This is a genomic window from Janibacter indicus (assembly GCF_900176385.1).
Taxonomy (GTDB): Bacteria; Actinomycetota; Actinomycetes; order Actinomycetales; family Dermatophilaceae; genus Janibacter; species Janibacter indicus.
Map to the genome: position 1 here is coordinate 226,582 of NZ_FWXN01000005.1, position 57,671 is coordinate 284,252.

44 protein-coding genes and 2 riboswitches (1 of these 46 running past the window's edge) are annotated in these 57,671 nt (G+C 70.1%); of the genes, 11 read left to right on the top strand and 33 right to left on the bottom strand.

What is annotated here, in order from left to right; translation table 11 throughout:
- From ftsW to mraZ, 9 genes are all read right to left on the bottom strand, one after another.
- Positions 1–1,028: the 5' portion of a putative lipid II flippase FtsW gene (ftsW, locus tag B9B60_RS07760; protein ID WP_084450658.1), read on the bottom strand. Its footprint begins 253 nt before the window's first position; the window shows 1,028 of its 1,281 coding nt (coding positions 1–1,028); its start codon is at positions 1,026–1,028; its stop codon lies off the left edge, out of view.
- Between the two features lie 2 nt (positions 1,029–1,030).
- Positions 1,031–2,530, bottom strand: coding sequence for a UDP-N-acetylmuramoyl-L-alanine--D-glutamate ligase (gene murD, locus B9B60_RS07765; protein WP_234993790.1), 1,500 nt, complete (start codon positions 2,528–2,530; stop codon positions 1,031–1,033).
- Positions 2,527–3,609, bottom strand: coding sequence for a phospho-N-acetylmuramoyl-pentapeptide-transferase (gene mraY / locus B9B60_RS07770; protein WP_084450661.1), 1,083 nt, complete (start codon positions 3,607–3,609; stop codon positions 2,527–2,529). Before mraY ends, murD begins: the two co-directional genes overlap by 4 nt.
- The gene (locus B9B60_RS07775; protein WP_084450663.1) at positions 3,606–5,012 is read right to left on the bottom strand and encodes a UDP-N-acetylmuramoyl-tripeptide--D-alanyl-D-alanine ligase; all 1,407 of its coding nucleotides are present in this window, start codon (positions 5,010–5,012) and stop codon (positions 3,606–3,608) included. The genes mraY and B9B60_RS07775 overlap by 4 nt, the downstream gene beginning before the upstream one ends.
- Positions 5,009–6,553, bottom strand: coding sequence for a UDP-N-acetylmuramoyl-L-alanyl-D-glutamate--2,6-diaminopimelate ligase (locus tag B9B60_RS07780; RefSeq protein ID WP_084450665.1), 1,545 nt, complete (start codon positions 6,551–6,553; stop codon positions 5,009–5,011). Before B9B60_RS07780 ends, B9B60_RS07775 begins: the two co-directional genes overlap by 4 nt.
- A gap of 11 nt (positions 6,554–6,564) precedes the next feature.
- The gene (locus B9B60_RS07785) at positions 6,565–8,598 is read right to left on the bottom strand and encodes a peptidoglycan D,D-transpeptidase FtsI family protein (RefSeq protein WP_234993791.1); all 2,034 of its coding nucleotides are present in this window, start codon (positions 8,596–8,598) and stop codon (positions 6,565–6,567) included.
- A 16-nt stretch (positions 8,599–8,614) separates the two neighbouring features.
- Entirely contained in the window at positions 8,615–9,148 is a 534-nt protein-coding gene (locus B9B60_RS07795; protein WP_084450670.1) for a cell division protein FtsL, read from the bottom strand.
- Positions 9,145–10,158: a 16S rRNA (cytosine(1402)-N(4))-methyltransferase RsmH gene (gene rsmH, locus B9B60_RS07800; protein WP_084450672.1), complete on the bottom strand. Its 1,014-nt coding sequence runs from the start codon at positions 10,156–10,158 to the stop codon at positions 9,145–9,147. The genes B9B60_RS07795 and rsmH overlap by 4 nt, the downstream gene beginning before the upstream one ends.
- A gap of 155 nt (positions 10,159–10,313) precedes the next feature.
- Complete coding sequence (gene mraZ / locus B9B60_RS07805) at positions 10,314–10,745, bottom strand: division/cell wall cluster transcriptional repressor MraZ (protein ID WP_072626159.1); 432 nt, start codon at positions 10,743–10,745, stop codon at positions 10,314–10,316.
- Positions 10,746–11,073: 328 nt separating this feature from the next.
- Between mraZ and B9B60_RS07810 the strand changes: the two genes are divergently transcribed.
- The 3 genes from B9B60_RS07810 to B9B60_RS07820 are packed head-to-tail and all read left to right on the top strand — an operon-like array spanning position 11,074 to position 15,570.
- A complete protein-coding gene (locus tag B9B60_RS07810) occupies positions 11,074–12,063 on the top strand; it encodes an AAA family ATPase (protein WP_234993792.1) in 990 nt (329 codons plus the stop codon).
- Between the two features lie 10 nt (positions 12,064–12,073).
- On the top strand, positions 12,074–13,288 hold the full coding sequence (locus B9B60_RS07815) for a DUF58 domain-containing protein (RefSeq protein WP_084450674.1): 1,215 nt from the start codon (positions 12,074–12,076) through the stop codon (positions 13,286–13,288).
- Positions 13,285–15,570: a transglutaminase TgpA family protein gene (locus B9B60_RS07820; protein WP_143445491.1), complete on the top strand. Its 2,286-nt coding sequence runs from the start codon at positions 13,285–13,287 to the stop codon at positions 15,568–15,570. Before B9B60_RS07815 ends, B9B60_RS07820 begins: the two co-directional genes overlap by 4 nt.
- Before the next feature lie 32 nt (positions 15,571–15,602).
- Here the strand turns inward: B9B60_RS07820 and B9B60_RS07825 are convergent, their stop codons facing one another.
- The 7 genes from B9B60_RS07825 to B9B60_RS07855 form a co-directional block, all read right to left on the bottom strand.
- Positions 15,603–17,141: an RNA polymerase sigma factor gene (locus B9B60_RS07825; RefSeq protein WP_084450678.1), complete on the bottom strand. Its 1,539-nt coding sequence runs from the start codon at positions 17,139–17,141 to the stop codon at positions 15,603–15,605.
- Between the two features lie 160 nt (positions 17,142–17,301).
- Positions 17,302–17,700 carry a universal stress protein gene (locus B9B60_RS07830; protein ID WP_072624267.1) on the bottom strand — a complete coding sequence of 133 codons (399 nt, stop codon included), beginning with the start codon at positions 17,698–17,700 and terminating at the stop codon, positions 17,302–17,304.
- 107 nt (positions 17,701–17,807) lie between these two features.
- Positions 17,808–18,938: a homoserine O-acetyltransferase MetX gene (metX, locus tag B9B60_RS07835; protein WP_084450680.1), complete on the bottom strand. Its 1,131-nt coding sequence runs from the start codon at positions 18,936–18,938 to the stop codon at positions 17,808–17,810.
- A gap of 15 nt (positions 18,939–18,953) precedes the next feature.
- A riboswitch (SAM riboswitch) is annotated at positions 18,954–19,064 on the bottom strand.
- Between the two features lie 17 nt (positions 19,065–19,081).
- The gene (locus tag B9B60_RS07840) at positions 19,082–20,197 is read right to left on the bottom strand and encodes a DUF4192 domain-containing protein (RefSeq protein ID WP_084450682.1); all 1,116 of its coding nucleotides are present in this window, start codon (positions 20,195–20,197) and stop codon (positions 19,082–19,084) included.
- 86 nt (positions 20,198–20,283) lie between these two features.
- Positions 20,284–20,700 carry a YkvA family protein gene (locus B9B60_RS07845; protein ID WP_226283056.1) on the bottom strand — a complete coding sequence of 139 codons (417 nt, stop codon included), beginning with the start codon at positions 20,698–20,700 and terminating at the stop codon, positions 20,284–20,286.
- A gap of 58 nt (positions 20,701–20,758) precedes the next feature.
- On the bottom strand, positions 20,759–22,309 hold the full coding sequence (locus B9B60_RS07850; RefSeq protein WP_084450684.1) for an alanine/glycine:cation symporter family protein: 1,551 nt from the start codon (positions 22,307–22,309) through the stop codon (positions 20,759–20,761).
- A 44-nt stretch (positions 22,310–22,353) separates the two neighbouring features.
- On the bottom strand, positions 22,354–23,088 hold the full coding sequence (locus B9B60_RS07855) for a hypothetical protein (protein WP_084450686.1): 735 nt from the start codon (positions 23,086–23,088) through the stop codon (positions 22,354–22,356).
- Between the two features lie 59 nt (positions 23,089–23,147).
- Between B9B60_RS07855 and B9B60_RS07860 the strand changes: the two genes are divergently transcribed.
- Positions 23,148–24,821, top strand: a complete 1,674-nt coding sequence (locus B9B60_RS07860; protein WP_084450688.1) for a DNA polymerase — start codon at positions 23,148–23,150, stop codon at positions 24,819–24,821.
- Between the two features lie 2 nt (positions 24,822–24,823).
- Here B9B60_RS07860 and B9B60_RS07865 read toward each other — a convergent pair whose 3' ends face one another.
- From B9B60_RS07865 to B9B60_RS07900, 8 genes are all read right to left on the bottom strand, one after another.
- The gene (locus B9B60_RS07865; RefSeq protein WP_084450690.1) at positions 24,824–25,732 is read right to left on the bottom strand and encodes a PAC2 family protein; all 909 of its coding nucleotides are present in this window, start codon (positions 25,730–25,732) and stop codon (positions 24,824–24,826) included.
- Positions 25,733–25,804: 72 nt separating this feature from the next.
- Positions 25,805–29,605: an ATP-dependent RNA helicase HrpA gene (gene hrpA / locus B9B60_RS07870; RefSeq protein WP_084450691.1), complete on the bottom strand. Its 3,801-nt coding sequence runs from the start codon at positions 29,603–29,605 to the stop codon at positions 25,805–25,807.
- 56 nt (positions 29,606–29,661) lie between these two features.
- Positions 29,662–30,930, bottom strand: a complete 1,269-nt coding sequence (locus tag B9B60_RS07875) for a GNAT family N-acetyltransferase (RefSeq protein ID WP_084450692.1) — start codon at positions 30,928–30,930, stop codon at positions 29,662–29,664.
- Between the two features lie 51 nt (positions 30,931–30,981).
- Entirely contained in the window at positions 30,982–32,181 is a 1,200-nt protein-coding gene (locus B9B60_RS07880; RefSeq protein ID WP_084450694.1) for a hypothetical protein, read from the bottom strand.
- Complete coding sequence (locus tag B9B60_RS07885; RefSeq protein ID WP_084450696.1) at positions 32,178–32,474, bottom strand: hypothetical protein; 297 nt, start codon at positions 32,472–32,474, stop codon at positions 32,178–32,180. The genes B9B60_RS07880 and B9B60_RS07885 overlap by 4 nt, the downstream gene beginning before the upstream one ends.
- A gap of 78 nt (positions 32,475–32,552) precedes the next feature.
- Entirely contained in the window at positions 32,553–33,869 is a 1,317-nt protein-coding gene (locus B9B60_RS07890; RefSeq protein WP_084450699.1) for a bifunctional o-acetylhomoserine/o-acetylserine sulfhydrylase, read from the bottom strand.
- Between the two features lie 16 nt (positions 33,870–33,885).
- Positions 33,886–33,998, bottom strand: a riboswitch (SAM riboswitch).
- A gap of 33 nt (positions 33,999–34,031) precedes the next feature.
- Complete coding sequence (locus tag B9B60_RS07895) at positions 34,032–34,433, bottom strand: hypothetical protein (RefSeq protein WP_084450700.1); 402 nt, start codon at positions 34,431–34,433, stop codon at positions 34,032–34,034.
- Positions 34,420–34,776, bottom strand: a complete 357-nt coding sequence (locus tag B9B60_RS07900; protein ID WP_143445492.1) for a hypothetical protein — start codon at positions 34,774–34,776, stop codon at positions 34,420–34,422. The genes B9B60_RS07895 and B9B60_RS07900 overlap by 14 nt, the downstream gene beginning before the upstream one ends.
- 54 nt (positions 34,777–34,830) lie before the next feature.
- Here B9B60_RS07900 and B9B60_RS07905 point away from each other — a divergent pair, with 54 nt between their 5' ends.
- Positions 34,831–36,285 (top strand): carboxyl transferase domain-containing protein, encoded by a 1,455-nt coding sequence (locus B9B60_RS07905; protein WP_084450704.1) that lies wholly within the window; start codon positions 34,831–34,833, stop codon positions 36,283–36,285.
- Here B9B60_RS07905 and B9B60_RS07910 read toward each other — a convergent pair.
- The gene (locus B9B60_RS07910; RefSeq protein WP_143445493.1) at positions 36,282–36,713 is read right to left on the bottom strand and encodes a hypothetical protein; all 432 of its coding nucleotides are present in this window, start codon (positions 36,711–36,713) and stop codon (positions 36,282–36,284) included. The two genes, B9B60_RS07905 and B9B60_RS07910, sit on opposite strands and share 4 nt — an antisense overlap.
- A gap of 143 nt (positions 36,714–36,856) precedes the next feature.
- Between B9B60_RS07910 and B9B60_RS07915 the strand changes: the two genes are divergently transcribed.
- The gene (locus tag B9B60_RS07915) at positions 36,857–38,233 is read left to right on the top strand and encodes an L-serine ammonia-lyase (protein WP_084450708.1); all 1,377 of its coding nucleotides are present in this window, start codon (positions 36,857–36,859) and stop codon (positions 38,231–38,233) included.
- Positions 38,234–38,307: 74 nt separating this feature from the next.
- On the opposite strand, the gene B9B60_RS07920 is transcribed toward B9B60_RS07915, so the two are convergent.
- From B9B60_RS07920 to B9B60_RS07935, 4 genes are all read right to left on the bottom strand, one after another.
- Positions 38,308–39,657 carry a DUF2510 domain-containing protein gene (locus tag B9B60_RS07920; RefSeq protein ID WP_159451174.1) on the bottom strand — a complete coding sequence of 450 codons (1,350 nt, stop codon included), beginning with the start codon at positions 39,655–39,657 and terminating at the stop codon, positions 38,308–38,310.
- A 104-nt stretch (positions 39,658–39,761) separates the two neighbouring features.
- Positions 39,762–40,229, bottom strand: a complete 468-nt coding sequence (locus tag B9B60_RS07925) for a DUF2510 domain-containing protein (protein WP_084450711.1) — start codon at positions 40,227–40,229, stop codon at positions 39,762–39,764.
- Positions 40,230–40,259: 30 nt separating this feature from the next.
- Entirely contained in the window at positions 40,260–41,924 is a 1,665-nt protein-coding gene (locus tag B9B60_RS07930; RefSeq protein ID WP_084450712.1) for an NERD domain-containing protein, read from the bottom strand.
- 35 nt (positions 41,925–41,959) lie between these two features.
- Entirely contained in the window at positions 41,960–43,687 is a 1,728-nt protein-coding gene (locus B9B60_RS07935; RefSeq protein WP_084450714.1) for an HNH endonuclease signature motif containing protein, read from the bottom strand.
- 199 nt (positions 43,688–43,886) lie between these two features.
- On the opposite strand from B9B60_RS07935, the gene B9B60_RS07940 reads away from it, so the two are divergent.
- The 5 genes from B9B60_RS07940 to B9B60_RS07960 are packed head-to-tail and all read left to right on the top strand — an operon-like array spanning position 43,887 to position 51,539.
- Positions 43,887–45,317, top strand: a complete 1,431-nt coding sequence (locus B9B60_RS07940) for an ATP-binding protein (protein ID WP_084450716.1) — start codon at positions 43,887–43,889, stop codon at positions 45,315–45,317.
- A complete protein-coding gene (locus B9B60_RS07945) occupies positions 45,314–48,097 on the top strand; it encodes a Z1 domain-containing protein (protein ID WP_084450718.1) in 2,784 nt (927 codons plus the stop codon). The genes B9B60_RS07940 and B9B60_RS07945 overlap by 4 nt, the downstream gene beginning before the upstream one ends.
- Positions 48,078–49,064 carry a PD-(D/E)XK motif protein gene (locus tag B9B60_RS07950; protein WP_084450719.1) on the top strand — a complete coding sequence of 329 codons (987 nt, stop codon included), beginning with the start codon at positions 48,078–48,080 and terminating at the stop codon, positions 49,062–49,064. The genes B9B60_RS07945 and B9B60_RS07950 overlap by 20 nt, the downstream gene beginning before the upstream one ends.
- Entirely contained in the window at positions 49,061–51,121 is a 2,061-nt protein-coding gene (locus B9B60_RS07955; protein WP_143445494.1) for an AIPR family protein, read from the top strand. Before B9B60_RS07950 ends, B9B60_RS07955 begins: the two co-directional genes overlap by 4 nt.
- Entirely contained in the window at positions 51,111–51,539 is a 429-nt protein-coding gene (locus tag B9B60_RS07960; protein WP_234993793.1) for a very short patch repair endonuclease, read from the top strand. The genes B9B60_RS07955 and B9B60_RS07960 overlap by 11 nt, the downstream gene beginning before the upstream one ends.
- Positions 51,540–51,558: 19 nt before the next feature.
- Here B9B60_RS07960 and B9B60_RS07965 read toward each other — a convergent pair whose 3' ends face one another.
- From B9B60_RS07965 to nrdR, 4 genes are all read right to left on the bottom strand, one after another.
- Positions 51,559–52,851 carry a type II restriction endonuclease gene (locus tag B9B60_RS07965; RefSeq protein WP_084450723.1) on the bottom strand — a complete coding sequence of 431 codons (1,293 nt, stop codon included), beginning with the start codon at positions 52,849–52,851 and terminating at the stop codon, positions 51,559–51,561.
- A 25-nt stretch (positions 52,852–52,876) separates the two neighbouring features.
- Complete coding sequence (gene dcm / locus B9B60_RS07970; protein WP_200811184.1) at positions 52,877–53,950, bottom strand: DNA (cytosine-5-)-methyltransferase; 1,074 nt, start codon at positions 53,948–53,950, stop codon at positions 52,877–52,879.
- A 173-nt stretch (positions 53,951–54,123) separates the two neighbouring features.
- A complete protein-coding gene (locus tag B9B60_RS07975; RefSeq protein WP_072624243.1) occupies positions 54,124–57,039 on the bottom strand; it encodes a vitamin B12-dependent ribonucleotide reductase in 2,916 nt (971 codons plus the stop codon).
- A gap of 64 nt (positions 57,040–57,103) precedes the next feature.
- Positions 57,104–57,562, bottom strand: a complete 459-nt coding sequence (gene nrdR, locus B9B60_RS07980; RefSeq protein WP_072624242.1) for a transcriptional regulator NrdR — start codon at positions 57,560–57,562, stop codon at positions 57,104–57,106.
- Positions 57,563–57,671 lie beyond the last annotated feature (109 nt).

Consider the following 57,671-nt stretch of genomic DNA (forward strand, 5'->3'; position numbering starts at 1 on the left):
CCGGCGGTGGCGACGCGGACGAAGAAGTCGTCGGTGCGCGTGACCAGGCGCAGCCCGGCCACGGCGAAGGCGGCGAAGAGCGCGAGGATCGTCAGCGTGCCGATGAGGCCGAGCTCCTCGCCGATGATCGCGAAGATGAAGTCGTTGTAGGGCTCGGAGAGCCAGCCCCACTTCTCGCGGCTGGCACCGAGGCCGACACCGAACCACCCGCCGTCGGCGAGGGCATAGCGCCCGTGGATCGACTGGCGGCAGATGCCGTAGTAGAGGTCGGAGCCGGGCGCGCACTGCGTCGGGTCCAGCCAGATCTGGATGCGCTGCATGCGGTTGTTGCCGATGTTGGCGGCGAGAAGCCCGAGCAGGGCCAGCACGCCACCGCCGAGCACGAACCACCGCAGCTGCACGCCGGCGGCGAAGAGCATGCCGACGGCGATCGCGCAGATGACCATCGCGGTACCCATGTCTTGCCCGAGCATGACGAGCCCGACGATCAGCAGCATTCCCGGCACGACGAAGGGGACGAGCGCGTGCTTGATCGAGGCCAGCAGCGCCCGCTTGCGTTCGAGGACCAGCGCACCGGCGAGGACGAGGCCGATCTTGGCCACCTCGCTCGGCTGGATCGACAGGGACCCGACACCGATCCAGTTGCGGTTGCCCTGGAAGCCGAAGCCGAGTGGCGTGAGCACGAGCAGGAGCAGCACGATCGACGCGGCCACCGCGGGCACGGCCATCCGCTTCCAGAAGGCGATGCTGCGCCGCGAGGCCCACCACAGCGCGAGCCCGCCGGCGAGGGCGAAGACGAACTGCTTGAGGAAGATGGTGAAGGAGCTGTCGTTCTCCTTCAGCGAGACGATCATCGACGCCGACAGCACCATGACCAAGCCGATGCCGACGAGCAGGCCGACGATGCCCAGGAGCAGGTAGTAGGTCGTCATCGGCGACTCGAAGCGCGCGGTCCACTCGTCGACCCGGGTGGAGCGGGTGCGGCGCGCGCCGCTGCGACCGGACCCGGTCGCTGCGCTGCTGCTCACGCTCACCCCTCCTGCAGGTACCTGTGCACCGCGGCGGCGAAGGCGTCGCCGCGGGCCCCGTAGTTGTCGAACATGTCCATGGATGCGGCTGCCGGGGCCAGCAGCACCGCGTCTCCCGGCATCGCGAGCGTGGCCGCGTGCCGGACGACGAGGTCCATCGCCCCAGTGTCCGTCGCGGCGACGTCGATCACGGGGACATCGGGCGCGTGTCGGGCGATGGCCGCGGCGATCTGCTCGCGGTCGCGACCGATGAGCACGGCGGCGCGCAGTCGACCGGCGGCCGCCGCGACGAGCTCGTCGACGTCGGCACCCTTGAGCAGGCCGCCGGCCACCCACACGACGTGCTCGTGGGAGGTGAGGCTCGCGAGGGCGGCGTGGGGGTTGGTCGCCTTGGAGTCGTCGATCCAGTGGACCTCGCCGGCGCTCGCCACGTGGGCGATGCGGTGCGGCTCGGGCTGCCAGGCCCGCAGCCCCTCGCGCACGGCGACCGGCGGCACCCCGTGGGCCCGGGCGAGCGCGGCGGCGGCCAGGGCATTGGCGACGAGGTGCGGGGCGACGCTCGGGGCCTCGCCCTGCAGGTCGGCCAGCGTGCCGAGCTCGGCGGCGGAGGTCTCGCGCTCGGCGACGAAGGCCCGGTCGGCGAGGACGTCCTCGACGAGCCCGAGCATCGACAGCCCGGGCGTGCCGAGGGTGAAGCCGACGGCGCGGCAGCCCTCGACGACATCGGCCTCCTCGACGAGGCGGCGCGTGGCCGGGTCCTGCTCGTTGTAGACGCAGGCGACCTCGGCGTTGGCGTAGACCTTGCCCTTGGCCGCGGTGTACTCCTCGAGGGAGCCGTGCCAGTCGATGTGGTCGGGCGCGATGTTGAGGCAGGCCGCGGCCTGCGGGCGAAGGGAGTGGCTCCAGTGCAGCTGGAAGCTCGACAGCTCGACGGCGATGACGTCGTAGGGCTCGGGGTCCTGGACGAGGTCGAGCACGGGCGTGCCGACGTTGCCGGCGCTCGCGGCCCGCAGGCCGGCGGCGCGCAGCATCGAGGTGAGCATCTGCACCGTCGTCGTCTTGCCGTTGGTGCCGGTGACGAGCAGCCAGGGCGCTCCCCCGGCCCGCGGGCGCATCCGCCACGCGAGCTCGACGTCACCCCAGATCGGGATGCCCGCCTCGGCGGCCGCGGCGAGCAGCGGCTGGTGCGGCGGCCAGCCCGGCGAGGTGACGACGAGGTCGATCTCGTCCGCGGGCACCGGCAGCGCGGTCTCGGCGCCGTCACCGAGGTGCAGCTGCGCGTCGAGCACCTCGAGGATCTGGGCGCGCTGGGCCATCTGGGTGTTGGGCTCGGGTGCCTTGGCGTCGACGACGCGGACGTGGGCGCCGTACTGGAGCAGTGCGTCGGCGGCGGCGAACCCGGAGACGCCCAGGCCGGTGACGACGACCCCCAGGCCGGCCCAGTCGGCCTCGCGGCAGGTCAGCGCGGCCAGCCGCTCCGCGCGGGAGGCGGCGTCGGTCACGGTGCCCCCACGACCCACTCGGCGTAGAAGATCGCCAGCCCGAGCGCGACGAAGAGGCCGGCCACGATCCAGAAGCGGATGACGATCGTCACCTCCTGCCACCCGAGCAGCTCGAAGTGGTGCTGCAGGGGCGCCATGCGGAAGACCCGCTTGCCGGTGGACTTGAAGGAGGCGACCTGGATGATCACCGAGAGGGTGATCGTCACGAAGAGGCCGCCGAGAATGACGACGAGCAGCTCGGTGCGCGAGAGGATCGCCAGACCGGCGATCGCGCCGCCGAGGGCGAGCGATCCGGTGTCCCCCATGAAGATCTTGGCCGGCGAGGCGTTCCACCACAGGAAGCCGAAGCAGGCACCGGTGCCGGCCGCGGCGACGACGGCGAGGTCGAGCGGGTCCCGCACGTCGTAGCAGTTGGCACCGGGGCTGGTCTGGCAGTTCTGGTTGAACTGCCAGATGGAGATGACGACGTAGGCCCCGAAGACCATGACCGAGGCGCCTGTCGCCAGACCATCGAGACCGTCGGTGAGGTTCACGCCGTTGGACGTGCCCGCGATCATGAGGTTGGCCCAGAGCACGAAGAGGATCACGCCGACGAAGGGGGCGAAGAAGGCCAGGTCGAGCGCGGTGTCGCGCACGAAGGAGATGCTCGTCGAGGCCGGGCGGCGCAGCGCGTCGTTGGGGAACTGCAGGGCGAGGACCGCGAAGGTCACGCCGACGAGGGTCTGCCCGATGAGTTTCTCCCCCGACTTCAGGCCGAGGCTGCGCTGCTTGCTGATCTTGATGTAGTCGTCGGCGAAGCCGACGGCACCCAGACCCACCATGAGGAAGAGCACGAGGACGCCGCTGGCGGTCGGCGACTGCCAGGTGACGAGGTGCGCGACGGCGTAGGCGATGACGGTCGCGAGGATGATGACCGCGCCGCCCATCGTCGGCGTGCCGCGCTTGGTGTGGTGCGAGGTCGGACCGTCGTCACGGATGAACTGGCCGTACCCCTGCTTGACGAGGTACGTGATGAACATCGGCGTGCCGAGCAGGGCGACGACGAGTGACACGACAGAAGCGATGACCACGGCCATCATGCGTGGGCCTCCCTCTGGACGATGCGGTCTCCGAGCCACCGTAGCCCGGCGTCGCGGCTGGACTTGAAGAGGACGACGTCCGGCGCGGCGAGCTCGGCGACGAGCACCGCCTCGGCCGCGTCGGCATCGGGCACGACCCGCACCCGCGGGCCGTCCTCACGAGCAGTGTCCCGTGCGCCGTCCGCGATCGCCGCAGCCGTCTCGCCGACGACGAGGACCTCGTCGACCCCGAGCTCCGCGGCCTCGCGGCCGACGGCGGCGTGCAGCTCGTCCGAGGCGTCACCGAGCTCGAGCATCGCGCCGAGCACGGCCCAGCGACGACCGCCGGCGCCCATCGTCGCCAGGCTGCGCAGGGCGGCGGACATCGAGTCGGGGTTGGCGTTGTAGGCGTCGTTGACGACGACGACGCCGTCCTCGCGCCGGGTGACCTCCATGCGCCACCGGCTGAGCGGGCGGGCGTCGGCCAGGGCCGGCACGATCTGCTCGAGGCCCATCCCCGCGGCGTGCGCCGCCGCGATGACCGCCAGGGCGTTGCCGACGTGGTGGCGCCCGACGAGGCCCAGCCGCACCTGCGCCGTGCCGAAGGGGGCGGTGACGGTGAAGGAGGGGGCACCCGCCTCGTCGAGGGTGATGTCGGTGGCCCGCACGTGGGCGGCCGCCGACTCGCCGACGAGGACGACCTGCGCGGACGTGCGCGCCGCCATGGCGGCGACGAGCGGGTCGTCGGCGTTGAGCACCGCGACCCCGTCCGCGGGCAGGGCGGCGGGCAGCTCTCCCTTCGCCTCGGCGATCGCCTCGACCGAGCCGAACTCGCCGACGTGGGCGTGACCGACGTTGAGGACGATGCCGATGCGCGGGGGCGCGATCCGGGTGAGGTAGTCGACGTGACCGATGCCGCGGGCGCCCATCTCGACGACGAGGTGCCGTGTGGTCGGGGTGATCCGGCAGACGGTGAGCGGGACGCCGACCTCGGAGTTGTAGGAGCCGACCGGGGCGATCGTCTCGCCGTCGACGGCGAGCACGGAGCCGAGGAGGTCCTTGGTGCTCGTCTTGCCGGAGGAGCCGGTGATGCCGATGACCGTCAGGTCGGGCCGGGAGTCGACGAGGTGCCGGGCCAGCGCGACGAAGCCGGCCTGCTCGTCCTCGACGACGACGCACGGCAGCCCGTCGACCTCGCGGGTCGTGAGGGCAGCGACGGCACCGGCGCGCGCGGCGCCGGGGACGAAGTCGTGCCCGTCGGCGCTCTCGCCGACGCGGGCGACGTAGAGGCTGCCCGGGCCCGCTTCGCGGGAGTCGGTGACGACGGGGCCGTCGACGAGGACCTGCGCGGCCTCGTCGGGGCCGCAGCCGTGGAGGCGCCCGCCGGTGATGTCGGCGACGGCGCCCAGGGTCGTGGGGATCATCCGGTGACGCTCCGGCGGTCGAGGGCGGCCCGCAGGACCGCCCGGTCGTCGTGCTCTCGGATCTCTCCGCGCACCTCTTGGCCCTGCTCGTGGCCCTTGCCCAGGACGGCGACGGTGGCGCCGGGCCCGGACTCGTGGGCGATCTCGACGGCCCGCTCGATGGCCGCGACGCGGCCCTCGACGACCTCGAGACGCGCGCGCGAGCGGGGCCAGACGCCCTCCGCGACGGCGTCGCGGATCGTGGCGGGGTCCTCCTCGCGCGGGTTGTCGTCGGTGACGATGACGACGTCGGCGTGGGCGGCCGCGGCGGCCCCCATGCCGGGCCGCTTGCCGGGGTCGCGGCTGCCGCCGGCGCCGAGGACGACGACGAGCAGGCCGTAGGTCTGGGGTCGCAGTGCCGCCAGCGCGGCACCGACCGCGTCGGGGGTGTGCGCGAAGTCGACGAGCGCCGTCGGCAGGTCCTCGGGACCGGGCTCGCTCGGGGCGACGAGCTCCATGCGGCCCGGCACGTAGGGCCGGGTGAGGATCGCGCCGGCGACCTCGCGGGGCGGGATCCCGGTCTCGATGAGGGCCACGGCGGCCATCGCGGTGTTGACGCGGTTGAAGTCGCCGGGCAGGGCCGACTCGAGGTGGAGCACCTCGTCGGCACCCGTGAGCGTCAGCGCGGGCTCGCGCGGGTCGCCGCCGACGACCCAGTCGGCCTCGACGTGGAGGCGCGAGGTGACGGTCGTGACGGGGACGGTGGCCTCCTCCGCCAGCCGGGCGCCCCATTCGTCGTCGACGCACACGACGCCCCGGCGGGAGCGCTCGGGGGTGAAGAGGCTGGCCTTGGCGAGGAAGTAGTCCTCCATCGTCCCGTGGAAGTCGAGGTGGTCCTGGCTGAGGTTGGTGAAGAGGGCGACGTCGTACATGACCTCGTCGACGCGGTGGAGGGTGAGCGCGTGGCTCGAGACCTCCATGACGCAGTCGTCGATGCCGCGCTCCCCCATCGTCGCGAGCAGCGCGTGCAGGTCGGTCGTCTCCGGGGTGGTGCGCACGGACTTGATCCGCTCGTCGCCGATGCGCGTCTCGATGGTCCCGATGAGCCCCGTCGTGTGGGCCAGCGCCTCGAGGGCGGAGACCATGAGGTAGGCGGTCGTCGTCTTGCCGTTGGTCCCGGTGATGCCGAACATCGTGCAGCGGCGGTCGCCGCTGTCGTAGACCGCCGCGGCGACGCGGCCGAGGACCTCGCGCGGGCGCTCCACCACGACGAAGGGGAGGTCGCTCCCCTTCGCCTGCAGCCGGGAGGCCCCGTCGGCGTCGGTGAGGACGGCGACGGCCCCCGCCGCGAGGGCCTTGTCGACGAAGTCGGCTCCGTGGGCCCGGGCACCGGGCAGGGCGGCCCACAGGTCGCCGGGGCGCACGGTCGAGGTGTCGAGGGAGACGCCGGTCACCGAGGTGGCCGGGTCACCGTGCACGGGCGTGGCCGCGGCGTCGCCGACGAGGTCGGCGACGTCCACGAGGGTCAGCGGGTGCACCCGCTCAGGACGAGGAAAAGACACGATCCGCGACCTTACCCGCCATCCGGGGCGCCCCGGTCAAGCAGCAGACCCGGGGTGTCGGCCGCCGGCTTCTTGGACAGCTTGGTGCGCACCTTGGGGGCCTTCTCGTCCTGGGGCGTCGGCGGCACCTTCTCCTTCTGCAGGGCGTAGGTCATGACGTCCTTGAAGACCGGCGCGGCGACCGTGCCGCCGTAGTAGCCCTTGATCGGGCGCTGGAGGATCACCGAGACGACGAGCTTGGGGTCGTCGGCCGGGGCGAAGCCGATGAAGCTCGCGGTCTTGCCGCTGTAGCCACCGGACTCGGAGTCGTAGCGGTCGGCGGTGCCGGTCTTGCCGGCGACGCGATAGCCCTTGATCTTCGCCTCGGGGGCCGTGCCCTCGTCGCTCACGACGCCCTCGAGCATCCGGGAGACGTCGTTGGCGGTCTTCTTCGAGACGGCGCGGTTGCGCTTGCCCGCCGGGGCCGCCTCCCAGCCGCCCTCGCCGTCGCTGACCTCCTTGACGAAGGTCGGGCTGATCCGTACCCCGTCGTTGGCGATCGCCTGGAAGACGTTGGTCACCTGCACGGCGGTCGTCGAAACGCCCTGGCCGTAGGTGATCGTGTAGCGCTGCGAGCCGTTCCACGTCTCGGACTTCGGCAGCAGGCCGCCGGACTCACCGGGGAAGCCGGAGCCGCTCGTCGATCCCAGGCCGAAGCGCCGCAGGTACTCCTCGAGGGTCTTGGGCTTCATCGTCTCGCCGATGAGCATGGTGCCGGTGTTGCTCGACTCGGCGAGGGCACCGGCGACGGTGCGGTACTCGTCGGGGTGCGGGTGGCTGTCGCTCAGGGTCTGGTCACCGCGCTTCATGGAGTACGGCAGGATCATCGGCGTCTCGGGGGTGATCGTCCCCTCCTCGAGACCGGCCGCGACGGTCATGATCTTCGACGTCGACCCGGGCTCGAAGACGTCGCTGAAGGCGAGGTTGGAGAAGACGCCCTTGCCGTCGCCGATGTTGTTGGGGTCGAAGGTCGGGTAGGACGCCAGGGCGACGAGCTCGCCCGTGTCGACCCGCTGGACGACGACGGTGCCGGAGAGCGCCTTGGTCTCCTTGACCTTGTCGGCCAGGGCATTTTGCGCGTACCACTGCACGTCGTTGTCGATCGTCAGGCGCACGTCCTTGCCCGCGGTCGCCGAGCTGACGTCGTCGGAGGCATTGGGCAGGCGCGAGCCGTCCTGGGCGATCTCGTAGGTCGCCTGGCCGGGGGTGCCCTTGAGGACGTCGTCGAGCTGCAGCTCGAGGCCACCGCCGGCGGTCTGGTCCTGCGGCTGGACGAAGCCGACGAGAGAGGCGACCGTCGTCGACTGCGGGTAGGTGCGCTGGGTCGAGCGCTCGGAGTAGATGCCGGGGATGCCCAGGGCGTTGATCCGGCGCCAGGTGAGCGGCGAGATGTTCTTGGCGAGGACCCGGTAGCGCTGCGAGCCGGTGAGCTTGGGCTCGAGGTCCTCGGCGCTGGTGCCGAGCGGCTCGGCGAGGTCCTTGGCGGCGCCCGCCACCCCGACCTTGGTGGTCGTGCCGTCGACCTTCTTGTCGTACTCCGGCACGGCCGTCTGGTCGACGACGACGGTGCGCCGCTCCTGGCTCTGCGCCAGGACGGTGTCGTTGGCGTCGTAGATCGTGCCGCGGTGGGCGGGGATCGCCTCGGTCTGGGTGCGCTGGCGCAGTGCGTCGGCGGCGACGGCGTCGGAGTCGAAGCCCTGGATGCGCAGCAGCTGCGCGGCGAAGAGGCTGAGCACGATGAGCGAGACGACCATGAGCGCCCGCATGCGGGTGCGCGGGCTGGCCGAGACCGCGGCAGCCGCCGGTCGACGAGCGGGCGCCGCCTTCTTGGCTGGAGTCGCCTTGCGAGCAGGTGCCGCCTTCTTGGCAGACGCGGCCTTCTTCGCCGGCGCGGTCTTGCGCGACGGAGCCGCCTTCTTGGCAGGCGCGGCCTTGCGGGCAGGCCGAGCCTGGCCGGAGGAGGGTCGACCGGTGCCCTGAGGGCGGTCAGGTCGGCGCTGGCTCACGGTGCGGCCTCTCCTGTCAGTTGCTCGGGCGGGCGGTGGGGGTCTTCTTCTTGGCGGCCTTCGAGGAGGGCTCCGACGTGGACTTCGAGGACGGTGAGGAGCTGGTCGAGGACTGGTCCGCCGTCGCCGTGGCGGCCGCTCCCACGGTAAATCCGTCGGGCTTCTTGGCGACCGACGCCACGCCGAGGATGCTGCCCTTGTCGACGTCGATGAAGGCGGCGCTGCCGGCCGGGACCATGCCGAGCGCGTCGGCCTCGGTCGCCAGGCGCTGCGGCGCGGCCCGGTCGTTGATCGTCTGGGACAGCGAGTCCTCCTTGTCGGCGAGCGACGCGGAGCGGGCCTCGAGGGCCGTCACCTCGAAGGAGTCCTGGGCCATCGAGGTGTTGAGCCCCAGGACGGCGCCGAGCCCGGCGACGAGCAGGGCGAAGCACAGTACCGGGAACCACGCGGACCCGGCCCGATCGGTGGGGGTGACGACCTCGAGCGAGGCCCGGGTGCCTCGGGCGGGGGCGCGACGGGCGACGGTCGTGGCGACGGACGACTGGCTCATCGGTGGGGGCCTTCCTGGTGACGGGGCGGTCGGATGCGCTCGGCGCCGCGCAGGCGCACCGAGGCGGATCGGGAGTTGGTCTCGAGCTCGCGGGCGCTCGGGGTGAGCGCCCCGCGGGTGAGCAGGCGCAGCTCGGGTGCGTGCTCCGGCAGCTCGACGGGCAGGTCGGGCGGGGTGGTCGAGGCGGCGCCGGCGGCCAGGGCCCGCTTGGTGATGCGGTCCTCGAGGGAGTGGAAGGACAGCACCGCGATCCGGCCGCCCACCGACAGCCGGTCGAGGGCGACGGGCAGCGCGCGGGCCCAGCCGGCGAGCTCCTCGTTGACCTCGATCCGCAGCGCCTGGAAGGTGCGCTTGGCCGGGTGGCCACCGCCGCGCTGGGAGGCCATCGGGATCGTGGCGCGCAGCAGCTCGACGAGTCGGCCGGAGCGCTCGAAGGGGGTGACCTCCCGCTCGCGGACGATCGCGCCGGCGATCTTGCGGGCGAAGCGCTCCTCGCCGTACTCCGAGAGCACCCGGGTCAGGTCGCGGGCGTCGTAGGTGTTGAGCACCTCGGCGGCGGTGACCCCGGTCGTGGGGTCCATCCGCATGTCGAGCGGCGCGTCGTGGGCGTAGGCGAAGCCGCGCTCGGTCTCGTCGAGCTGGAGCGAGGAGACCCCGAGGTCGAAGAAGGCCGAGGTGACGCTCGCGAGGCCGAGGTCGTCGAGGACCTCGCCGATCTCGTCGTTGACGGCGTGCACGAGGGTGACGCGCTCGCCGAAGCGGGCCAGCCGCTCCCCCGCCAGGGCCAGCGCCTGCGGGTCGCGGTCGATGCCGACGAGACGCACCTGCGGGTCGGCCTCGAGGACCGCCTCGGCGTGGCCGCCCATGCCGAGCGTGCCGTCCACGTGGACGGCGCCCTCCGTGGAGAGCGCCGGGGCGAGCAGGTCGAGGACCTCGTCGAGCATGACGGGCACGTGGCGGGAGGCCGCGTCGCGGCCGTCGGTGGTCAGGTCACGGTCGTCGTGCTCCACGGTGCTCCCTTCGTGCTCGTCGGTGGTGGGGGGGGGGTTGTGGTGGTGATCTCCGGGTCGTGCTCGCTGCTGCCGCCTGGTCCCCATCCGGGACGTTCCGGCCCGGGGGAAGTCGGGTCGGCGCCGTCACGGCTGGAGGCCGGGCGGCAGCTGCATCACATGAGTCCGGGGATCACCTCCTCGGACTGGTCGGCGAAGGCCTGCTCGGTGCTGGCCAGGTACTCCTCCCACGCGGCGGTGTCCCAGACCTCGACCCGCGAGCCGGTGCCGATGACGGTGCACTCGCGGTCGAGGCCGGCGTACTGGCGCAGCGCGGCGGGCACGGTGACCCGGCCCTGCTTGTCGGGGATCTCGTCGCTCGCGCCGGAGAGGAAGACGCGCATGTAGTCGCGAGCGGCCTTGCTCGAGGTGGGGGCCTCCTGGAAGCGCTGGGTGATCTTGACGAACTCGTCCATGGGGAAGACGTAGAGGCAGCGCTCCTGACCACGGGTCATGACCAGGCCGCCGGCGAGCTTGTCGCGGAACTTCGCGGGGAGGAAGAGGCGGCCCTTGTCGTCGAGGCGTGGGGTGTGGGTACCGAGGAACACGGCGACCACCTCCCCTTCGTCTCGACCCGAGGGCTCCCTGCGCTTCCTTGATCCCCCACTTTACTCCACCTCTGCTCCAGATCACACCCCGATTCGCACTTTTCGGCGACTTCTTTCCTGACTTTTCCCTGATAAATCAAGGGTGGTGCAAAGTGGGGCGGATTCACCGCACCGGCGGCACGAAGGGGGGTCCCCCAGGGCCGGGACCGAGGGTGCCTGTGTCTCGTGGGCCCGATTCCTAGGGCCGGAGGCCGAGCGCGACGTAGGGTCGGGAGCACATCGGAGCGAAGTGGGGACGCCACCGGCGCGGCCCCGGGACGGAGACGTGGTGACCCTCAGCAGGGAAGGCGCCCCCGAGGTGGCGGCACAGGCGGACCTCGAGTACGTCGTGTCCGTCGGCCGGGCGCTCGCCGACACGATGAATGCCGTCATCGAGGGCAAGCCCGATGTCGTGCGCACCGCCGTCACGGTCCTGCTCGCGGAGGGGCACATCCTCGTCGAGGACGTGCCCGGCGTCGGCAAGACGATGCTCGCCAAGGCGCTCGCCCGCAGCATCGACTCCTCGGTGCGTCGGGTGCAGTTCACCCCCGACCTGCTGCCGAGCGACATCACCGGTGTGAGCATCTACAACCAGGACCAGCACGAGTTCGAGTTCCGCCCCGGGGCCGTCTTCGCCAACGTCGTCATCGGTGACGAGATCAACCGCGCCTCGCCCAAGGCCCAGTCGGCCCTGCTGGAGTGCATGGAGGAGGCCCAGGTCACCGTAGACGGGCGGACCTACGAGCTGCCCCGGCCCTTCATCATCATGGCGACCCAGAACCCCGTGGAGATGGAGGGCACCTACCCCCTCCCCGAGGCCCAGCGCGACCGCTTCATGGCGCGGCTGTCCATGGGCTACCCGACCGCCGCCGCCGAGGTGGCCATGCTCGACCACCACGGCGCGAGCTCGCCGCTGGAGAGCCTGCGGCCGGTCGCCGACGCGGCAGGCATCGCCCGGCTCATCGCCGCGGTGCGCACGGTCCACGCCTCCACGGCGGTGCGCCAGTACGCCGTCGACATCGCCACCGCGACCCGCACGAGTTCGCTCGTGCGCCTGGGCGCCTCGCCCCGGGCGACGCTGCACCTGCTGCGCGCCGGCCGGGCGCACGCGGCGCTGCACGGACGCGACCACGTGCTCCCCGACGACATCCAGACCATCGCCCCGGTCGTCCTCGCCCACCGACTGCTGCTGAGCAGCGAGGCGCAGCTGGCCCGGCGCGACCCGGTCGACATCGTCAGCGAGATCGTGCGGCACACGCGCGTCCCCGCCGCCCGGTGAGTGCTCGACCATGACCGGTCGCGGGCGGCTCTTCGTCGCGGCCGGGGTGCTCGTGGCCCTCACCGGCCTGACCCTCGGCCTGCACGACCTGACCAAGGTCGGCGCGCTGCTCGTCGTGCTGCCGGCCCTGGCGCTGCTGCTCTCCCGCCGCGAGCTCGACCTCGCCGTCACCCGTGAGGTCGCCCCCTCCCGCGTGCCCACCGACGGCCACGCCGACGTCACCGTCCGGGTGCACAACTCCGGCCGGCTGCCCACCCCCCTCCTGCGGGGCGAGGAGGCGCTGGCCTATGCCCTCGGCGACCGACCGCACCTGCTCGTGCCGCGCCTCGACGGCGGCGAGACCCGCCAGCTGACCTACCGGGTGCGCTCCCACGTGCGGGGCCACCACACGATCGGCCCGCTCTCGGTGCGGGTCACCGACCCCTTCGGCCTGGCGACCCGTGCGGTCCCGGTGCCCGGCGAGACCTCGCTCGTCGTCCTGCCGCGGGTGCTGCCACTCACGCCCGTGCGCGGCGTGCCGGCCGGCGGAGGCGGCGAGACCTCGGTCGCCTCGCGGGTCGCCCTGCAGGGTGAGGACGACGTCGGCGTGCGCGAGTACCGCATCGGCGACGACCTGCGCCGCATCCACTGGCGCTCGACGGCCCGCACCGGCGAGACGATGGTGCGGCAGGACGAGCAGCCTTCCCGACGGCGTGCCCTGGTCCTGCTCGACGACCGCGCCGGCGTCCACGCCGGCACCGGGGGCGGCGGGTCCTTCGAGTGGTCGGTGACGGCGGCGGCGTCGATCACCACGCTGCTCCTCGGCGAGCGCTTCGAGGTGCACCTGTGCCGGTCCGCCGACGAGGGCGGCGCGGTCGAGCCGCTCGTCGACGTCGACCACGCGCTCGACGAGCTCGCCGCGGTCCAGCCAGCCGAGACCACCTCGGCGCGCGGGCTCCTCGAGGCCCTCGACGACTTCATGCAGCACGGCGGGGGCCTCGTCGTCGGCGTCCTCGGCGAGCTCGACGACGACATCGTCGATCTCTGCGCCACACGCGCCCGCCACGGGCTGGGTCTGGTCGTCGACCGCGGCGGCTTCTCCTCCGGCACCCGGGGCACCGGGCCCGCCGACGAGACCGCCCACCGGCTGGCCCTCGGCGGCTGGCGCACCGAGGTCGTCCGCCCCGGCGCCCAGCTCCCCGAGCTGTGGGCCCGACTCACCGTGGGTCTGGGGGTGCGCGCATGATGCGACACGAGCCCCGGGTGGTCGCCGGCCTCCTCGCCGGCCTGGCGACGATCGTCGTCGCCCTCCCCCTCGGCCGGCTCTTCGACGAGGCCCCCTGGGCCCTCCCTTCGGTCATCGGCGTCGCCGTCGTCGCCGGCACCGGCATGGTCCTGCGCTCGCTCACCACCCACGCAGGGTTGGTCGTCCTCGGGCAGGCCGCCGCGGCCAGCCTCTACCTGCTCGTCACCCAGCTCGGCGAGACGACGGTCTTCGGCGTCGTCCCCACACCCGAGACGCTCACCGCGCTGCTCGACCACTTCGAGCAGGCCCAGGACACGATCACCCGCTACGCGGCCCCCGCGCCGGCGACGCCCGGCATCACCGTCATGCTCGTCGCGATCATCGTCGTCGTCGCCCTGGCCGTCGACATGGCCAGCGCCACTGCAGCATCGCCGTCGGTCGCCGGCCTGCCGCTGCTCTCGCTCTTCCTCGTCTCGGCGGCCAACTCCGGTGGCTCGATGCACTGGGCGTGGTTCCTCGCCGGCGCCGGGCTGTGGCTCGCGATGGTCGTGCACCAGTCCGACGTCGACCTGCACGGCTGGGCGACCTCGGTCCCCCGCATGGCGCGTGGCGACGGCGAGGACATCGCCGGGCGCTCGCACCGCTGGCAGGCCGCGCGACTCGGGGCCTTCGCCCTGGTCGCCGCCGTCGCCGCGGCCACCTTCGTCCCCCACCTGCCGACCCGCTACGTCCTCGACGGGCTGGGGCGCAGCCAGGGCGGAGCGACGACCGGGTCCGGCGTGCGCCTGGCCACGGCCCTCGACCTGCGCCGCAGCCTCGAGTCGCCCAGCGAGGCCCCGGTGCTCACCTACACGTCGAGCTCCCCCACTCCGGGGCCCCTGCGGGTGGCGGTCGTCGAGGACTTCTCCGACGGCCTGGGCCGCATGCGCTCCGACGCCCCCGAGCCCGTCGAGGGCTTCTCCGCCCCGGACCCGACCCTTCGAATCCCCGGCAACGTCGTCGGTGAGCGACGCACGATGGTCGTCGAGTCCAACGGCGTCGCAGCCCCGCAGCTGCCGCTCCCTTCGCTCGTCAGCTCGGTCGACACGGGCGGCATCGCCTGGGCTCTCGGCGACGACGGCACGGCTGCCGTCCAGCGCACTCCCGGCACCTACTCGGCGACCTACACCGAACTCGCCCCCGAGGAAGAGGACTTCGACCAGCCGACGGGCGAACCCATCGACCCGCTCGCCCAGAGCGACTCCTACCTCACCCTGGACCCCGGGTCGGCGCAGGAGATCGGAGACCTCGTCGACGAGGTCGTCCCACACGACGCCACTCCCCTGCGCAGCGCCCAGGCCATCCAGGAGTACCTGCGCGGCAGCGAGTTCACCTACAGCCTCGACCTGCCCTCGTCGCAGGGGCGTGACCCGATCGTCGCCTTCCTCGACCACAAGACCGGCTACTGCCAGCAGTTCGCCGTGACCATGACACTCATGGCCCGGGCGCGCGGGATCCCCGCCCGCGTCGCCGTCGGCTTCCTCCCCGGCTCCCTGAGCAGTGGCGACGAGCGCGTCGTGCGGGTCAGCGACGCCCACGCCTGGCCCGAGCTGTACTTCGAGGGGGTGGGCTGGACGCGGTTCGAGCCGACGCCCGGCTCACGTGCTGCGTCGACGCCCGGCTACACGATCGACACCTCCGACGCGAGCGCCGGCACCGACACCTCGACCTCGTCCGACGAGACGACGAGCTCCTCGACCCGCCCCGACGACCAGCAGGAGGACGTCGCGGTCCCAGAGGCCGCGACCGCGCCCGACGAGGGTCGCCCCGCCTGGGTCACCGCGCTGCTCTGGCTGCTCGGCATCGCCGCCGTGCTGGCGATCATGCCGCTGTCGGCGCTCGTGGCCCGTCGCCGCTCCCGCCGCTCGGCCGTCGACGACGCCGAGCGGGTCGAGCGCGAGTGGCACGAGCTGATCACCCAGCTCGACGACCTCGGGCTGCGCCCACCGGTCGGCGCGACCCCGCGGCAGACCGGCGCCTGGCTCAGTCGGCGCCTGCATCTCGAGGGCGAGCCGCAGGAGCAGCTCGACCACGTCGTCGCCACCCTCGAGCGCGCCCGCTACGCCCCGCCCGGAGCCGACCTGCCCGACATCTCCCACGAGGTCGGCGGGGTCGTCGACGAGGTCCGCTCCGGCCGGCAGCGCTCGCGACAGGTCCGCTCGGTGCTGTGGCCCCAGGACGGCGTCGACGCGTGGCGCGCGTTCGGCCGCTCGCTCCTGCGCCGCCTGCCTCGTCGCCGCTGACTCCCCCTTCGCCCCAGAGGTCGCGGAGTGCGTCAGTCGAGGTAGTCGCGCAGAACCTGCGAGCGGCTCGGGTGACGCAGCTTGCTCATCGTCTTGGACTCGATCTGACGGATGCGCTCACGCGTCACGCCGTAGACCTTGCCGATCTCGTCGAGCGTCTTGGGCTGACCGTCGGTCAGGCCGAAGCGCATCGAGACCACGCCGGCCTCGCGCTCGCTGAGCGTGTCGAGGACCGAGTGCAGCTGCTCCTGCAGGAGCGTGAAGCTCACCGCGTCGGCCGGCACGACCGCCTCGGAGTCCTCGATGAGGTCACCGAACTCGGAGTCGCCGTCCTCGCCGAGCGGGGTGTGCAGGGAGATCGGCTCGCGGCCGTACTTCTGGACCTCGACGACCTTTTCGGGGGTCATGTCGAGCTCCTTGGCCAGCTCCTCCGGGGTGGGCTCACGACCCATGTCCTGGAGCATCTGACGCTGCACACGGGCGAGCTTGTTGATGACCTCGACCATGTGCACCGGGATGCGGATGGTGCGGGCTTGGTCGGCCATGGCGCGGGTGATGGCCTGACGGATCCACCACGTCGCGTAGGTCGAGAACTTGTAGCCCTTGGTGTAGTCGAACTTCTCGACCGCACGGATCAGACCGAGGTTGCCCTCCTGGATCAGGTCGAGGAAGAGCATGCCGCGGCCGGTGTAGCGCTTGGCGAGCGAGACGACGAGACGCAGGTTGGCCTCGAGGAGGTGGTTCTTGGCGTTCTTGCCGTCCTGCGCGATCCACCACAGCTCGCGCTTGAACTTCATCTCGATCTTCTCGCCGGAGGCGAGCTTCTCCTCGGCGAAGAGGCCGGCCTCGATGCGCTTGGCCAGCTCGACCTCCTGCTCGGCGTTGAGGAGGGCGACCTTGCCGATCTGCTTGAGGTAGTCCTTGACCGGGTCGGCGGTGGCGCCGGCCGTCACGACCTGCTGCGCGGGAGCGTCGTCCTCGTCGTCGTTGCTGATCGTGAAGCCGGACTTCTCGTCCTGCTCCGTCTCGGGCTTGGCCTTGGCCTCCGGCTCCTCGCCGAGGACCTCGTCCTCACCGGGTGCCGGCTCCTCGGCCGTGGTGGTCGTCGGGTTGGCCGCGGCCTTCTTCGCGGCAGCCTTCTTCGCGGCGGCCTGCTTGGCGGGTGCGGCCTGCTTCACCGGGGCGGCGGCCGCGGCTGCCGTGGCGGTGGAGGCGGCCTTCTTCGCCGCGGTCTTCTTCGCCGGGGCAGCCTTCTTCGCGGGGGCGGCGGCCTTCTTCGTGGCCGTCTTCTTCGCCGCGGTCTTGCTCGCCGCCTTCTTGGCGGGGGTCTTCTTGGCCGTCTTCTTCGCCGGAGTGGACTCTGGCACCTGAACCTCGATTCCCTGTTCGCCCAGCGCGCGCAGGACGACCCGCCCCCGACTGGGGCTGATCTTGGCCTCGCCGAACGCGGCCTGCAGCTGATCGCTGGTGATGGATCCGGTCGTGCGGCCCTTCAGGACGAGCTCCTGCAGCGAGGGATGCGAGAACTCCTTGGGGAGGGAGCCCTGCGTCTCGACGGACCGTGGGGACACAGCAGTCACCAACAACCTTTCGTCACGGAGGATTCCGCCGGGACGAAGGGAGTGGCGTGACCCCGTCTGACCCGACTCGCCCGGTCGCTGTGCGCTGGGCTCGTGACCATTATAAAACGCGTGGCCGTCGGGTGCCGCCACCAGGGGCGGTCGGAGGGTCTCAGCGGGCCTTGACCGCCAGCACGTCGCAGGGCGCGTCGAGCAGCACACGCTGAGCATTGGACCCGAGGATCAGCTTGCCGACGGGGGTGCGACGACGCAGGCCGATGATGATCAGGCTGGCGTCGGTCTCCTCGGCGACGACGATGAGGTCCTCGGCCGGCTCCTTGCCTCGGACGAGGCCACGGACCTCGCCGTCGACACCCGCCTCCTCCATGCGGGAACGCACCTGCTTGAGATCGTCCTCGTTCTTGCGGGCGGTGTCACCGCTCAGGCCCACGCCACCACGGTCGGAGTGGATGACGACGAGCTTGTCGTTGCGCAGGCGGCACTCCTCGAAGGCGCGCTCGAGAGCGGCCTCGCCCTCCTTGGTCGACACGTACCCCACGACGATGGTCATCGCTCGCTCCTCGTCACAACTCGGCTGATGGACTACCTGGGCCAGACGCTACACCGCGGCCCCGTGACCTGTCTCACTCCGGCACCGGTGTCGTCGGCGTGTCCCGATCAGTCGCCGCGCAGCACGTCCCGGAGCAGCTCGGCCACCTGGTCGACCTCGGTGAGGAAACCGTCGTGACCGACCGCCGAGGAGATCGTGCGCAGCTGCGTCCCGGGACGTGCCGCGACGACCTCGTGCGACAGCCGCGGCGGGTAGAGCCGGTCGGAGTCGACCGGCGCGACGACGAGTCGACCGGTGAAGTCCTGCAGCGCCGCGGACATCCCCCCACGGTCCCGGCCGAGGTCGTGGGAGTTCATCGCCTCGGAGAGCACCGCGTAGGAGTTGGCGTCGAAGCGGCGCGCGAGCTTGCCGCCGTGGTGGTCGAGGTAGCTCTCGACCGTGTAGCGCGGGCGGCCCTCGGGCCCGGCGGGCTCGTCCTGGACCCGTCGGTCGAAGCGCTCGTGCAGCTCGAGCTCGCTGCGGTAGGTGATGTGGGCGATGCGGCGGGCGATGGCCAGCCCGGCCTCGGGGCCCTGCGGGTGGTCGTAGTAGTCACCCCCGGCGAACCACGGGTCGTTGCGGATCGCGAGGATCTGCGCCTGGCTCCACCCGATCTGCTCCGCGGTGGCGTAGCCGCCGGTCGCCAGGGCGATCGCCGTGCCGACGCGCTCGGGGTGGCTCGCGACCCACTCGAGCGTGCGCATGCCCCCCATCGACCCGCCGATGACGGTGTGCCAGCGCTCGATGCCCAGGACGTCGGCGAGCCGCGCCTCGGCCGCGACCTGGTCACGGATGGTGAGGCGCGGGAAGCGACTGCCCCACGGCCGGCCGTCGGGCGCGGCACTGCCCGGCCCGGTGCTGCCCTGGCAACCACCGAGGACGTTGATCGCGATGACGAAGTAGTCGTCGTCGAGCGGCGCGCCCTGCCCGATGAGACCCGGCCACCAGCCGGCCGTCGGGTGACCGGGACCGGCCTCGCCGACGACGTGGCTGTCACCGGTGAGCGCGTGCTCGACGAGCACGGCGTTGTCGCGCTCGGGACGCAGGCGCCCCCAGGTCTCGTAGGCCAGCACGACGTCGGGCAGGGACTCGCCCGATTCCAGCTCCAGCCGCCCGATCGAGACGAAGCGTCGCTCGCCCGGGTGGTCGCCGTCGCGCCACAGCGCGGTGCTCGCGGGGGGTGTGGTCGTCACGCTCACGGAGTGCTCCCGAAGTGTCTCGCCTTGCCACGTCGCCTCGACGCGGCCCGGTCATCACCCGGGGCACCCCGTCGCGAGGAGGGTTGCCGGCCAGCAAGCCGGGGCTTGACGCTGGCACTCATGACCTGCCGACAACTCTAACGTCACGAGGCGCGCCCGATCGAGTCGCGTCCGGGCTGCGGACCCTCGGCCGGGGGCAGGGCCCACGGACGCACCCCCGTGGCCAGCAGACGGAGCATGAGGTCGGCCAGCCGGTGCTCGGGGTCGATCTCGAGGGCCCGCTCGAGGCAGATGCCGGTGATCGTGCCGTCACCGGCCCACCAGGCGAGGTGCGCCACGGTGACGAGCACCGTGGGCGTGAGCGGCTGCGGCAGGAGCCGGGCGAGCTCGACGAGCCGACCACGGACGACGAGCAGCTCGTCCGACCAATCCCCTGCCTGCGGCAGCTCGTCGTCGCCCTCCCAGCAGTCGACCCAGGGGCACTCCGCCGCCGCGTCGAGGGCGAGCCAGCCGACCTCGAGCGGCACGTCGTCGAGCGAGAAGAACCCCGGCGCGAGCACGGCCATCAACGCGTCGCGCCACTGGACGTCGAGCAGCGAGCCGCCCAGCACGGCCAGCTCGGCATCGGGCAGGTCACCGACCGGTCGCGCGCTGCGCCGCGGGTCGAGCACGTGGGACCACAGCGCGGCGAGCTCGTCGTCGTCGACCGGCACGGGCTCGCCCGACACGATGACCTGCGCCACCCCCTCGGCGCGCGTCTCGTCCGTCGGCGGCACGACGGTGGCGACCAGCTCCTCACGACTGGCGAGCGGCCGCACCCCGGCCATGACGAAGGGGGCGACCGCCGGCACCTCCTCGGGCCGCGGGAGCGCGCGCACCTGCGGCGGGCAGCACCCGTCGTCGCACCCCGGGACCCAGCACCGGCCGTCGCGCACGACGACGTGGTCAGGGACGGCGAGACCGGCCGCCAGGGCCGCCGAGGTGACGGCCGCGCGGAAGGGGCGGGAGCCCCCTTCGTCGTCCTCGAAGGCGAGCACCACGACCCCCTGCGCCCGCTCGCGGACCATGATCGCGATGCTGTGCTCGGCGAGAGCGGCGCAGGCCCGGGGGTCGTCGACGAGGTCGAGGCGCTGGACCATCCCGAGCCGCCGACCGTGCAGGGCGGCGAGGACGAGGGATGGACCCGGGTGGTAACCGAGCTGGTAGGGCACGAGGACGGCGAGCTCGGAGGCGTCGCGGGGGCTGGCGGTCGGTGTCATGCCCCGACCATGCCGAGCGGCCCGCCCCCTCGACAGAGGGGACGGGCCGGCTGTGGACGAGCGGGTGGGCGCCCGCAGGTCTGGGGTCAGTCGGGGACGACGTGCGAGCGCACCGTCGAGCTCCAGGCCTGCTGCTGGCTCCGGTCCTGCTGCTGGGCCCACTGGGCCTGGTGCGCGGCGACACCCTGCTCCCACGCGATGAACTCCTCGGTCTCCTTGACCAGGGTCGCCGCGACCCAGCCGATCACCATGACGTCGTCGAGCAGGCCGAAGGCGAGCAGCAGCCCCTCAGGGACGACGTCGACCGGCGAGACGATGTAGCCGACGCCCGCGAGCATCATCAGCAGCCGCGTCGAGGTCAGGCCGGTGTAGGTGCCGGCCCGCACCGCACGCACCATGCGCGGCACGGCACGCAGCCGCTGGAGCAGGCTCGGGCCATCGGGGCGCGAGGCGCTGCGGACGGCGGACGCGAGATGGACCGCGCTGCGGGCTCGTCGACTCATGACCATCGGGGTCTCCTGACGCTCGGGCACCATCGGATGAGGGCGCTCCCACTCGTCATCAACGACGCGGGTCCGCAGAGGATTCCGCAGGGTCGCCGGGTGCGCCCTGGGTCACCAGGCCATCGGCCCGCTGCTCCCAGAACTGTGCCCCCTCGATCCCGAGCTCACGCGGGTCGAACTGCGGGTCGATGCCCTGCTTCTTCTGGGCGCGGTAGTCCTTGAGCGCCTTGAGCGCCGGGACCTGCAGCAGCAGGATCCCGAGGATGTTCAGCCAGGCCATCGTGCCGACGCCGATGTCACCCAACCCCCACGCGGAGCCGGCGGTCGTCATCGCGCCGTAGGCGACGGACGCGAGGATCAGGGCCTGGAGCGCGCGGATCATGCCCCGACGCACGACGCCGTTGCGGATCTTGCGGGTCAGGTAGGCGAGGTTGACCTCCGCCATGTAGTAGTAGGCGACCATCGTCGTGAAGGCGAAGAAGACGAGGGCCAGCGCGACGAAGCTCGAGCCCCAGCCCGGAGCCAGCGTGTCGAAGCCCGCCTGGACGAAGCCCGGCCCCGGCTCGGTGTCGGTGCCGACCCCACCGACGTAGAGCGTCTCGTCGCCGAAGGTCTCGCCCTTGAAGACGGTGTACATGTCGGTCGAGATGATGATGAAGGCCGTGGCCGTGCACACGAAGAGCGTGTCGATGTAGACCGCGAAGGCCTGCACGAAGCCCTGCTTGGCCGGGTGCGAGACCTCGGCGGCCGCCGCGTGGTGCGGGCCCGTGCCCTGGCCGGCCTCGTTGGAGTAGATACCGCGCTGGACACCCCACTTGACCGCCTGGCCGATGATCGCGCCGTAGACGGCGTGGCCGCCGAAGGCTCCGGAGAAGATCTCGCCGAAGACGTGGCCGATCTGGTCGATGTTGACGAAGAAGACGACGAGCGCGAAGAGGATGTAGAGGATCGCCATCGGCGGCACGACGAACGCGGCGAAGGCAGCGATCCGCTTGACGCCACCGATGACGATGAAGGCCAGGGCGATGACCACGCCGATGGCAGTGGCCCACGTCGGCACGCCCCAGGCCGACTCGATGGCCGAGGACATGCCGTTGGCCTGGACTCCCGGCAGGAAGAAGCTCATCGCGAAGACGGTGACGACGGCGAAGACGATCGCGTACACGAGCGAGAGGGTCCTGGCCTTGTGGGCGTAGGCCTTCTCGAAGTAGTAGGCCGGGCCACCGCGGTACTCACCCGTGTCCGGGTCCTTCTCCTTGTAGATCTGGCCCAACGTGGACTCGATGAAGGAGGTCGCGGCCCCGAAGAAGGCCACGGCCCACATCCAGAAGACCGCACCCGGACCACCGAAGGCGATGGCGGTGGCGACGCCGCCGATGTTGCCCATGCCGACGCGGTTGGCCAGCGACATCATCAGCGACTGGAAGGAGGAGGTGCCGTCCTGCGACTTCTCGCCCTTGGTCAGCTGCCGGATCATGTCCGGGATGCCGAGGACCTGCACCAGGCCGGTGCGGACGGTGAAGTAGACGCCTGCGACCAGGCACAGCCCGACCAGCGGTATCGACCAGATGAAACCGTTGGCGGAGTCGACGAGTTCGGCGAGTGACATGAGACGAGAGCTCCCTGTGGCGAGTGTCACGGACCCGCGGGAGGCTACCCGACGTCGACGCTCGCGGCCGGGAACTCGGTGCGCACGTGCGCGCCGATCTGCCGCATCAGCCACACGTCCATGCCGGCGCCCACGGCACCGCCGACGACCGGCACGGCCTTGCCGAAGCGCGTGAAGACGCCCTTGCCGGCGGTCGAGAGGATGCGGAAGCCGACGGCCTTGTTGACCACCATCAGGGCCGGCCCGGGCAGTCGCTGGGCGGCCATGCCGGCGAGCCGGCCGGTGGGCGCGACGACCCCTGCCTTGGCGAGCAGGTCCTGGGCGTCGGCACCGACGAGGCTGAGCAGGACGGCGGAGCGGATCTCGGGCTGGGCGAGGTCGTAGCCGCGCAGTCGGGCCACGGCCGCCGACATCCGGGTCGCCAGGACGTAGAAGCCCAGGACATTGGCCGGCAGGGCGACGACCATGGTCGCGAAGCCGCCGAGGTTGGTGAGGAAGCCGCTGGCACCGGCGAGCTTGAGCGTGTCGCCGACGACCTCGTCGACCGCCTTGTCGACGTCGCCGCCGTGCTTGGCCAGCGCCTTGTCGGCGACCTGCGCCGCGGAGTCGAAGGGGCCGCGACCGTCGATGCCGGTGTCGAGGAGGTTTTCGACGAGCTTGAGCGAGGAGCCGGACAGGCCTTGGCGGCTCTTGGGGTCACGCGCCTGATCGAGGGCGGTCCGCGTGTCCTGCACCTGCTTCTTCTTGCCGAAGCCGAGTCGGTCGGAGATGAATCCCATGTCGGCATCCTGCCACGGCGAAGGGGGCCCGTCGGTGGACGCGGGTAGCCTCACGCACCGTGGGTGGACAGCAGCCGGGAGCCGTCGTCGTCGGGGTCGACGGTGTGGGTGCGGCGCTCCCCCCGCACGGCGATCCCGTGCTCGCGCGGGACCTCCCTTCGCTCGTCGCCACCCTCTCCCCCGGCACCCGCTGGGTGACCTGGTCGGCCGCCTCGGTCGCCCCGCTCGTCACCGCCGGCGCCCGCCTGGACCGCACGTGGGACGTCGCCGAGGCGCACCGTCTGGCCCACGGCGGCTGGGCCGCAGGGCCCGAGCTGGCCTGGGCCGCGGTCCACGGCCTCGAGCCCGGCACCGCGCCGGCCGCGCCGACCGGTGACCTCTTCGACCTGCTCTCCGACGAGCTGCCGCCCGAGCAGCTGGTCCGCGACGACGGCCACCTGCGCGCCGATGCCGTGACCGGGGCGTGGCTGACGACGCCCGAGCGGTGCGCCGCCTTCGCCGAGGCGGCCCGGCAGGTCGCCGCCCGCCAGCACGAAGGGATGACCGCTCGCGGTGGTCGTGCGCTCGCCACCGCGCACGCCGAGTCCGCCGCCGCCGTGCTCTGCGTCGAGCTCGAGCAGCACGGGCTGCCGATCGACCGGGCGACCGCCCGCCGTCTGGTGACCGAGGCCGCCGGCGACGAGCCGCACAGCCTCGACGAGGAGCTCGCGGCCCGCACGACCCGCGATGCGCCGGTGCTGGCGGCGCTGCCCGGCACCGGGCACGTCGACCTGCGCAACCCCGCCCAGGTCAAGGCGATGCTCGCCCGCGCCGGGGTCGACGTGCCGTCGACGCGCAAGTGGGTCCTCGAGGCGCACCGGGCCACCCACCCGGTCGTGCCGGCGCTGCTCGAGTGGCGCAAGCGCGAGCGGATCGCGACGACCTACGGCTGGCGGTGGCTGCGTGAGCACGTCGGCGCCGACGACCGGCTGCGTGGCGCGTGGGCGGCCTGCGACGGGGCGGCCGGCCGGATGACCGCCCAGGCGGGGCTTCACAACCTCCCGGCCGAGCTGCGGCCGGCGGTCGCCGCCGACGAGGGCTGGGTCTTCGTGCGGGCCGACCTCGGTCAGGTCGAGCCACGCGTGCTCGCGGCCGTCTCGCGCGACGAGGCCTTCGCGGCCGCCACCCGCGAGGACGACCTCTACGCCCCGGTGGCCCAGCGGCTCGGCGTGGAGCGCTCGGTGGCCAAGATCGCGGTGCTCGCCGCGATGTACGGCCAGCGATCGGGTCCGGCGGCCGAGGCGCTCGCGGGTCTCGAGCGCGAGTACCCCGTCGCGATGGCGCACCTGCAGCGCGCCCAGGACCGCGGGCGGCGCGGTGAGCCGGTGCGCACCTTCGGCGGGCGTCTGGTGCGCACGGACTTCTCGAGCGGCGACCTCGACGCCGAGGCCCGCGACGGGCTCGCCGCAGCCAGAGGGCGATTCGCCCGCAATGCGGTCATCCAGGGCTCGGCCGCCGAGCTCTTCAAGGCGTGGGCGGCGACGGTGCGGGTCGCGGTGCGCCCGCTGCAGGGGCGGATCGTGCTGTGCCTGCACGACGAGCTGCTCGTCCACGTGCCCCAGGAGCACGCGCAGCAGGCCGCGGCCCTCGTCGACCGGGCCCTTACCGACGCCGCGCGCCGGTGGCTGGGTGGCGAGCAGGTGCGCTTCGTCGCCGACACCAGCATCGTGCGCCGGTGGTCGGAGGCCAAGTAGGCCTACTGCTCCGAGTCGTCGACCGTGCGCAGGAAGTCCTCGAACTCCGCGCCGAGCTCGTCCGCGGAGGGCAGGCCCTCCCCTTCGCCGGCGAGCAGGCTGGGGCGCTCGAGGCCACGCAGGTGCACGTCGTACTGACGCTCGAGGGCCTGGACGGCATCGCGGACCTCGTCGTTGTCCTCGATCTCGCGCTCGATCTGCATCCGCCCCTCGCGCGCGGCCTCGGCGAGCGCGTCGTTGGGCAGGTTGAGGCCGGTGCAGTCGACGATGGCGTTGAGCGCGGTGAGCGCCCCGTCGTGGAAGGTCGACTGGGCCAGGTAGTGCGGCACGTGGATGCTGAAGCCGACGGCATCGCGCGAGCTCTCGCCGAGGCGCAGCTCGAGCAGGGCGGCGAGCGAGGCCGGGACCTGGACGGTGCCGAAGACCGGCTTGTGCTCGCCGATGAGGCGCTCGTCGGAGCCGTGGACGGTCATGCCGACGGGCCGGCTGTGCGGGACGGCCATGGGGATGCCGTGGGCGTGCACCGCGAGGGTGATGCCCATGTCGTCCATGATCGTCGTCACCGCGTCGACGACGGCCTCCCACCGGTAGTCGGGCTCGGGCCCGGTGAGGATGTAGTAGGTCTGACCGTCGCGGTCGAGCAGGTGGTAGAGCAGCAGCGACGGGTCGGAGTAGTCGGTGTAGCGGTTGGCGTCGAAGGTGATCACCGGACGCCGGCTGCGGTAGTCGACGAGCGAGTCGACGTCGAAGGACGCGACGACGGTCGGGTCGCCCGCCTCGAGGAGGTGGTCGACGAGCAGGCGCTGGGCCATGCCCGCGTCGAAGAAGCCGTCGAAGGCGACGATCATCGGCCCGGGCTGGAGCAGCGCGGGGTCGGTGTCGACCTCGTAGCGGTAGAGGCGCTCGGTCACGTCAGGTCCTCCTGGTCGGTGAAGCACTCATTGTCGCAACCCCGCTCGCCCCGCGGCCATTCCCCCCACTGGTCAGGGTGTCGGGATCGCGGCGATCGCCGCGCGCACCCGCTTGGCGGAGACGGTCCGGGCGGTGCCGACGGACTGGGCGAAGAGCGAGATCCGCAGCTCCTCGATCATCCAGCCGATGTCGACGACGTCGGCCGAGCGGCGCCGCAGCGGGGGCAGCGCGTCGAGCAGGTCGGCGTAGGCGGCCTCCACCGCGTCGACCGCCTCCTGGTGGCCGGCGTCGCGCCGCGGGTTGTCCGCGGCGCGCTCCAGACGAAGGGAGATCCCGCGCAGGTAGCGCCGCAGGTCGGGCAGCCGTGACAGGCCGGTGTCGGCGATGAAGCCCGGCCGGACGAGCCCGTCGAGCTGGGCCCGTACGTCGGCGACCGTCGTCGCCAGCGCCGGGGCGGTCATGCGGTCGAGCAGCGCGAGGACCTCGGTGCGCTGGGCGAGCACCGGCTCGACCTCGGAGACGGCGGTGAGCACCCGCTGGGCGACGTGGGTGCGGGTGGCCGCGAGTGCCTCGTCGAAGGCCGCCCGCGAGCGCACCGGCCCGGTGACGTGCTGGGCGACGATGTCGTCGACGGCGGCGGCGAGCGCGTCGTCGAGGAGCTTGGGGACCGAGCCGTGGGGGTTGTCGGCGAGGGCGAGCTTCTGCGCATTGGTCAGCCGGGCGAGCACCCGCTTCCACGGCGGGGTCGTGCCGAGGAGGAGCAGGCGGCGTACGCCGGCGGTGTGGGCCGCGGCGGCCTGCTGCTCGTCGGGCAGCACGCGGATGGCGACGCTGCTCCCCTCGTCGACGAGGGCGGGGTGACCGACGACGGTGTGCTTGCCGGTCTTCGTCGAGAAGGTCTCGGGCAGGTCGTCGAGGTCCCACGTCGTCAGGCCGGTGCGCTCGATGGAGGCGCCGGCCCGCGACATGCCCTGCTGGACGTGGCCGGCGAGGCCCTCGCGCAGCTCCTCGAGGTCCTTGCCTCGGCCCAGCCGTCGGCGCCGTCCGTCCTCGACGGCAAAGGTGACCCGCAGGTGGTCGGGGACCTTGGACCAGTCCCACTCGCCCTCGTCGATGCGGATCCCGGCGCGGCGGCCGAGGACGCTCGACAGCTGGCTGGTGATCGACGTGCCGGCGGTGGGGTCGAGCTGGGTCAGCGCGGCGCGGGCGTGGTCCGGCGCCGGCACCAGGTGACGCCGGGTCGCCTTGGGCAGCGACTTGATGAGCGCGGTGACGAGGTCGGCGCGCAGCCCCGGGACCTGCCAGTCGAAGCCGTCGGCGCCCAGCTGGTTGAGCACGGCGACGGGCACGTGCACGGTGACCCCGTCGTCCTCGGTCCCCGGCTCGAACTGGTAGGTCACGGCGAGCTCGAGGCCGTCGGTGCGCCAGCGCCGCGGGTAGTCGCGCCCGTCGACCTGCTCGGCGTCCTCGCGGGTGAGCAGCTCCTCGGTGAGGGTGAGCAGGTCGGGCTGGTCGTGGCGTGCCTTCTTCCACCAGCTGTCGAAGTGCGCCCCGGAGACGACGTGGTCGGGGATGCGCTCGTCGTAGAAGTCGACGACGTCCTGCTCGTCGACGAGCAGGTCACGCCGGCGGGCGCGCTCCTCGAGCCGCTCGAGCCGACGCACGAGCTTGCGGTTGGTCGTCAGGAAGTCGTGGTGGGCGTCCCACTCCCCCTCGACGAGCGCGTGCCGGATGAAGAGCTCGCGGCTGGCGACGGGGTCGATCTTGCCGTAGCTGACGGCCCGGCCCACGACGAGCGGCACGCCGAAGAGCGTCACCCGCTCGGTCGCCATGACCGAGGCGGCCCTCTTGCTCCATCGCGGCTCGGAGTAGGTCCGCTTGACGAGGTGCGCGCCGGCCCGCTCGGCCCACACGGGGTCGATGCGGGCGGACGAGCGGGCCCACAGCCGGCTGGTCTCGACGAGCTCCCCCGCCATGACGAAGGGGGGTTGCCGCCGGAAGTTGGTCGTGCCGGGCTGGATGGAGAAGCGGGCACCCCGGGCGCCGAGGTAGTCGCGCTTGTCCTCGTCGTGCAGGCCGATGTGGCTGAGCAGCCCGGTGAGCAGGGCCTGGTGCACGCGGTCCCAGTCGGGTTCGGCATCGGGCGCCGAGGTGCGCTGGCGGGTGTCGATCTTGCACTGCTTGGCGGCACGCACGAGCTGGCTGTGCAGGTCCTGCCACTCGCGGGTGCGCAGGAAGTGGATGTACTCCCGCTTGCACATGCGGCGGAAGGCGCTGCCGGACAAGGTCTTCTGCTGGTCCTTGAGGTAGACCCAGAGGTTCCACCAGCTGGCGAAGTCGGACCCCTCCTGGCGGAAGCGGGCGTGCTGCTGGTCGGCCTGGGCGCGCTGCTCGCTGGGCCGCTCGCGGGGGTCCTGGATCGACATCGCGGCGACGATGACGAGGACCTCGGTGGTGCACCCGAGGCGGTCAGCCTCGATGAGCATCCGGCCGAGCCTGGGGTCGACGGGCAGCCGGGCGAGGGTCCGGCCGGTCGGGGTGAGGCGACGCGCCCCCTTCGCCTGGTGCGTGGTGTCGAAGGCCTGCAGCTCCTGCAGCAGGCGGACACCGTCGGTGATCTGGCGGGAGTCCGGCGGCTCGACGAAGGGGAAGCGGCTCACGTCGCCGAGGCCGAGGGAGGTCATCTGGAGGATGACGCTGGCGAGGTTGGTGCGCAGGATCTCGGGGTCGGTGAACTCCGGGCGGGCCTCGAAGTCCTCCTGCGAGTACAGCCGGATGCACACGCCCTCGGCGACGCGACCGCAGCGGCCGGCGCGCTGGTTGGCCGAGGCCTGCGAGATGCGCTCGATCGGCAGGCGCTGGACCTTGGTCCGCTGGCTGTAGCGGGAGATGCGCGCGGTGCCGGTGTCGATGACGTAGCGGATGCCCGGGACGGTCAGCGAGGTCTCGGCGACGTTGGTGGACAGCACGATCCGTCGCCCGGAGTGCGGCGCGAAGACCCGGTGCTGCTCGGCGGCGGACAGGCGCGCGTAGAGCGGGATGATCTCGGTGTCGGGCAGGCGCATCCCCGTGAGGGCCTCCTGCGCGTCGCGGATCTCCCGCTCCCCCGACAGGAAGACGAGGGCGTCGCGGGGACCGCCGGACTCGGGCTCGGTCCACAGCTCCTCGACCGCCCGGCAGATGCCGGTCACCTGGTCGACGTCCCCATCCTGATCGTCGTCCTCACGATCGTCTCCGAGCGGGCGGTAGCGCACCTCGACCGGGTAGGTGCGGCCGGAGACCTCGATGATCGGCGCGGGCTCGCCCTGCTCATCGCTGAAGTGCGCGGCGAAGCGCTCCGGGTCGATCGTCGCCGAGGTGATGACGACCTTGAGGTCGGGGCGACGCGGCAGCAGCTGCTTGAGGTAGCCGAGGATGAAGTCGATGTTGAGCGAGCGCTCGTGGGCCTCGTCGATGATGATCGTGTCGTAGCGGCGCAGGTCGCGGTCGCGCTGCATCTCGTTGAGCAGGATCCCGTCGGTCATGACCTTGACCGCCGTGCTGTCGCTGCTGTGGTCGGCGAAGCGCACCTGGTAGCCGACGAGGCCGCCGAGATCGACCCGCAGCTCCTCGGCGATGCGCTCGGCCACCGAGCGGGCGGCGATCCGGCGGGGCTGGGTGTGACCGATCTGCCCCTCGCGGCCGCGGCCGATCTCGAGCGCGATCTTGGGCAGCTGGGTCGTCTTGCCGGACCCGGTCTCCCCCGCGACGATGACGACCTGGTGCTCGCGCATCGCCGCGGCGATGTCGTCCTTGCGCGCGACGACCGGCAGGTCCTCGGGGTAGTGCAGGTCCTCCGCCGCGATGGGTTCGCGCAGGGAGGTGTCAGGCATGGGGGGCAGGATATCCACGATCCCTGAGGAGGTCGCGAAGCGACCGTCTCGAAGGGTCAGAAGTCGATCGTCGTCACCGGCCCGACCGGCGTGCGCAGCGCGGCGTCGAGCGCCGCCACCGCGGCCGGGTCGCCGGTGACGTAGCCGGCGGCCGCCCGGGCCGCGATCGTCTGCCCGCCGAGCCACCCGGCGCCGAGGTCGCCGATGTCGAGCGTGACGTCAGCGCCTGCGTCAGTGCGCTCGAGCGTCCCGACGCCGTCGCGAGTGGCGGTCCAGCGCCAACGGCCGGCCTGCTCGGGCAGGACCGCGTCGCCGATCTCGACGACGACGTCGAGGTCGGCGGCGTGGCCGCGCTCGGTGACGGCGGTCGGCAGGTCGACGATGCGCAGCCAGAGGTTGTCCGTCGGACCGCCGCCGCCCAGGGCACGGGACGAGGGCAGCCACTGCACGAGCGGGTCGTCGAGGGTCACCCAGTAGCCGGTGCTGCCCATGAGGTCGAGGTCGACGAGCCGCTCGGCGAGCGCGAGTCGGGCGGCGACGTCGGTGGAGACGAGGAAGAAGACGCCCACCTCGCCTTCGGGCCGCCCGTCGGACCAGCGCGGCGTCCGGTGGAAGTAGGCGGCGCCGACGTCCCGGCCCTCACGAGTGGCCCACAGCAGGCGGGCGGGCTCGCGGTCGCCGCGGCTCTCGGGGCTGTCGTGGAGCAGGCGGGCGCAGTCCTCGCGGCTGCGCACGACCTGCCCGGCGCCGGTGGCGGCGGCCGCTCGGGCGATGTCGTGCCACCGGTCGCCCTGCTCGGGGCCGGCGGTCGTCGTCTGCAGGGTCGTCGCCTCGGCGAGCGCCCGCACCTGCGGCGGCGCGGCGAAGCTCGTGCCCCGCCCGAAGCTCGAGCGCAGCACCGTGCTCGCGACGCCGTAGCCGTAGCGCCCGTAGATCGAGTGCTCCGACGCCTTGAGCACGGACAGCGAGCGCCCCTGCTCGTCGCGGGTCCAGCGCAGGTGGTGGCCCATGACGGCGGTGAGCACACCGCGACGCCGGTGGTCGGGGTGCACCCCGATCCAGGTCAGCCCCTCCGCAGGACGAAGGGAGGCGACCTCGCCTCCCGCAGCCGGCACGGAGACCTCGACATCCCACGACCCCGCGGTCGCGGCGGGCTCTCCCCCACGGGTGGCGATGAAGCCCGCCCGCTGCGGGGTGTCGCGCAGCTGCGCCTCGCGCGGTCGGCGCCCGGCGTCGGCCCAGACGAGCTTGTCGAGCTCGAGCAGCGCCTCGACCCGGCTCTCGTCGCTCGGGTCGATCCGGGTGATCTCGATGTCGCTCGTCATGCCGCCACGCTCGCACCACCCCCTCTGCGCCGCAACGGCTTTTCGACTCGATCAGCGGTGGCCAGACGAGGAGTCCTTGCGCGCACGGTCAACTGTCTGGTGCCGCCGCTGCGCCACGCGCTCGCGCCGGGCATTTTCCCGCTTGTCGATCCCGGCGTTCTTGGCCGCAGCCGGTCCAGATCGCGCGTGACTCACGACGCGATTGACCTGCTTGGTCGTGTGCTCCACCACGACCGTCGCCTTTGCGACGTTGCCGGCCCCGGCGTAGTCGGACCAGTCGTCGAAGGCATCCTCCAGGTCAGTCATGCCCGACTTCGACCTCGCCTTGCTCGTGACCCAGCCGGCGGGCCCCACTCCGGTCACCGCTCGATGTGCACGTCGGGCGTCGGCGGCGGGCGTCGCGATCGGGTTGTCCTTGATCCGTCGAGGCCTTGAGGGCAGACCCTCGACGCGGTTGGCGCTCTTGGTCGGGGCCGACGGCAGGCCACCCCACCTCTGCCGAATCCCCTTGGCGGCCCTGCCGATGCCCAGCGTGCCGACGTCGATCGCCACCCCTGTCCCCGACTTGGCCACGCCCTTCCACGACCCCTCTCCGTAGAACAGGCGACGGCCGGCCTTGCCGATGGGCTCACCTGCTCCGGCGACGGACAAGGGTTTGGCGAGGACACCGACCTTGCTCGCGCCCGCGCCCATCCGCTCGATGCTCTCGAGCCAGTCGTAGCCGGACGGGTCGGTCTGCGGGAGTGCGATCGTGGAGAGCGCCGAACCCACACGCTGCTCGTCGGCGTAGGCGGCATCGCCGGCGCGCGTGAAGGCCCGCTCGGCGGCGGTGAGGTCCCTGCTCGCCTCGCCACGCTCACGCTGCACCCGTGGGCGGTCGGGGTCGTCGGGCGACATGGTCGAGAGGGTGGCGTCCCGCGCCTTGATGATGCGGTCGGCCTCCTCGGCCTCGGCGTCGAGGGAGCGCATCTTGCGCTGGGACTGCTCAAGCTTGGTCGCGTACGGCCGCATGGTCCTGGCAGCGCCGTGCAGGACATCGGCGATGTCCTCGACGTCGCCCGGGGTGGCACCGATGTTTGCGGCGAACCGACGACCGGCGTCTGACTCCCAGACGCCGTCCACCTGGATCGACCGGAGTCGGCGCACGACGTCGTCCATGTGGGTGGCCACTCGGCTCAGCTCGTCGGCCTGACGGCGGATGCTCGCCGGGCTGGCACCGAGGATGCCGTTGTTGTCGAGGAAGTAGGTCATCGAACCCTCCGCTGCCGCGGGTCAGCGATGTCCTCGGCCTCCAGATAGCAGGGACCCGCGTCCTTGGCGAGCCGCCGCAGGTTGCGCAGCTCCTTGCACGCGGCGATGCGCACTCGCTCGTAGTCGCCAAGGAGGTGGTCGAGTGCCCCCCACCCCGTGGCGGAGGGGAACCCGTAGGTGTCGCCGTCGCCCGAGCGCGTGTAGTGGGCACGCACCTCGAGGTAGTCGGCGATGAACCCCAGGTCGTCACCGAGCATGCCGATGCCCTCGGTACTGATGCGCAGATGAGCCATGCCCCAACGCTAGGAAAAAGCGCCGAGGAGCCCGTGGAATTATCCACAGGCCCCTCGGCGCTCCTGAGGGAGCGAGGATCACGTCGCCGCGGCGAAGCCCTCCTCGAGGTCGGCGACGATGTCCTCGATGCTCTCGAGGCCGACCGCCAGACGGACGAGGCCGGGGGTCACGCCCGCGGCGAGGCGGTCCTCGTCGGGCCCCTGGGAGTGGGTCGTCGACGCCGGGTGGATGACGAGGGAGCGCACGTCGCCGATGTTGGCGAGGTGGCTGTGCAGGGTGAGCCCCTCGACGAACTTCTTGCCCGCCTCGAGGCCGCCGGCGATCTCGAAGGAGATGACGGCACCGGCCCCCTTCGGCGTGTAGCGCTGCGCCTGCTCGAAGCTCGCGGAACCCTCGATGGACGCCCAGTTGACCGCCTCGACCTGGGGGTGCGCCGAGAGGAAGTCGACGACCTTGCGGGTGTTGTCGAGGTGGCGCTCGATGCGCAGGCTGAGCGTCTCGATGCCCTGCCCGATGAGGAAGGCGTTGAAGGGCGAGATCGCCGGGCCGATGTCGCGCAGCAGCTGCACGCGCGCCTTGAGGATGAAGGACAGGTTGGCCCCGAGTGCGCCGTCGACACCGAGGTCGGGCCCGAAGCGCAGCCCGTGGTAGCTCGGGTCGGGCTGGTTGTAGTTGGGGAACTTGTCCGCGTCGGCCGCGTAGTCGAACTTCCCGGCGTCGACGATGACGCCGGCGATCGCGGTGCCGTGGCCACCGAGGTACTTCGTCGCCGAGTGGACGACGACGTCGGCGCCGTGCTCGATCGGGCGCAGCACGTAGGGCGTGGCGATCGTGTTGTCGACGACGAGCGGCACCCCGGCCTCGTGGGCGATCTCCGCCACGCCGGCGATGTCGAGGACGACCGGCTTGGGGTTGCCGATGGTCTCCCCGAAGAAGACCTTGGTGTTGGGCTTGACCGCCGCGCGCCACTGCTCCAGGTCGCTCGGGTCCTCGACGAAGCTGACCTCGATGCCGAACTTCGGCAGGGTGAACTTCAGCAGGTTGATCGTCCCGCCGTAGAGCGCGGCGCTGGCGACGACGTGGTCACCGGCCTCGGCGATGTTGACCAGGGCGAGGTGGGTCGCGGACATCCCCGACGCGGTGAGCAGGGCCCCGACCCCGCCCTCGAGCGCGGCGATCTTCTGCTCCACCGCATCCTGGGTGGGGTTCATGATCCGCGTGTAGATGTTGCCGAACTCCTTGAGCGCGAACAGGTTTGCCGCGTGCTCGGTGTCCTTGAAGGCGTAGGAGGTCGTCGCGTGGATCGGCAGCGCCCGCGAGCCCGTCGTGGGGTCGGGTGCCTGGCCGGCGTGGATCTGACGGGTGTCGAAGCTCCAGGTGGAGGGATCGGTCATGGTGGTGCTCCTGTGCTGTGCGCGCTTGACCGCGACGGTCGTCGCGGACCAGGTCGTCTCCCGGGGCACCCCACCGCGGAGGAGGGTTGCCGGCCAGCGAGCCGGGGCTTCGCGCTGGCGCTCAAGACCTGCCGCAAGACTAGGAGATGCTCGCGTCGCCGATCAGGCGCGTCTCACACGGTGGATCCACCACAGGCCGACGAAGGGGAGGACGAGCGGCAGGTAGCCGTAGCCGGACCCGAAGTGGGACCACACGGTCTTGTCCGGGAAGAGCTCCGGCCGCACGTAGGACAGGGTCCCCACCGTGAGCACGCCGACCGCCTCGACCGTGATCGCCGCCGTCGCCAGGCGGGCGCCGGAGGCTCCCCCCTTCGCCAGGGCCACGGTCGCGACGACGTAGATGACGGCCGCGAGCGCCGAGAGCACGTAGGCCAGCGGCGCCCGGTCGAGGTACTGGGTGATCTGCAGGACCGAACGGCCCGTGGCCGCGAGCGCGAGGACGGCGTAGACGGCGACGACGACCCGGCCGGGCCCGGTGCCCGTGCGCACCTCAGGCGGGGCCATGGGTCTGCCAGATCTGCAGGATGCGGTAGGCCATGACCCCGACGGTGAAGGCGCCGGCGAGGACGACGCCCATCGCCCAGCGGGTCTTCTCCTTCAGGGCGATGAAGACGACGATCGGCGGCAGGATCGGCAGGGTGAGCGCGTAGGCGAGCATCGTCGCGCCCTCGCCCTCCCCCGACACCTTGCCCATGGCGATCGCGCTGGCGACGACGAGTGCCACGAGGGCCAGCTCGAGGACCGCGGTCACGAGCAGCATGAGGTCGTCGACGAGCCGGTCGATGATCAGGTAGGCCAGGGCCAGGAGTCCGAGCACGCCGACCGCGACGATCACGACAGTGGTCAACGGCACAAGCACCGGGCAAGGGTACCCAGCGCCGCGGCTGGGACGATCACTGCCATGAGTGACCAGCGCCCGGGTGCCCATCAGCTCATCGCCTCCGTCGTCGACGAGGGCAGCTATGTCTCGTGGGACGAGCCCATCGACCTCACGGCCCTGTCCCCCGACTACCGCGCCGCCGTCGACGCGGCCGCCGAGCGGGCCGGCACCGACGAGTCCGTGCTCACCGGGCGGGCGAGCATCCAGGGCCACGACGTCGCCCTCGTCGTCGGCGAGTTCCACTTCCTCGGCGGGTCCATCGGCCGGGCCGCGGCGGCCCGGATCGTCGCGGCGATCCGCCGCGCGACGACCGAGCGGCTCCCCCTCGTGGCCGCCACCTCGAGCGGCGGCACCCGGATGCAGGAGGGCACGCCGGCCTTCGTGACGATGATCGACATCTCCGCGGCCGTCGTCGCGCACAAGGCCGCCGGCCGGCCCTACCTCGTCTACCTGCGTCACCCGACGACCGGCGGCGTCTTCGCCTCGTGGGGGTCGCTGGGCCACATGACGATCGCCGAGCCGGGTGCGCTCATCGGATTCCTCGGCCCGGTCGTCTACGAGACGGTCAACGGCGTGCCCTTCCCCGAGGGCGTGCAGGTCGCCGAAAACCTCGTCGACAGGGGCATCGTCGACGCTGTCGTCCCCGTCGAGGGCCTCGCCGAGATCGCTGCGCGCGCCCTGACCCTGCTGTCGACGACCACCGAGCGCACCGCCGACCCCGCCGACCACCCCGCGTGGCCGATCACTCCCTTCGTCTCCCGTCCGGAGCCGGACGAAGGGGAGGTCGCCCGCCTCTGGGAGGCCATCGAGACCACGCGGCGGGAGGACCGCCCGGGCGTGCGCGAGCTGCTGCGCCACGCCGCCGACGACGTCATCCCGCTCAACGGCACCGGCTACGGGGAGTCGGACAAGGGCGTCATGCTCGCGCTGGCGTCCTTCGGTGGGCGCCCGTGCGTGCTCGTCGGCCAGGACCGGCGCTACCAGGTCGCGCAGTCGATGGGCCCGGCCGCACTGCGCGAGGCGCGGCGCGGCATGCGGATGGCGACCGAGCTCGGGCTGCCGCTCGTCACGGTCATCGACACCCCGGGTGCCGACCTGTCCCCCCATGCCGAGGAGGGCGCCCTCGCCGGCGAGATCGCCCGCTCGATCTCCGACATGACGGCCCTCACGGTGCCGAGCGTGTCGGTGCTGCTCGGTGAGGGCACCGGCGGCGGGGCTCTCGCGCTGCTGCCGGCCCGGCGGATCATCGCCGCCGGCAATGCCTGGCTCTCACCGCTGCCACCCGAGGGCGCGAGCGCGATCGTCTTCAAGGACACCGAGCACGCCGCGCTGCTCGCCGCGCGGCAGCGGATCGGCGCCGCGCAGATGCGCGAGGACGGGACCGTCGACGTCATCGTGCCGGAGGAGCCGGCGGCCCACGAGGACCCGGAGGGCTTCGCCGCGGCCATCGGTGCCGCGATCGCCGCAGAGCTCTAGCCGGCGGCCGCCAGCCCGGTCCAGCGGGGCATCTCGATGACCGCGTGCACTGTCGCCAGGTAGGTGCCGAGCAAGGGCACGTCGTGCTCCCGGCTCGCGGCGATCGCTGCCTCGTGCCAGCCGCGGGCGACGTCGTCGGGGACATAGCCCCGTGGGCGACCGACGGCGACGACGATGCCGCCGAGCCGGTCGCCGAAGCCGCTCATGAAGAGGTCGAAGGGGCGGCGCCGCTCGTGGGCCGGGACGTCGTCGATGTCGTTGATCGTCAGGGGCTGCACGAGGCGGTGCTCGTGGTTGCACAGCAGGATGCCGAGGCACCCCTCCGCGCGGTCGGTCTCCCGCACGACGAGGTCCACGACGTCGGCGGTGAGTGTGGGGTCGGTGAGTGGTCGCTGTGGCCAGTCGGCCGGCAGGTCGTCGTAGGTCATGCCCTTCATCATGGCCACGTGCGACCTCGCCCCCGCGAGCTTTTCCACAGCACCCGTCCGAGGACCGAGACGCGGGTAGTGTGACGGGCGGCACCGCGACCCACCCCGTCGCCGGCCCCACCACGAAACCCCGGGAGACCCCTGTGGCACTCAGTGTCTTCGACCTCTTCTCGATCGGCATCGGCCCCTCGAGCTCGCACACCGTCGGCCCGATGCGCGCGGCCGTGATGTTCGTCGAGGGGTTGCGTGACGAGGGGCTGCTGCCGCAGGTGCGGCGGGTGCGGGCCGAGCTCTTCGGCTCGCTCGGCGCGACCGGCCACGGCCACGGGTCGGCCACCGCGGTCCTGCTCGGCCTCAGCGGTGAGCGACCCGAGCTGTGCGACCCGCGCACCGTGACCGGCACCCTCGAGCAGATCCGCGCCGCCCGCCGGGTGAGCCTGCTCGGCGAGCACGAGATCGACTTCGTCGAGGACGACGACCTGATCCTCCACCGGCGCAAGTCGCTGCCCCTGCACCCCAACGGCATGACCTTTACCGCCTGGGGCGAGAGCGACGATGCCCCGGTCTCGACGCACACCTACTACTCGCTCGGCGGCGGCTTCGTCCTCGGCGAGGACGCGTCCGGCTCGACGCGGATCGTCGCCGACACCACCCCGGTCAAGCACCCCTTCACCACCGGCGACCAGCTGCTGGCGATCTGCGCGGAGACCGGGCTGTCGATCTCGCAGGTCATGCTCGACAACGAGCTGTCCTGGCGCACCGAGGCGGAGGTGCGCAGCGAGCTGCTGCACATCTGGTCGGTGATGCGCGAGTGCATCGACAACGGCATGCGCACCGAGGGGGTCCTGCCCGGTGGGCTCAAGGTCCGCCGTCGTGCACCCCAGCTGCACCAGCGGCTGCGCACCGAGGGCCGCAGCGACGACCCCCTTCGCGGCATGGACTGGCTGTGCCTCTACGCGCTGGCCGTCAACGAAGAAAATGCGGCGGGCGGCCGCGTCGTCACCGCCCCGACCAACGGCGCAGCGGGCATCATCCCGGCCGTGCTGCGCTACTACACCGACTTCGTGCCGGGCGCTGACGACGACGGCATCTGCCGTTTCCTGCTCACGGCCGCCGCGATCGGCGTGATCTTCAAGGAAAATGCGTCGATCTCCGGCGCCGAGGTCGGCTGCCAGGGCGAGGTCGGGTCTGCGTGCTCGATGGCCGCGGGCGCGATGGCCGCGGTGCTCGGCGGCTCCCCCGCCCAGGTGGAGAATGCCGCCGAGATCGGCATGGAGCACAACCTCGGCCTGACCTGCGACCCCGTCGGTGGCCTCGTGCAGATCCCGTGCATCGAGCGCAATGCTGTCGCCTCCGTCAAGGCCATCACGGCCGCGCGCACCGCGCTGCGCGGCGACGGCTCGCACGTCGTCTCCCTCGACAAGGTCGTCAAGACGATGCGCGAGACCGGCCGCGACATGAAGGTCAAGTACAAGGAGACCGCGCGCGGCGGCCTGGCCGTCAACGTCATCGAGTGCTGACCGGCACGCCGGCAGCATGACGAAGGGCGGTGCTCCCGTGAGGGGAGCACCGCCCTTCGGCGTGGTGACCGGGTCTACTTCTTGGTGAGGGTGTAGTCCCCGGCGGCCTCGACGATGAGGTACTTGGTCCCGTCCTGGACCGTCGTCGTGCCGTCGTAGTTGTCGTACTCGCTGATCAGGCGGTCCGGGTAGTCCTTGGCGCCGACGGCCTGGACACGGAAGCTGCCGATGAAGGAGTCGGCGGGCTGGGTGTACTTGGCCGACAGGTCGCTGCGCTTGCCGTCCCACTTGAAGACGTTGGGGCCGCTGCCCTTCTGCGTGGTGCCGAAGTCGGGGGCCTGGCTGATCCGGATGAACTTGACCGACCAGTCACCCTCGGAGTCCATCTCAATGCGCGAGGTGGAGGCCGAGTAGTTGGTGAGGTTGTAGGCGACGGTGCCCTTGGTCGCGTTGGACGCGGTGAGGACGTACTCGGAGCTGCGGCCGTTGCCGTCGGTGCCCTTGATCGTCAGGCTCTCGTACTTGTCGCCCTTGTGGGTGAACTCGACGAGACCGGCACCGTCACCGGCGGGGACGCCGATGAAGGCCTTTCCGCTGCCGGTGTACTTCTTGTTCCACTCGGCCGCCTTGTTGCGGTTGTCGAGGATGCTCGTGCCCGGGTCGTCGGACGTCGAGGAGGAGCTCGACGAGCTCGGGTCGGTCGTCGTGGTGTCGGTCGTCGAGGAGTCCGTCGGCGTGTCGGTCGGCGAGTCCGTCTGCGAGGTGCTGCTCGGCGATGCGGTGTCGTCGTCGTCGCCGCCACTCAGCAGCGAGAAGCCGACGAAGCCGAGGACGACGATCAGGACGAGGCCGACGACGCCGGCGCCGATGATCCACGGGAGCTTGCTCTTGCCGCCGGGCTGACCGCCCTGGCCGGCCGCCGCGTAGGCGGGCTGACCGTAGCCACCCTGCTGCTGGTCGTAACCACCCTGCTGGGCGTAGGGCGACTGCTGGCCGTAGGCGGACTGGTCCTGGCCGTAGCCGGACTGGCCGTAGGAGGAGGCGCCGTAGCCCTGCTCCTGCTGACCGTAGGACGTCTGGCCGTAGCCCTGCTCCTGCTGACCGTAGGACGACTGGCCGTAGCCCTGCTCCTGCTGGCCGTAGGAGGAGGCGGCACCGTAGCCGGCAGCCTCGTTGGTCGAGATGGCCTCGGTCTCGGGGGCGCGGTCGGCGCTGGGGCGCACGCGGGTGGCCTCGTCGACCTCGCTGGTGTCACCCACGGTGTCCTGGCGCGTGCCCGTGCCCGACGCGTCGGGACCGGGCTGGCCGACCCCGAAGCCCTCGGGCGTCGCCTGACGGTGCTCGGTCCATCCATGACCGTCCCAATAGCGGATCTGACCCTGTTGCTCAGGATCCTGATACCAACCGGCAGCCCAGGAACTCATCGCGGCCCCCTCCATATCTCTCGAATGCAGTGATTGCTGGGGCAAGCGTACCTGCGGTTCCGCAGGTCCAGCATGGGGAGAACTCCCCACGCCCGAAAGGTCGGTCAGTTGGCGTAGCCGTTGCGGCGGTTGAAGTCCACGGCGCCCTGGTAGGCGTGGTACATGCCCCAGCCCCAGGCGACGAGCATGAGCGGCAGACCGATGAAGCCGACGAGGATCCAGCCGAGGCAGATCACCAGCACGAGTCCGAAGAGCCAGAGCCCGAGGAACCCGATCCCGGGCCCTACGTCGCCGTTCATCATCGATCCCACACCGGGGATGAGGAAGGAGACGACGAGTGCGATGGCCGGCTCCTTGCGGGCGACGGGCACGGCGCCCGGGTGGGGAGCCCCGTAGGCGGGAGGCGGCGCGTAGGGCATGACCTGCCCGGTCGTCGGCGGCGGGGGTGCCGCGGCCGGGGACGGTGCGGGCGGGGCCGGTGCCGGCGCGGACACGCTGTGGGTCCACTGGGTGCCGTCCCAGTAGCGCCGCTCCCCCTCGTGCTCGTACCAACCCGGCGTGTGCTCGGTCATCCTTGTCCCCCTTGGTGGTTCGCCGCGATGCTACCCGCTGCCCTCCAGGGCCCGTGCCACCTGCTCGCCGGCTCGGGCGATGACCTCGAGGTCACCCACGACGACGAGTCGGTCGGTGGCCCTCGACAGCCCGACGTAGAGGCGCTCACGGAAGCGGTCGGTGTGACCGGACTCGTTGATGCAGAGCACGACGGCGCGACGTTCCATCCCCTTCGCCCCGAGGACGTGGCCGTAGAAGACGTCCTCGTGGTCCCAGAAGGTGTCCCAGTAGCCGCGCTGCCCGAGCTCGTCCTGGCGCTCGATCTGGACCGGGTGCCGCCGGCCCGTGGTGAGCAGTGCGACATGGCCGGGGTCCCAGCCCTCGTCGAGCAGGACGTCGACCTGGTCGTCGGCGACGTCGAGGGCTGCGGTGGACGGGGACTGGACGAAGACGACGGCGGGACCGTCGCCCCCTTCGAGCCGCATCCGCAGCGGGGCCAGCGGACGGAAGACCTCGGCGATCTGCTTGGTGTTGCGCAGGTTGTGGTCCAGGACGAGGGGCACGAGCGGGACCGGGGGCCGGCCGAAGCGCTGGAAGATGCGCTGGTTCTCGTCGGAGTAGAGGAAGAGCCCGCCCTCCGTCTCGTCGGTGAGGGCGCCGACGAGCGGCTGCCACCACGACTCGGCGAAGTCCTGGGCCTCGTCGACGACGAAGGAGTCGAAGCGCTCCCCCGGCGGCAGCTCCGCGGCGCGCTCGGCCATGAGACGCGGCATGGTCTCCTCCCAGTAGGCGGGGTCCTCGCGGGAGCCCGAGGGCACGCCCCACCGGTTGCCGAGCTCCTCGAAGGTCCCGACGAAGGCCGGGCGCTGCCGGTGCGGCCAGCTCGCGACCTCGCGCTTGAACCAGGTGGCCAGACCGATGGAGTAGCAGAGCAGCGCGACGCGCTCGGACGTGCGACCACGGTGGCCGGCGGTCAGCTGCTTGGCCTGCGTCAGCGCGAGGACGGTCTTGCCACTGCCCGCTCCCCCACGGATCTCGACTCGGCGCAGCAGTCGGGTGACGTCGAGGACGAGCGACTGCTCCTGGGTGAGCCGGTCGGCCCTGGCCTCCCGCTCGTCGGCCTCGTCGGCGACGGTGGGCACGGCGGACGTGCCGCGGGCGGTGAGGATGTCGACGACGACCTCGCAGTCGTCCTCGGTCGGCACCCGGCAGTGGGTCTCGAAGCCGAGCGGGATGTCGGCCAGCCGCGCGGCCAGGTCGTCGAGGTCGCCGCGGTCGTGGATCATCCACCGCGGGCAGTCCGGCAGGTCGAAGTCCAACCCCAGACCGACGAAGGGGGTGACGACCGCGTGCGCGAAGCGCACCTTGCTGCGGGACGAGTCCGCCCACCGGCGGTCCGACTCGACGTACTGCCGGATCGCGTAGCGCGTGTCCCGGGCCTGCCCCACGGGGTCGATCGGCACCCGCTTGCCGTGGCGCCGGATCGTCCACTGCCCGTCGTCGATGCGCACGCCCGTGCCCTTGACCTCGACGGCGACGACCCCGACGTCCGGCATGACGACGACGAGATCGGCCTCGTGGTCCTTTCGGGTGTCGGTCAGGCGCAAGTTGGCGATGAGGGTGTCCTGCGGACGAAGGGAGTCGCGCAGCCGCTCCCACACCACCCGCTCCGACTCGGTCGTGAAGCGCGGGTCGTCAGGGATCAGACGGGGCATGTGGTCAAGGTAGCGACCTCGCCGGCCGCCGTGGCTCAGAAGGGGGCGGGCTGCGAGTAGTCGACCTCCGGCAGGCTCGGCCGGGTGAAGAGGTTGGCCAGCTCCTCGTCCTCGTCGAGGACGTAGGTCGGGCGGCTTGCCCCCTCCACAGGGGGCGAAGGGGGCCGCTCCCCCTCGTCGAGGGAGTGCACCCAGTGCGCCGGATGGGCGCTCGCCGCGACCCCGGTCGGGCTGGTCCACTCGGTGCGGCCGTCCTCGTGGAGGGTGTGCGACCAGCGCGGCGAGTGCTTGAGCCGGTGGTGGTGCCGGCACAGGCCCGACAGGTTGGTCGGGCACGAGGGCCCCTGCGGGTGGGGCACCGCGTGGTCCAGGTCGGCACCGAGACCGGCGCAACCGGCGAGAACCCGACGGTTGCAGCCCCACATCCGGCAGGTCTCATCGCGGGCCGCGACGAACTCGCGCATCGAGTCGGTGACGACGTAGCGGGGGTTGGAGGTCTCGACGAGCACGCCGGTCCGGGCGTCGATGAGGGCTCGCGAGACCTTGGTCTCGAGGCGTGTCGTCAGGGCCGCGACGACGTCGGCCGGGATGAAGCCCACGCCAGGCACCTCGCAACCGCTGATCCACGAGGCCTGTCCTCCCGGGCCGAGCGTCGTCGGCACCTGCGAGGTGATGGCGTCGCCGGCCCACTCCTCCGGCAGCACGTCGACGGCGTCGGGCCCGTCGCCCGTGACGAACCGGCCGCTCACCGCCGTCGGTCCGTGCAGCGCCTCGGCGATCTCCTGCCGGTGGTCGAGGTGCGACTCCTCGCCACGCTGGTCGAGGTGCGACTCCTCGCCACGCTGGTCGAGGTGCGACGAAGGAGCCTCGAGACCCCCTTCGCCCCCTGTGGAGGGGGCGAAGGACAACCGCGACGCCGCGGAGGTGATCACCGGGATGCCGAGCCGCACGCTGGCCTGCACATCGACGCCTCGCAGGGTCAGGTCCGCCAGTGCGTTCGCCCGCGCGGCGCCGGCGGTCAGCTCGGGATCCTCGGCCCGCGCCTCACGAGCGACCTCGTCGACCGCGGCCTGAATCGCGAGGGCCGCTTCGGTGGGCAGGGTCGCGTACATCTCGCTGCAGCCGACCGGCCCCTCGGCGAAGCCGACCTGCAGCAGGTCTCGCCGGTTGCGCTTGGCCTTGCGCTCCAAGACCTCGGGCTCGACGCGGGTGAGCATCCGCCGGATCGCTTTGCGCAGCTCACGGTCGTCGAGGTCACCGGCGCGCACCGTGTCGGGCCGCCCGCGAAGGGAGCCCAGCAGGTGGTCCACGACCTCCGCCACCGCCTCGGCGCTGGCACCGCGGGTCTCCTTGGCGACGATCTCGAGCGACCGCTCGCGCATCCGGCCGGCCGCCACGAGGTCGGCCAGGCTGCTCAGGTCAGTGACCGCTCGGGCCGCGAGGTCGCAGCGGCGTCCGGCCTCGGGAGGACCCGCGCCGACGGCCAGCGCGACCGCCTCGACCGCGAACTCGGCGACCTCGCCTGCGGGCAGGCGCACGGGCCGGTAGACGTGGTCGTCACCAACCTCTTCGCCCCACCGCGCCGCGTGCCCGATCACGGTCAGCGCGAGCGCATCGGCCACACGTCTGAGGCGCTCGGCCGCCTGCAGCATCTCGCCCAGCGATGCCTCGTCAGCCCGCGCGGCCTGCTCCCCCACCCCCTCGCGGACCCGTCCCAGTCCCCTGAAGGACTCCTCCACCACGGCCAGCTCGTCTTCGAACATATGTCCATGGTGTCACCGAGCACCGACAGCGCTTTCAGATTGAGCACGGGCCATGTGCTCCGTTGTCGGACAACGCTGGTTGAATGTGCTCAGTGTCACGGGGAGGTGCCGCGGAGCGGAGCCAGTGACACCAGCGCAAGTCGGATGAATCGGGGATGAATTGGCATCAAACGAGGTCGTCACACCAGAGCCTCAGCTCATGGAATCGATGCGCGCGGTCGGATACACACTAGAAGCGGCGATTGCTGACCTGGTCGACAACTCCATCACGGCTGGGGCCGAAAGAGTGGATCTTCACTTTTCCAGCGAGCCCGTCGACTACGTGGCAATCCTCGACGACGGCTGCGGCATGTCGGAGGACGGAGCACGAGAAGCCATGCGATTGGCAGGGAAGAGCTCCGTTGCCGCCCGCGATGCGCACGACCTCGGGCGATTCGGCCTCGGCCTGAAGACCGCGAGTCTGTCCCAGTGCCGAGACCTTGTCCTCGTGACCAAGGACGAGACCGGGTCCGTCTGCGGCTTCCGCTGGGACCTCGACCATCTGGCGAACGTCGGAGCGTGGGCGTTGATGAAGCTCGACGACCACGAGATCTCCGAACTCCCCCACGTCGCCGACTTCCTCGAACTCGCCACTGGAACCCTCGTGGTCTGGCGAAACCTGGATCAGCTCCGAGCCCAAGTCGACCCCGGCTCCAAAGGACTGGACTCGGCGTTTGCTGGTGTCAAACAGCACCTTGCCTTGGTCTTCCACCGGTTCTTGGCCGGCGAGCACGGCGCGCGGTTCACGATCGCCGTCAACCACGTGGAACTCCAACGCATCGATCCCTTCCTTGCCGACCACCGAGCCACGCAACCAGGGCCACCCGAGTCGTTCGACGTCGAAGGCCAAACCATTCGCGTGCAAGCGTTTACATTGCCGATGATCACGAAGATGTCAGCCAGAGACCGTCAGCGAGCTCAAGTAGCTGGCCGCCTGCGCGACAGCCAAGGCTTCTACATCTACCGCGCCAAACGGCTGGTCATCTGGGGAACGTGGTTTCGCATACTCCCACGCGAGGAGCTCGGCAAACTGGCGCGCGTGAGAGTCGACGTACCCAACAGCCTCGATCACCTGTGGGCCCTCGACATCAAGAAGTCAGCGGCGCAGCCTCCTCCCATCGTCCGTCAGCGGCTGAAGCGGATCGCCGACCGGATCATCATGCCCAGCAAGAGGGTGCACACCTACCGTGCCCGGCCAGCTCCAGGCCAGGACCCGATCACCCACGCTTGGCAACTGATCAGTGACGGCGACGAGTTCCGTTATGAGATCAATCGAGATCACCCGGTGCTCGCAACTCTCGCCGCCCGGCTTGAACCGAGTGACCAAGCCACACTCTCCGCCCTTCTTCGAATCATCGAAGACACCTTCCCCACGCATGACTTGTACAACCGGCTGGGACAAGACGCAGTTGAGTCGACTCCCGCTCCGGACATTCACCGGCTGAGCACCGTAGCCGTCGAAGTCTGGGCTGAGTTCCGTAAGCACCGACCCGACCCGGACGCGTTCATCGCAGCGATGTCGACGACCGAGCCGTTCAACCAACTGGAGGACCCTGTGACCCTTCTCCGACAGGCAGCGGAGGCATCGTGACCGGCGGCACCGCTGACGCAGAAGTTGCTGCGCTCGCCCGAGCCGTGAGCGGGGCTTTGAGCGACGGTTACCACAGCGAGGAAACGCTCGTCGGACTCATCAACTCGCTGCGCCCGATCTTGGCGCCGACAGCTGCTGACGAACAGATCGCACACCTCTCAAAACAGCTCCGAGGCCAGCTCAACATCGACTTCGACCTCGGTGAAGCGATCACGAGCAAAGACTTCGTGTCCTGGCTGCCGGACCGCAAACCCACCATCGAGTGGTCACGATGGAAGACGTACAAGCAGTGGATGCTGAACCAGGGCAGGTCACCCAAGGTCATGGACACCATGGATCAGCTGACGGATCAGATCCTCGATTTCGTGGGCGATCCGACCAAGGAAGGCCAGTGGTCACGGCGCGGGCTCGTCATCGGCGACGTCCAGTCCGGCAAGACGGCGACCTACCTGGGACTGTTCAACAAGGCTGCCGATGCCGGATATCGGCTCATCATCGTGCTCGCGGGAAACACCGAGTCGCTTCGCCAGCAGACCCAGTCCAGGGTGGACGAGGGGTTCATCGGACGCGACTCGGGAACGTTGAAGCCACGCCCAGGCGTCGCTGCCACCCCGACCAAACGCATCGGTGTCGGGCTCTTGGGATCTGGGTTTTCGACCGCGCAAGGGATGACGACCGTCGTCCAGGACTTCCGCAGGTCCAGCCAGCAGGCGACGAACATCACCGTCGACAGACATACTGCCGAACCGCACATCTTCGTCGTCAAGAAGAACAAGAGCGTGCTGAAGGCCCTCCACGACTGGCTTCAACAGCAGGCGGCCGGCCATGGTCGGATCGACGTCCCACTACTGCTCCTTGACGATGAATCCGACTACGCGTCCGTGAACACGAAGGATGAGCACAACCCAACCGCTATCAACAAGGGAATCAGAGCGATCCTCGATTCCTTCACCCGCAGCTCGTACCTCGCGTTCACGGCGACTCCCTTCGCCAACATCTTCATCGACCACGGGGCCGCGGACGACCTGTTCCCACGGGACTTCGTGTACAGCCTGGACGCTCCATCCAACTACGTAGGCGCCGAAAGGGTGTTCGGCAGTGCGGGCAAAGCCCCGAACACCGAGCACACGATGGACCTGTCCGACGCTGGTGCATACTTCCCGACGAAGCACAAGTCGGACCACGTCGTCACTGACCTACCGGAGAGCCTCCGACAAGCCGTACGAGTTTTCCTGTTGGGCAACGCTATTCGCGATATTCGTGGAGACTTGGGGGCGCGTTCGATGCTCATCAACGTCTCCCGATTCAGGTACGTCCAGCGTCAGGTCTTCGACCTGGTCGAGAGCTACACGATCCAGATGCGGCAAGCGATCGAGCTCCACAGTGCGGCATTTTCGAGAGGTGCCCACAACGCAGACCTCAGCGCGATGCAGGAGACCTTCGAAGACGTCTACGCCAGTGCAGGCACCACGTGGGCACAGGTCCTGGATCGACTGGCGTCTGCCACAGCAGACGTCCGAGTGGAACTGCACAACTCCGACCGCGACCAGTCTCTGGCTGAAGAGGAGGTCTTCTGGGATCGACCGTCCCGACTCATTGCGGTGGGTGGCGATGTCCTGAGCCGAGGGTTGACCCTCGAGGGACTGATGGTCAGCTACTTCTATCGCAGCGTCGGGGCCTTCGACACCCTCATGCAGATGGCGCGGTGGTTCGGATACCGCGACGGCTACGAAGACCTGTGTCGTATCTGGATCGCCGACGAGGTCGCAGCCGACTACCGGTTCGTCGACGAGGCGGTGCGGGAACTACGTGACGACCTGATCGTGATGAAGCAGCAGAAGCGGACACCGGAGGACTTCGGCATCGCGATCCGTAAGCACCCGGGCACGCTCTTGGTGACGGCCAGGAACAAGATGAAGTCAGCGGCCGTCATGCCAAAATCAGTCAGCCTGTCAGGCCGCCGCATCGAAAGCACCAAGTTGTCCCTAGACACCAAGGACCTGACGAACAACCGGGAGGCGTTCGAACGTCTTCTCGACACCCTCGGGGCCCCGGACGAGGACCCCGGACGCCGGCACCACCGGTGGCAGGGGGTCCCCAAGGATGCCGTCGCAGACTTCTTGGACGCCTTCCGCGCGGATCAGAGCGACCCCTTGTGGAAGATCTCCCCACGGCCGCCTCTCCCGGGACGGGACCACAGCCCTTCCCACCTGGGCGAATTCGCTCGCTCTGCCAAGAGCCCTGCCTATCAGACGTGGGATGTGGTCCTGATGAGCGGGCACCGGACCGATGCCTCGCTGGTGGCGCGTCCAAGCCTGACCTATTGGAAGGTCTCACGAAAGGTGGCGATCACTGCGAGTGGTCGGGTGCTCATCTCCGGGACCAGTAGCCGCTTGGCGGGAAGCTCAGACCTCACCCAGTTGCTCACCCCCGAAGAGCAACAGCAAGCAGAGGCTGCATACCTGGCCACAAAGGATGACACTAGGAACATCCCGGAGAGCGCGTACTACAACTCGCTCGCCCGGCCGGCGCTGCTCCTGTACCCCCTGGCTGCGGCCCCAGAGCTCCCCAACGACTTCGATGATGCTGCGACTCGCTCGAGGGCACTCTCGCTCAAGGCGGCTCTCGAGGACGCGGTCGCTGTGGCAGTGAAGCTGGCCATTCCCGGCAGCCCTGCAGACGTGTCCAACAACAACGGCGATGCAGAGTACGTGATCAACACCGTGGCCCAGGAGAGTTGGCTGGCCGAACTGGGGACAGATGACGATGTTGACGGCTGAGACGGTTGAGGACTGGCAGTCCATCGTCGAGGGCAAGTCGGCTGCGAAGCGCTACTTCGATCCCGACCACCCCTTGGACCTGCTCTACGGCGCAGACCCGGGGGGACGACCGGTGTTCATCATCGTTACTCCGTCAGAGCCCGACGAGGTCACTGTCTCCCGGGACATCACCACGACGAAGGGGCAGCGGTCCGATGGTCGGTGGGTGCTCACCCTGCGTCTTGATGACGGCACTCTGTTTACGTCCTTCTCTCGGCTCTGTCTGGACCTGGTCGCCAGATCAAGGGGCGCCCGCTCTCCAGAAGAGTCCATAGAGACCCTTCTGAGGGTGTTGGATGAATGGAAGGTCCTTCTGCGCCGCTACCGCCCCCGCCGTCTGGACCTTGCAAAACTTCGGGGCCTCGTCGCGGAGTTGTGGTATGGATTCACCATCCTGCTGGAGGACCACCCCGCTTCGAGTGTCGCCCAGAGTTGGGTCGGGCCAACCGGAGCGCCCCAAGACTTCGCGTTCTTGGATGGCCAGCTGTGCGAGGTAAAGGCTCGACGCCCGAGCAAGCGAACCGTCGAGGTCGCATCCGTGGCTCAGCTCGACCCGAAGGGCAAGCCGATGACACTGGGTGTCGTCCTTCTGGACGACTGCTCCCCTGAGGCCGTCGGCGCCATCACGCTCATTTCCCTGTTGTCACACGTTCGGTCACTGCCCCAACTTGGCTTCGAGGGAAGGTCCCACGTTGACAACCACATTCGTGAGCTGGGCGTTGACGAGACGGACACGTACTACGCCGACACCGCGTTCCTCGTGTTGGGCTTCCAGACGTTCGATGTCAACCCCGACTTTCCCAGTATCCGATCGAGCACCCTTGACGGCTTGCCGGTGTCGAATGTCCGCTACGACTTGGCTATCGAGCCCCTGAAGCCACATCTTCTCCAGGAAGTCACCTATGCAGACGAAGGGGGTCCGGCGTGAGCGGATTTCGAGATGACCTACTCAACTCAGTGAGAATGAGGGCAGAGCTCGACGGAGAGTTCACTCGAACCGCATTCATTCAAGAAGTCGCCGACCGACTCTCGGATGCGGAACTGGTCGACAACCTCGTTCCAGCCCATTTCGACGGTGTCGGAGGCAATCGCAAGAGACTCCGCGTTGACGGGTATGACCTCGGCGACGCCGATGACTCGGTCGTGCTCGCCGTGGCGATCTTCAACGACGATGACCAAACGACCAATGTGACTGCCACTGAGGTCGCGAAGGCACTCGGAGCGCTCGAAAGCTTCCTCCACGATGCTGTCAACGAAACCTTCGAGGTCGATCGCGAGCCGAGTGACCCGGCCGTCCAACTCGCCGTCGACCTCCGGCATCGGGGCGCCAGCGTCACTCGCTACCGGCTGTACCTCGTCTGCGACTCGCCACTGAGCGCGAGTGTGAAGCACCTCCCCTCGTCCGAACTCAACGGTATCCCCATCGACTTCCATGTCTGGGATATCAACCGGTTCGAACAGCTCCAGACGTCCAGCCAAGGGCGTGAGGAGCTTCAGATCTCACTGCGCGAGTGGTTGCCGCAAGGCCTGCAGGCACTTCGCGTCGAAGGGGACTCCGGGTTCGAAACCTATATGGCAGCAGTCCCCGGCTCGGTGTTGGCCGACCTCTACGGTCGGCACGGAAGCAGGCTCCTCGAAAGCAACGTCCGGGCCTTCCTCCAGGGACGCGGCAAGGTCAACAAGGGGATCAAGACCACGATCTTGTCCGAGCCCGACATGTTCCTCGCCTACAACAACGGCGTGACCGCCACCGCCACCGGTGTGGAAGTGGACTCTTTCGGTCGGATCTTGGGCATTACGGACCTGCAGATCGTCAACGGTGGCCAGACGACGGCCTCGCTGTTCTACGTTCGGCGAGACTCATCACCGAAACCCGACATCTCCAAGGTTCACGTGCAGATGAAGCTCGTGGTGGTCGACGAGGAGCGGGCCAAGGAACTCGTCCCCTCGATCTCTCGGTACGCCAACAGCCAGAACAAGGTGAGCGAGGCGGACTTCTTCTCCAACAGCCCCTTCCACGTCCGTCTGGAGAATCTTTCACGGCGACTCCTGGCACCCGCACGACCGGGGATCCACTTTCAGACACGGTGGTTCTACGAGAGGACGCGAGGGCAGTACCAGAACGAGAAGGCGAAGCTCACGCCGGCCGAGCAGAAGAAGTTCGATGCATCCAATCCACGCAGCCAGGTGATCACGAAGACGGACGCCGCAAAGTACGAGGTGTCCTGGGGCCAGCAACCCCACATGGTCAGTGCCGGCGCGCAGAAGAACTTCGTGGCCTTCGCTGAGTCCGTCGCCAAGAAGTGGGCAACTTCGGATGCCGAGTTCAACGAGGCCTACTTCAAGGGGCTTGTGGCAAAGGCCATCCTCTTTCAGGCCATTCGTGGGCGAGTCGCCAAGTCGGACTGGTACCAGAGCGGCTACCTGGCCAACATCGTCACATACGCGATGGCGAAGGTCGCGCACGAGGTACAGCGTCAGGCACCCTCACAGCGGATGAACTTCGACATCATCTGGCGGCAGCAGTCCGCCCCGGACGTCGTGCTCTCCACGTTCCTCGACGCCGCCTACCTGGCCTTCGAGGCACTCACCGCCGAGCGGCGGCCGGTACAGAACGTCACCGAGTGGGCCAAGCGCAGTCAGTGCTGGGACGTCGTCAAGGCCATGCCCATGCGGCTCGAGGATGACTTCGTGGACACCCTCGTCTCTGCATCGGCCGTCCGTGAAGACGCTGTTGCAGCAAGGAAGACTCAGAAGATCGACAATTCGATCCAGGTGCAGGCCGCAGTCTTTGAGATCCCGACAACGACGTGGCAGAGCATCCGAGAGTTCAGCCTCGCGAACAGGCTATTGAGTCCGACGGATGCCAGCATCCTCGACCTCGTGACCGGAAGAAAGTCGGGATTCCCGTCGGAACGACAGAGCGCGCGTCTCTTGGCGGTCCTGCAAAAGGCCAAGGACCACGGGTTCGTCGGTGTCGACTGAGAAGAGGGAACCGGTCCGGTCCGCACCGACAGCCGACCTGAGCGCCCGGTTCTCCCGACAACGGCGGGAGGGCACCTCTCCGGAGTTGGCCCTACGACATGAACTGCACCGCAGAGGCTTCCGTTACCGCGTTCAGTTCAAGGTTGATGGTCTCCCCCGCCGCCGGGTGGACATCGCCTTCCCGAAGCGACAACTCGCAGTGTTCGTCGACGGTTGCTTCTGGCACGGCTGCCCCGAGCACTGCGTGATCCCGAAGTCCAACCGCGACTGGTGGCTCTGGAAGTTCGACGTCAACGCCCGCCGCGACGCGGACACCGACCGACGGCTGGTCGACCTCGGATGGTCCGTGGCGCGCGTCTGGGAACACGTCGACGTCCAAGAGGCGGCCGACACGGTCGAGGCGGCACTCCAAGGGTGACCAGCCGGAGGGCTGCGCCTCACCGAAGAGCGATACCTGAGCCTTCCAGTTCACGCTGACGATCCAGAGTCTGCCCGATGAACGCCTGCACGGTCATCATCTCGCCAACAAGTGAGGAGTCGTAGCACTCGTTCATGACGGGCTCGGGAACCACGGGGACCACGTCGTTGTGCGCCATCGCGTTAAGGATCTCGGCGTTGAGCTCTCGATCCATGGTCGCCAGGTGTCGAACCCTGATCCGGGGGGCTTCTGCGACCACCTGCATCCAGCGTTCCTTGGTGGTGGTCTTGGCACCGAGGAAGGTCAGCAAGCCGTCGGGCACATCTGCGTCGCCGTATGCACCACTACCCGGGAACAGGAAGTCCGGCTTGGACCCATCGGGAAGTCGTTTGGTCATCCGAGCGAAAACGAGGCCGTGCGCCTCGAAGACAGCCGCGAGATGGTGCTCGAAGGTGTATCCAGCCCGTGAGTACCTACTGTTCATGTGCTTCTTGGCCAGGTCGAAGAAGGTGTCGATGTCGATCGCCGACTTCCCGACGAAAGCCTGATCCAGCACGGGCTGCAGCACATGCTTCTCGAAGCCGAAGAACATCTCCGTTGAGAACGCGTACCAGTCATTGAGCGCTAGGTCGGGGTTATCCACCGCACTTGAGGTGTCACAGAGTCGTCTGGTGAAGGCAGCGAACTCTTGAGTGGTCGGCATCGTGCCTCGTGAGCCGAACCGCTCGATCACGCGATCGAGAGCTGCGGCGTTGCGCACCTCGATCGAGAGCCCGAGGACTGTGAGGAGGTCGGCGTCCTCGACCGAGAGGTCGCGATCAGACGCTTGCCCCAGGTCGCCAAGAGCGAAGGTTCGCTGGCCGGTGGAGTCCTCAGCAGAGCGAAGGTTTGTCCCGATGAGCCGGTCGAGCTGCAAAGCGACGGGCGCTCCCCCTTCGGCCACGACCACAAGGAGTCGATCCTCCGCCTCGCGGCGCAACACCCAGCACCAGTCGCCCTCGCGCGCAGCCTGCATCACCACGCTGGATGCCGGGTAGACGAGCCTGAATTCAGGTGATCGATTCGGCTGCCGTTCCCTCGCGTCGTAGTAGGTCGCTGTCAGGTCCTCAGACTCGTAGGCGCCGTCAGCGAAGGCGCCGTCAAAGCGCACGTACGTGCACGGAAAGACGCAGCGTTCGCCACCGAGGAAGGAGCGCATGGCGGCCGACGTGTTCAACTCGTGCTGGTTGGACCTGCCCTCCCCGATGCAATCGACAATCGTGAGCTGCTTGAATCCAACACCCGCCACCTGCTCGGCGATGCGTCCATCCATGTCTCCCCCCTCTGTGCAGTTTCGTTCAGCCGGCGAGCTGCTCCGTGTCGGGCTGCTGGTGCCAGTCGATCCCTGCTGCTTGCGCCTGCTCCACCACGATCTCGATCTGCCGGGCTACAGCGCTGGCGACCTTGGGCACGACGGCATTCCCGAACTGGCGATACGCCTGCGTGTCGGAGACCACGATGTCGAGCCGGTCCATCGGGAAGCCCATGAGGAGGCCAGCCTCACGGGGAGTCAGGCGCCGGGGATTGCGACCGCCGCCCTGACGGATGAGGATCTCGGAGCCGTCCTTGTGGTACCTGGCCGAAAGGGTCCTGCTGACGCCATCGTGGTCGGGGAGCCCGAAACCGAATCCGTTGCCCTTTGCCTTGTGCTTGAGCGCGTAGTTCTGCAGGTACTGCCACAGCTTGTTGCTGAGGGTGTACTTCGGATCGACATCCTTCTCCAAGATGTCCTTGAGCCGGTGCCCCCCGGGCCCCGTGGGGTACTCGAACGGCACCCCGTCCGGGAAGACCTCGCCGAAGACGTCGCGACGGAAGCACACGATAAAGATGCGCTCCCGGTGCTGAGGGACCCAGCCAGCTGCGTCGAGGATCTGGTGGTGCACCTCGTACCCCAGCTCCTCGAGTGTCTCGTGGATGACGCGCCAGGTCGTGCCGCGGTCGTGGGAGCGGAGGTTCTTCACGTTCTCGAGGAGCAGGATCGACGGCTGCTTGGCACGGACGACGTCAGCCAGTGCGAAGAAGAGGTTGCCCTGCTTCACGTCCGCGAACCCGTGCGCCCGCCCCAGGGAGATCTTCTTCGAGACTCCGGCGATCGAGAAGGGCTGGCACGGAAAGCCCGCAGCAAGGATGTCGTGATCCGGGATCGAGTCCGGGTCGATCTGGGTGATGTCGCCGGCAGGGCGCTCACCGTGCCAGGCCTCGTAGGTCTGCTGCGCGAACTTGTCCCACTCGGAGGAGAAGACGCACTCCCCGCCGATCGACTCGAGGCCGATACGAAGGCCCCCGATCCCCGCGAAGAGGTCGATGAACTCGAATGCGGGGGGCTCTTGCTCAGTCATCTCGGGGTCCTGTCTCACAGATCCGGGCGCCACGTGTCACTGGTGGCTGTGTGTTCAACAAACTTGGCACTGCCTGGACCCCCGCACCACGCCCCACACCGAAGATCGGCGGAACTGTGGATAAGGCAGCGATGGCATCGGGGGGTGTGGAGGAGGGGCTGGCCGGGATCGGCCAGCCCCTCCCCTTCGTCAGCTACTGCAGCAGATCAGCTGCAGCCGCTGGTGGAGCCGCAACCCTCGCAGACGTAGCAGGAGCCGGCGGGACGCATCTTGGTGCCGCAGGTCATGCACATCGGGGCGTCGGCGGTCTTGCCCTGGAACTTCTCGAGCAGCTCGGCCGAGGAGTGGACCGTGGCGTCGACCTCGCGGACGGAGGCGGCACCGGAACCGGTGTGGTCAGCGGACTCCTCCTCGGAGGTGGCGACGGCGGCCGCGGGCGACTCCTTGGCCTCCTTGACCTCCGAAGTGGCGGCCGACTGGCTGAAGGACTCGTCATAGTCGCTGTCGTCGTCGGACGACTCCGGGGCGTAGGAGCCCGTCTCGAGCTGGCGAGCACGCTCCTCGGCGGTGTGGATGCCCATGAAGGACCGGGTGTCGAAGTCCAGGTAGTCCAGCGCCAGGCGACGGAAGACGTAGTCCATGATCGACTGCGCCATCCGCACGTCCGGGTCGTCCGTCATGCCGGCCGGCTCGAAGCGCAGGTTGGTGAACTTCTCGACGTAGGTCTCCAGCGGCACACCGTGCTGCAGCGCGATCGAGATCGCGATGGAGAAGGCGTCCATCAGACCGGCCAGGGTCGAGCCCTGCTTGCCGAACTTCAGGAAGATCTCGCCGAGCTCACCGTCGTCGTAGGTGCCGGCGGTGAGGTAGCCCTCCGCGCCACCCACGGCGAAGCTCGTGGTCTGCGAGGTGCGGCGCTTGGGCAGGCGGCGACGCAGCGGGCGGTACTCGACGACCTTCTCGGTCTCGACCGCAGCAGCCTCGGCACCAGCCTTGGCGTCCTTGGCGGTGGAGCCACCGTCGGACAGCGGCTGGCCGACCTTGCAGTTGTCGCGGTAGACGGCGAGCGCCTTGAGGCCGAGCTTCCAGCCCTGGACGTAGACGTCCTCGATCTCCTCGACCGTGGCCGACTCCGGCAGGTTGACCGTCTTGGAGATCGCGCCGGAGAGGAAGGGCTGAACGGCAGCCATCATCCGCACGTGACCCATCGGGGCGATGGCCCGCGCGCCCATGGCGGTGTCGAAGACCTCGTAGTGCTCGGGCTTGAGGCCCGGCGCGTCGATGACGTGACCCTTGTCGGCGATGAACTCGACGATCGCCTCGATGGTCTCCTCGGCGTAGCCGAGCTTCTTCAGCGCGCGCGGGATCGTCAGGTTGACGATCTGCATCGAGCCGCCGCCGACGAGCTTCTTGAACTTCACCAGCGAGAAGTCGGGCTCGATGCCGGTGGTGTCGCAGTCCATCATGAAGCCGATGGTCCCGGTGGGGGCGAGCACCGAGGCCTGGGCGTTGCGGTAGCCGTTCTTCTCACCCGTCTTGACGACCGCGTCCCAGGCCTTCGTGGCGAAGGCGTGGATGTCCTTGTCCATGGTGTGCATGGTGCGGATCTGGTCGTTGGCCGCCTGGTGCTTGCGCATGACGCGCTTGTGCGCGTCGGCGTTGCGGGCGTAGCCGTTGTACGGGCCGACGATGCCGGCGAGCTCCGCGGAGCGCTTGTAGGACGCACCGGTGAGCAGCGAGGTGATCGCCGCGGCCAGCGCACGGCCGCCGTCGGAGTCGTAGCCGTGACCGGTCGCCATGAGCAGGGCGCCGAGGTTGGCGTAGCCGATGCCCAGCTGGCGGTAGTCACGCGTGGTCTCGCCGATCGACTCGGTCGGGAAGTCCGCGAAGCAGATCGAGATGTCCATCGCGGTGATGACCAGCTCGGCGACGGCCTGGAAGCGCTCGGCGTCGAAGGTGTCGTCGTCCCCCAGGAACTTCAGCAGGTTGAGCGAGGCCAGGTTGCACGAGGAGTTGTCGAGCGACATGTACTCGCTGCACGGGTTGGACGCGGTGATCCGACCGGTCTCGGGGTTGGTGTGCCAGTCGTTGATCGTGCCGTCGTACTGGATGCCCGGGTCGGCGCACTCCCACGCGGCGGTCGCGATCTTCTTCATCAGCTGGCGCGCGTCGACGGTCTCGATGACCGAGCCGTCCTTGCGCGAGGTCAGACCGAAGTCGGTGCCCTCCTCGACCGCACGCATGAACTCGTCGGTGACCCGAACGGAGTTGTTGGCGTTCTGGTACTGGACGGAGGTGATGTCGGCGCCACCGAGGTCCATGTCGAAGCCGGCGTCACGCAGGGCGCGGATCTTGTCCTCCTCGCGCGCCTTGGTCTCGACGAACTCCTCGATGTCCGGGTGGTCGACGTCCAGGACGACCATCTTGGCCGCGCGACGGGTGGCGCCACCGGACTTGATGGTGCCGGCGGAGGCGTCGGCACCGCGCATGAAGGAGACCGGGCCGGAGGCGGTGCCGCCGGAGGAGAGCAGCTCCTTGGAGGAGCGGATGCGGGAGAGGTTGAGGCCGGCGCCGGAGCCGCCCTTGAAGATGAAGCCTTCCTCCTTGTACCAGTTGAGGATCGAGTCCATCGAGTCGTCGACCGAGAGGATGAAGCAGGCGCTGACCTGCTGCGGGCTCGCGGTGCCGACGTTGAACCACACGGGCGAGTTGAAGCTGAAGATCTGGTGCAGCAGCGCGTAGGTCAGCTCGTGCTCGAAGATCTCCGCGTCGGCGGGCGTCGCGAAGTAGCCGTGCTCCTTGCCCGCCTTGACGTAGGTCAGGACGACGCGGTCGATCAGCTGCTTGAGGCCGGCCTCACGCTCCGGGGAACCCACCGCGCCGCGGAAGTACTTCGTCGTGACGATCGTCGAGGCGTTGACCGACCAGAAGTCGGGGAACTCGACGCCGCGCTGCTCGAAGATCGTCGCGCCCGTCTTCCAGTTCTGCTGGACGACGTCGCGCTTCTCCCAGGTCACCTCGTCGTAGGGGTGGACGCCCTCGGTGGTGTGGATGCGCTTGATCGTCAGGCCCTTGGTGCGGGACCCGCGACGGGCGCTCGGCTTGCCGGCGGTCTCGGTCATGCTGCTTCTCCTCGATCCGTGTGGTGACGGTCTGCTGCTGGTCGGTGTGGAGTGCTGGTCTGGTCTAGGGAGCGGGCGCGTGCTCGGCGCGCAGCCGCTCGATGGCGGTCTCGAAGTCCTCCAGCGAGTCGAAGGACTGGTAGACCGACGCGAAGCGCAGGTAGGCGACCTCGTCGAGCTCGCGCAGCGGCGGCAGGATCGCCATGCCCACCTCGTGGGCGTCGATCTCGGCGCTGCCCTGCGAGCGGATGCTCTCCTCCACGCGCTGGGCGAGGATGGCGAGCTGGTCCTCGGTGACCGGTCGGCCCTGGCAGGCCTTGCGGACACCGGCGAGCACCTTGGCCCGGCTGAAGGGCTCCGCCGCACCGGACCGCTTGGTCACGGTCAGGCTGGCGCTCTCCAGGGTGGTGAAGCGCCGGCTGCACTCGGGGCACTGACGGCGGCGCCGGATGGCGCTGCCGTCCTCGGTCGTGCGGCTGTCGATGACCCGGGAGTCGGTGTGACGGCAGAACGGGCAGTGCATGCCTACTCCCTTCGATCGACGCCGTCCTGTGGACGGTGCGGTGGACAGATCTGGGGACGAAACCCCATTTCCTGTGGAGAACCGGCCTCATCCTGTGCACTAGATGTGG

Excerpts from the sequence above, each read along its gene's own strand:
- B9B60_RS07940 (WP_084450716.1), top strand. The coding sequence starts at position 43,887 with ATGGAATCGATGCGCGCGGTCGGATACACACTAGAAGCGGCGATTGCT.
- B9B60_RS07895 (WP_084450700.1), bottom strand. The coding sequence starts at position 34,433 with ATGGCCCCGCCTGAGGTGCGCACGGGCACCGGGCCCGGCCGGGTCGTC.
- B9B60_RS07855 (WP_084450686.1), bottom strand. The coding sequence starts at position 23,088 with ATGGGATTCATCTCCGACCGACTCGGCTTCGGCAAGAAGAAGCAGGTG.
- B9B60_RS07815 (WP_084450674.1), top strand. The coding sequence starts at position 12,074 with ATGACCGGTCGCGGGCGGCTCTTCGTCGCGGCCGGGGTGCTCGTGGCC.
- B9B60_RS07950 (WP_084450719.1), top strand. The coding sequence starts at position 48,078 with ATGACGATGTTGACGGCTGAGACGGTTGAGGACTGGCAGTCCATCGTC.
- B9B60_RS07975 (WP_072624243.1), bottom strand. The coding sequence starts at position 57,039 with ATGACCGAGACCGCCGGCAAGCCGAGCGCCCGTCGCGGGTCCCGCACC.
- B9B60_RS07925 (WP_084450711.1), bottom strand. The coding sequence starts at position 40,229 with ATGACCGAGCACACGCCGGGTTGGTACGAGCACGAGGGGGAGCGGCGC.
- B9B60_RS07880 (WP_084450694.1), bottom strand. The coding sequence starts at position 32,181 with ATGACCTACTTCCTCGACAACAACGGCATCCTCGGTGCCAGCCCGGCG.
- B9B60_RS07910 (WP_143445493.1), bottom strand. The coding sequence starts at position 36,713 with ATGACCTACGACGACCTGCCGGCCGACTGGCCACAGCGACCACTCACC.
- B9B60_RS07820 (WP_143445491.1), top strand. The coding sequence starts at position 13,285 with ATGATGCGACACGAGCCCCGGGTGGTCGCCGGCCTCCTCGCCGGCCTG.
- B9B60_RS07845 (WP_226283056.1), bottom strand. The coding sequence starts at position 20,700 with ATGAGTCGACGAGCCCGCAGCGCGGTCCATCTCGCGTCCGCCGTCCGC.
- B9B60_RS07885 (WP_084450696.1), bottom strand. The coding sequence starts at position 32,474 with ATGGCTCATCTGCGCATCAGTACCGAGGGCATCGGCATGCTCGGTGAC.
- B9B60_RS07875 (WP_084450692.1), bottom strand. The coding sequence starts at position 30,930 with ATGACGAGCGACATCGAGATCACCCGGATCGACCCGAGCGACGAGAGC.
- B9B60_RS07775 (WP_084450663.1), bottom strand. The coding sequence starts at position 5,012 with ATGATCCCCACGACCCTGGGCGCCGTCGCCGACATCACCGGCGGGCGC.
- B9B60_RS07850 (WP_084450684.1), bottom strand. The coding sequence starts at position 22,309 with ATGTCACTCGCCGAACTCGTCGACTCCGCCAACGGTTTCATCTGGTCG.
- B9B60_RS07935 (WP_084450714.1), bottom strand. The coding sequence starts at position 43,687 with ATGTTCGAAGACGAGCTGGCCGTGGTGGAGGAGTCCTTCAGGGGACTG.
- B9B60_RS07795 (WP_084450670.1), bottom strand. The coding sequence starts at position 9,148 with ATGAGCCAGTCGTCCGTCGCCACGACCGTCGCCCGTCGCGCCCCCGCC.
- B9B60_RS07890 (WP_084450699.1), bottom strand. The coding sequence starts at position 33,869 with ATGACCGATCCCTCCACCTGGAGCTTCGACACCCGTCAGATCCACGCC.
- nrdR (WP_072624242.1), bottom strand. The coding sequence starts at position 57,562 with ATGCACTGCCCGTTCTGCCGTCACACCGACTCCCGGGTCATCGACAGC.
- B9B60_RS07965 (WP_084450723.1), bottom strand. The coding sequence starts at position 52,851 with ATGGATGGACGCATCGCCGAGCAGGTGGCGGGTGTTGGATTCAAGCAG.
- B9B60_RS07830 (WP_072624267.1), bottom strand. The coding sequence starts at position 17,700 with ATGACCATCGTCGTGGGGTACGTGTCGACCAAGGAGGGCGAGGCCGCT.
- B9B60_RS07905 (WP_084450704.1), top strand. The coding sequence starts at position 34,831 with ATGAGTGACCAGCGCCCGGGTGCCCATCAGCTCATCGCCTCCGTCGTC.
- B9B60_RS07920 (WP_159451174.1), bottom strand. The coding sequence starts at position 39,657 with ATGAGTTCCTGGGCTGCCGGTTGGTATCAGGATCCTGAGCAACAGGGT.
- B9B60_RS07930 (WP_084450712.1), bottom strand. The coding sequence starts at position 41,924 with ATGCCCCGTCTGATCCCTGACGACCCGCGCTTCACGACCGAGTCGGAG.
- hrpA (WP_084450691.1), bottom strand. The coding sequence starts at position 29,605 with ATGCCTGACACCTCCCTGCGCGAACCCATCGCGGCGGAGGACCTGCAC.
- mraY (WP_084450661.1), bottom strand. The coding sequence starts at position 3,609 with ATGATGGCCGTGGTCATCGCTTCTGTCGTGTCACTCGTCGTCGCCCTG.
- B9B60_RS07840 (WP_084450682.1), bottom strand. The coding sequence starts at position 20,197 with ATGACACCGACCGCCAGCCCCCGCGACGCCTCCGAGCTCGCCGTCCTC.